Raw genomic sequence first — 56304 nt, forward strand, 5'->3', positions numbered from 1 at the left:
CCGCAAGCGCTATTGGGGACGCCGGTTCTGGGGGCGAGGGTATTTCTCAACGACCAACGGCGCCATCACCGAAGACGTCGTGTTGCAATACCTCGAAAACCACATCGCCGATCCTACCGACGTCAGTCGGTAGTCGTTCAGTTGAGCAAGATTGGTAGCAACTATTCCAACAAGTCAAGCACGCAGATTAGGTCGGTGATTTGTTGTAGGTGTGATCTTTGAAGGCGAAAGCGAGACAAAAGATGCTTTCTATACACACCTTTAACTAATTTCGTAGTCGCGCCAGGACACACCACAATGCATCATCGGCATTCGACGGAGCCGAGCGTAAGGAAAGCCACTTGCGCTGCTCAATCCTGCTTCAAAAAACTAGCACTGGTATCGATCAGTGAGCGAAAACACAATCCTACATCCAACCAACCAACGTGGCACTGAGCTTGATGACGGCTTAAGGGTGAGTTGACCGCTTTCAAAACACACAAAAAGGGAAATCATGCAATATTATGGGCAAACTATGCAATCTTTTGGGGCGATTGCAGTTTTTTACGCTTCCCTACAAACCTTCAAAAGTCCAAGTTCTCAACGCTAAGGGCGTTTTTCTGGATGAACTCGCGGCGTGGTTCGACGACGTCTCCCATGAGCTTGGTGAAGAGATCGTCAGCTTCGACCATATCGTCCACTCGTACCTGCAACAGCGTGCGCGCATCCGGGTCCAGAGTGGTCTCCCAGAGTTGGTCGGGGTTCATCTCACCCAAGCCCTTGTAGCGCTGCAGGGACAGGCCCTTTTCGCCCTCCTCAAGGATCGCGCGTAGCAGGTCGAGCGGGCCGTGGATCGCTTGCATCCGGTCGCGGCGAACCAGCGTTGCGGGCGTGCTATAAATCTCCTGCAGGCTCTGGGTGAAGCTGCCGGTCTTGCGGGCCTCGCCTGAGCGCAGCATCGGGCCGTCCAGCGTGCGCACCTCTTCCACTCCGCGTAGGATGCGGGCCAGACGGATGCCGTGATCCTGCGTGATCCGGCCCTGCCAGCCGCGCTCGTATTCCAGTGCGATAAGGTCGAGACGGGCGGCGACCTTGTCCGCCACACCCTGTAGATCGGCGTCTACGGCGCCGGGCACGAAGGCTCCCGCAACCGCAGCCTGTTCCAGGATATGGCGGGGGTAATGGGTCGGGAACGCGTCCAGCACGCGTTTCAGCTGCCGCGCCTCGTCGACAACACGGGTCAGGTCCTGACCGATGATTTCCTCACCCGATCCGAGCTTCAGCACGGCCCCCTCGACACCCTGATTGATCAGATAGTCATCCAGCGCGGCTTGGTCTTTCAGGTATACCTCGGACTTGCCGCGCGCCACTTTGTATAGCGGTGGCTGAGCGATGTAGAGGTAGCCGCCCTCGATCAGTTCCGGCATCTGGCGGTAGAAGAAGGTCAGCAGCAGGGTCCGGATATGCGCGCCGTCCACGTCGGCGTCGGTCATGATGACGATCTTGTGGTAGCGCAGCTTTTCGATGTTGAACTCATCGCGGCCAATGCCGGTGCCCAGCGCCATCACGAGGTTACCGATTTCTTGCGACGACAGCATCCGGTCGAACCGCGCGCGTTCCACGTTCAGGATTTTCCCGCGCAAGGGCAGCACGGCTTGGGTCAGCCGGTCGCGCCCGGTCTGGGCCGAACCACCAGCCGAGTCGCCCTCGACCAGGAACACTTCGGTTTTCGAGGGGTCTTTCTCGGAACAATCCTTGAGCTTGCCGGCGAGGTAGTTCACATCCATCGCCGTCTTGCGGCGGGTCAACTCGCGGGCCTTGCGCGCGGCTTCGCGGGCCAGGGCGGCCTCGATGATCTTGCCAACGATCTGCTTGGCCTCATTGGGGTTCTCTTCGAACCATTCGGCCAGCTTCTCATTCACCATGCTCTCCACTGCGGGGCGCACTTCGGATGAGACCAGCTTGTCCTTGGTCTGCGACGAGAACTTCGGATCGGGCACTTTGACCGAAAGCACACAGGTCAGCCCTTCGCGCGCGTCATCGCCGGTAAAGCTGATCTTTTCCTTTTTCGCGATGCCGCTGGATTGCGCATAACTGTTGATTGTCCGCGTCAGGGCGCCACGGAAACCGGCCACGTGCGTACCGCCATCGCGCTGCGGGATGTTGTTGGTGAATGGCAGGACCGTCTCGTGATAGCTGTCATTCCACCACATCGCGATCTCAACCCCGATCTCGTCACGCTCGCCCTTGATGTAGATCGGCTGATCCATCACCGGGCTTTTCGAGCGGTCGAGATACTTGACGAACTCCTTGACCCCGCCTTCGTAGAACAACTCTGTTTCCAACCGCTCGGCGGGGCGTTCGTCGATCAGGATGATGCGCACGCCCGAGTTCAGGAAGGCCAGTTCACGCAGCCGCTTTTCCAGCGTGTCGAAGGAGTAGTCGAGGTTCGAGAACGTGTTGGTCGAGGCCAGGAACCGCACTTCGGTGCCGGTTTGTTCTCCGCACTCCCCGACAACGGTCAGATGCTCGCTGGTCTCGCCACCCTCGAAGCGTGCGACATGTTCCTTGCCCTCGCGCCAGATGCGCAGTTCCAGCCAATCGCTCAGCGCGTTCACCACCGAGACACCAACGCCGTGCAGACCGCCCGAGACCTTGTAGGAATTGCTGTCGAATTTCCCGCCCGCATGCAGCTGGGTCATGATGACCTCGGCGGCGGAAACGCCTTCTTCTTCGTGAATGCCCACCGGAATACCGCGGCCGTTATCGCTGACCGAGACACTGCTATCGGCGTGGATTTTCACGGTGACGTGATCGGCATGACCGGCCAGAGCCTCGTCTATGCCATTATCGACGACTTCATACACCATATGGTGCAGGCCCGAGCCATCATCGGTGTCGCCGATATACATGCCGGGACGTTTGCGAACCGCCTCCAATCCCTTGAGAACCTTGATGGAATCCGCGCCATATTCCTGCGGGGTTTGCTCGTTCTCGGACATTCGCGCCTTCCTATTATATTTCTGCGATTTTATACGAAACGCAGGCGGGAATGTCACGTGAATCCCCTCGTTTTTTGAGGGTTTCAGGCGGGTGAAACCTGCGAGAGTCCGTCTGCTTCGGTCACGCTCAGATATTGCGCCCGATCGCCCAGTTCGGCGAACAGTTCGGGCCCCGTTCCGGTCATCCAGGCCTGCGCGCTCAGGGCGCAAATCTCGTCGTAAAGTGCTGCCCTGCGGCCAGCATCCAGATGCGCCGAAACCTCGTCCAGCAGCAGGATCGGTGGTGTGCCGATAAGACCCGAAAGCGCCCGCGCATTGGCCAGGATCAGTGAGATCAGCAGCGCCTTTTGTTCGCCCGTCGAACAATCTTTCGCGGGGACGCACTTGGCGGCATAGACGCCATAAAGATCGCTGCGATGTGGCCCAACAAGCGCCCGCCCGGCAGCGATGTCGCGAAAACGGGACTCCTGCAGCGCCTCGCGCAGGTCCGCCTCGGTCTCGGGCATCTCACCCTCAGACTGGATCAGGTCCAGTTCCGCTGTTGGAAAGGCGGTCTCGGCATCATTCTGGGCGCGGCGCAAATGGTCCAGCGCCGCAACGCGACCCTGATGGATGCGATGGCCTGCCGCAGCCATTTGCTGTTCCAGCGCGCCGTACCAATGGGCGTCGCGCACTTCGTCTTTCAGCAGCCGGTTACGCTCGCGCATGGCCTTGTCATAGGTCAGCGAGGCCTCGGCATGGCCGGGATCGAAGCTAAGCGCGATCCGGTCCAGAAAGCGCCGCCGCCCTTCTGCCCCCTCGATCCAGAGCCGGTCCATCGCAGGGATCAGCCAGACCACGCGCGCTATCTGGCCCAGCGCGATCTGGCTGGCGCTCTTGCCGTCCAAACGCACCTGCCGCGCGGCGCCACTCTCGGACCAGGTTTCGATCTCGTACCGTTTGCCCTGCGTTTCAAGAACGCCTGTCAGCTTCCAGCCCAGCGCCTCGGGGCGGCGCGTCATGTCGGCGGCGCTGGCCCGGCGCAATCCGCGTCCGGGTGAGAATAGCGAGACCGCTTCGATGACATTGGTCTTGCCCGCCCCATTGGGGCCATGCAGCGCCACGGGCCGCCCGTCCAGCGCCATCTGCGCCCGCTTGTGGGACCGGAAGTGAGAGAGTTTGAGGGATGTCAGGGCCAGCAAACCAACCAGCCCCTTCTTCTATTGGAGACGACGCTCGCCGATGGCATCGCGTGGCAGCACGATCAAACGCGCATCGGCATGACCACATAGACCGCGCTCTGATCATTGCCTTCGCGCATCAGGGTCGGGTCACCGGCCGAATTGAACATGAAGACCGCGTTTTCCCGATCCACCTGGCTGGCAATTTCCAGCAGGTATTTGGCGTTGAATCCAATCTCCAGCCGCTCATCGCCATAGGCCACCGCCAGTTCTTCTTCAGCAGCGCCGCTATCGGGGGCGTTGACCGACAGGACCAGCTTGTCCTCGTCCAGTTGCAGCTTCACCGCGCGCGACCGCTCTGACGACACCGTCGCCACCCGGTCCACGGCCTGCGCAAATTCCGAGGCATCCACCTCCAGCCGCCGGTTATTCCCCTGCGGGATGACGCGGGTGTAATCGGGGAAGGTGCCGTCGATCACTTTCGAGGTCAGCGTGATGTCAGGCGTGGCAAAGCGCACCTTGGTTTCACTGACCGACACGGCGATATCCATCTCGTCATCGTCCAGCAGCTTGCGCAGCTCGCCCACGGTTTTACGCGGCACGATCACGCCGGGCATGTCCTCGGCCCCGGCAGGCAATTCGGAATCGATCCGGGCCAAACGGTGCCCGTCGGTTGCGACACAGCGCAGCGTCTTGCCGCCCTCGGGGCTGTCGGCTACGTGCATGTAGACGCCGTTCAGATAGTACCGTGTTTCTTCGGTGGAAATGGCGAATTTCGACTTGTCGAAAAGGCGCCGCAATACGGCGGCATTGGCCGTAAAATTCGACTGGTATTCCGAGGACGCCATGACCGGAAAATCCTCTTTCGGCAGAGTGGCCAAAGAGAAGTTCGAGCGGCCCGCCTCGACCGTCAGACGGCCTGTCGCGCTATCTGCGGTCAGTGTGACAAGCGCGCCGTCGGGCAGTTTGCGCACGATCTCATGCAGGGTGGTCGCGGCGACGGTGGTGGCGCCTGCGCGTTCAACCTGAGCGGGGGCACTGTCGACCACTTCGATGTCCAGATCGGTTGCCCGGAACTGAACGCTGTCGCCTTCGGCCTCGATCAGCACATTGGCCAGAATGGGGATGGTGTTGCGCCGTTCCACAACAGACTGAGCCTGCGCCACGGCCTTGAGTAGAGTGCCGCGTTCGATGCTGATCTTCATTTCCCTTGTTCCTCTGCATGGGCCGGGACACGCACCCTAGCGGGTTGCCGCACCGACACAAGATTTTTTACAGATTTGTCAGCCGGAAAGACACGGGCGTCAAGGCCCGTGCCCCACTCGGAATGCAGTTCCCGGTCAAACGTGTGGAGGAACACACAAATGACCGGGAAACCGAGGGTCGATCAGGCCTCTAGCGCGCGGCGCAGCATCTCGACATCTTCGGCGATCTGGCCGTCGGTCAGCTTCAGCTCTTCGATGCGGCGTACGCCATGCATGACGGTGGTGTGGTCGCGCCCGCCAAAGCGGCGCCCGATCTCGGGCAGCGACCGGCTGGTCAGTTGCTTGCACAGGTACATCGCGATCTGCCGGGGCCGCGCGTAAGAGCGCACACGCTTGGGCCCGATGATGTCGCTGAGGCGGATATTGTAGTATTCCGAGACCTTGCGCTGGATTTCCTCGACCGTGATCTTGCGCTCCGAGGCACGCAGAACATCGGCCAGGCAATCCTGGGTCAGCTCCATGTCGATCTCACGCCCTACCAGCGAGGCAAAGGCAAAGAGCCGGGTCAGCGCGCCTTCGAGCACGCGCACATTGGTGGAAATGCGATGGGCGAGGAATTCCAGCACGCCGTCGCGGATTTTCAGGTCGGGGTAGGTGGCGCTGTGCTGCTGCACCTTGTTTTGCAGGATGCCCAGACGCAACTCGTAATCGGTCGGGTGCAGATCGACGACCAGGCCGCATTGCAGGCGCGATTTCACCCGGTCTTCCAGATCCTTGATCTCACCCGGTGCGCGGTCAGCCGAAATGATGATCTGCTTGTTCTGATCCACCAGCGCGTTGAAGGTGTGAAAGAACTCTTCCTGGGTGCTGTCCTTACCGGCGATGAACTGCACGTCATCGACCATCAGCACGTCGACCGAGCGGAAGAGATGCTTGAAATCCATCATCCGGCGTTCGCGCAGGGCCTGCACGAAGCGGTACATGAACTGTTCGGCAGACAGGTAGAGTACGTTCAGGTCAGGCTGACGTTCGCGCAGTTCCCAGGCGATGGCGTGCATTAGGTGCGTTTTGCCCAGCCCGACGCCCCCATAAAGCACCAGCGGGTTGAACGTGACGGGGCCGCCCTCGGACACGCGGCGGGCGGCAGCATGGGCCAGTTCGTTCGGTTTGCCGACGACAAAGCGTTCAAAGGTAAAGCGCTTGTCCAGCGGCGCAGTCTGCAACGCGTCCAGCGGCGTATTGGAAAGGGCGGGCGAGGCGGCAGGTGCGGCGATCGAAACTTCCTGCTCTGCTTCTTCTTCAGTTGCGATCATGGTCGGGCGTACGGGCGAGTTTGCTGCGACGCGAAAGGCCAGACGGCGCACGTCCTCGCCGGACGTGTTCAGTTCATAGAGAATAAGATCGGCGAAGTTCTGGCTGACATAGTTTCCCATGAAATTCGTGGGCACCGAAAAGACGGCGACGCCATCTTCCAGTTCCTGAAATTTCAACGGCTCGATCCAGGTCGTATAGTTGTTTTTTCCGACAGTCTTGAGCAGTCGTTCACGAAGTTGTCCCCATTTCTCTTGTGTCATCAAGTGCCTCACGCATCCCTCGTTTTGCTGGGCCGCCATCCCGGCAGCCGCCATTTTTGCCCATTTATTGACCGGAGTTCGGCCGGCCACGGCTCACACGCAAAGGGGTTGCGCCATCGGAATTCGATCCGAAGCGAGTTGTCCTCCCGTCAGACAACAATACCGGCAACACGAACACAGACTCCGCAGTGACAACGGACTCGTGGCGCGCAAATTCGGCACACAACTTTATCTAGACAGGGCTACACCGCGTGGCAGTACGCAGCTAGCAGCAGACCAAGCCTTCCGGGCTGACCCGGAGCGTGGCTTTCGTCTTCGCTCGTCTCTGATGCCTGTCAGAATCGACCAAAAACGTCCTGTCCCCCCAAGCGAGTGAATCGCTAGAACAGTGGTAGCAACACGAGGGGCGCGGCAGCAATGAAACTCTAATGTTGACTCAGTCTTTAATGACAACGAATCTCGGGCGCCTGCGGGACAGCGGCAATGTTGCAACAGCCATAAAAAAAGGCACCGCAGGGGTGCCTTTTTCAGATCTTCGCATTTTGCAGATTCGCTGCGCGGATCAGGCCATCGCCTTTACGCGTGCGGACAGGCGCGACATCTTGCGGGATGCGGTGTTCTTGTGGAAGACGCCTTTGGACACGCCGCGCATCAGCTCGGGCTGTGCCGCGCGCAGGGCTGCGGTTGCGGCCGCCTGATCGCCGGACGCAATGGCCTCTTCAACCTTGCGGAGGTGGGTACGGATGCGCGAGCGACGCGCTTTGTTGATTGCGAAACGCTTTTCGTTCTGACGGGCGCGCTTCTTGGCTTGGGGCGAATTGGCCATGTGGTCTGTTACCTTATCTCGGTTCCGTTGTCTCGATTGCGCAATGACGGAACCTGCAGGGGCCGGAGTTCACCCTTGTGATTCGAGCCTGAGCGGGCCGCACGCGCATGTATAGCGGCGCTCATTACCCAAGTTCGCAGGGCTTGCCAAGCCCAATCTTGGGCCCGGCCAACCGCTACTTGTCGCGGAACTGCGCCTCGCGCTTTTCCAGGAAGGCGGCCATGCCCTCTTTCTGGTCTTCGGTGGCAAACATCGAATGGAACACGCGGCGTTCGAACAGCATGCCCTCGTTCAGGGTCAGTTCATAAGACCGGTTCACCGATTCCTTGGCGGCCAGAACGCTCAGCTGCGATTTTTCGGCCACTTTCTGCGCGGCGGCCATTGCCTCTTCCATGAGCTTCTTGGTGGGTACGATGCGGCTGACCAGCCCGGCGCGCTCGGCCTCTTCGGCATCCATGAAGCGCCCGGTCAGGTTCATGTCCATCGACTTCGACTTGCCCACAAAGCGGGTCAGACGCTGCGATCCGCCCATGCCCGCGATGACGCCCAAGTTGATCTCTGGCTGGCCGAACTTTGCATTTTCGGCCGCAATGATGAAATCACACATCATCGCCAATTCACACCCGCCGCCCAGCGCATAGCCCGATACGGCTGCAACGATCGGTTTACGGATGGCACTGATGCGGTCATTGGCCGAGGCAAAGAGGTTCTCTTCGAACACCTCGACAAAGCTCTTCTCGGACATCTCCTTGATATCGGCACCGGCGGCAAAAGCCTTGTCCGACCCGGTCAGGACAACACATCTGACCTTGTCGTTTTCGTCGGCGCTTTCCAGCGCCGTGCACAGCTCGCCCAGCAACTCGGTGTTGAGCGCGTTCAGCGCATCGGGTCGGTTCAGTTTGATGAGGGCGACGTGGTCTTCAATGTCGACGATGATCGTCTGAAAAGCCATTGAGTGGTGCTTTCGGTTGTTCCGGTCAGAAGCGATTCCTTACCATGCACAGCCTATGGTTCAAGCTATCTTTGGCAAGCCGGACAATAGAAAGACGACCGGCCCGACTGCACGATGCGCGTGATCACGCCGGGGCAATCGGGGGTTCGGCAATGCTGACCCTCGCGGTCATATACATCGAAGCGGTGCTGGAAATATCCAAGCTCACCATCGGCTTGACGGAAATCGCGCAGGCTCGACCCGCCCGCCTCAATCGCCTCGGACAGGACGGCGCGGATGATCGGAACCATTGCACCCACACGGGATGCAGAAATTCTGCCAGCCTTGCGGCGCGGCGAGATACCGGCGCGATAGAGCGTCTCGCAGACATAGATATTGCCCAGACCGGCAACGATTCCCTGATCCAGCAGCGCGGATTTCACCGGCGTGTTGCGGTCTTTGAACGCCGCGATCAGATACGGCTCGTCAAAGGCGTTACCCAAGGGCTCCGGCCCCAAAACCGATAGCAGCTTGTGCTGTTCCGCACCATCGGTCGGCATCAGGTCCATCGCCCCGAAGCGGCGCGGATCGTTGAAGGTCACCCGCGCTCCGTTCTCCATGTGAAACACCACATGATCGTGTTTTTCCGGCATCGGATGCTCATGCAGGAACTGACCCAGCGGATCGCCCGAGACGGTCATCCGCCCCGACATACCCAGATGGATCAGCAGCGTCTCGCCGCTGCTTAGATCCAACAGCAGGTACTTCGACCGCCGCCGCAGACGTTCTACACGCACATCGTGCAGCCGCTCGGCCATGCGCTCGGGAAATGGCCAACGCAGGTCGGGGCGGTTGACGTCGGTCCGTTTCAGGACCACACCGTCCATCGCGGGCAAAAGGCCGCGCCTGACGGTCTCGACCTCGGGCAATTCGGGCATTAAGGCACTCCTGTCCAATGGGCCGCATTGTGCCCACCTCTCAGCGTCCTATAACAAGGGCGAAATTCAGCAAACGGCAAGCCGCATGTCAGACAGAAGCGACACAACCACCCATTTCGGTTTCAAAACCGTCCCCGAGTCCGAGAAAGCGGGACGTGTGCAGGGGGTCTTCAATTCGGTCGCCTCGAAATACGACATCATGAATGATGTGATGAGCGTCGGCATCCATCGGGTCTGGAAAGATGCGATGATGGATTGGCTCGCGCCGCGCCCCGGCCAGCGGCTGCTGGATGTGGCAGGCGGCACCGGTGACATCTCGTTCCGGTTCCTCAAACGCGCAGGCTATGGCCACGCCACGGTTCTGGACCTGACCGAACCAATGCTGATCGAAGGCCGCAAGCGCGCCGAGGCTGAACAGATGGCCGACAGTCTGGATTGGGTGGTGGGTGATGCCATGGCGCTGCCCTTCGAGGACAACACGTTCGACGTCTACACGATCTCGTTCGGCATCCGGAACGTGACCCGCCCGCAAGAGGCCCTGAACGAGGCGTTCCGCGTGCTGCGTCCCGGTGGCCGCCTGATGGTGCTGGAATTCAGCCAGATTCCCAATGACGGGCTACAGAAACTTTATGATCTCTACAGCTTCAACGTCATCCCGCGCATGGGGCAGATGATCGCCGGGGATCGCGACAGCTATCAGTATCTGGTGGAATCGATCCGCAACTTCCCCGATCAGGAGACTTTCCTGTCGATGCTCTGCAAGGCGGGGTTCGAGAACGCCAAATACCGCAATCTGAGCATGGGGATCGCGGCCCTGCATTCCGGCTGGAAAATCTGACGCATGCGCGGACCCCACAACATCATTCGCCTGATCCGCACAGGCGCCACGCTAGAGCGCACGGGCGCCATGAACGTGGTGCTGGATGCCTTCGAGGCCCCCGCCGCCCTGCGCTTCGTGGCCCATGCGCTGGGCAAACCGTTCCAGTGGCTCGGCTACAAGGGCGACCCCGACATGCCACCCGCCACCCGCGCACTCACTGCGCTGGGTCCGGCTTACATCAAGTTCGGTCAGATTCTCTCGACCCGCCCCGACGTGGTGGGCGATGAGTTGGCGGTGCAATTGCGGGTGTTGCAGGACAAGTTGCCGCCCTTTTCCCGGCAGGAGGCGATGGAAGAGGTCGAGCGCGAACTCGGACAGCCGGTGCCCGAACTGTTCGAAGAATTCAGCGAACCGATTGCCGCCGCCTCGATCGCGCAGGTTCACAAAGCCCGCATCGCCCATGGTGGCACAGAAGTGGCCGTTAAAGTGCTACGTCCCGGCATCGAAAAGGCGTTTCAGAAAGACATCGACGCCTTTTATCTGGCCGCCCGCATCGTCGATCTTTTTGCGCCCGGCGCCCGCCGGTTGCGCCCGTTGGAGGTGATCGAACATTTCCACGGTGTTGTCCGCGGCGAGCTTGATCTGCGCTTGGAAAGCTCCGCAGCCTCGGAATTTGCCGCCAATACGCAAAAGGACGAAGGCTTCCAGCTGCCGACGATCATGTGGTCGCTCTCGGCGCGCCGGGTGATGACGCTGGGCTGGGCCGATGGCGTGCCCCTGGGGGACAACGACGCGCTGGACGCGGCAGGCCATGACCGGCGTGTCCTCAGCGAACGGGTGCTGACCCTGTTCCTGCAGCACGCGCTGCGCGATGGCTATTTCCATGCCGACATGCATCAGGGCAACCTCAAGGTCGCGCCCAATGGTGATATCGTCGCCTATGATTTCGGCATCATGGGCCATATCGACCAATATACCCGCCGGGTCTATGCCGAGATTCTCTTCGGCTTCATCCGCCGCGACTACAAGCGCGTGGCCGAGGTGCATTTCGAGGCGGGCTACGTTCCCGCCGACCGTGATGTCGACGAATTCGCCCGCGCCCTGCGCGCGGTGGGCGAGCCGATCTTCGGTATGGATGCCAGCCATATCTCGATGGGTCGACTGCTCAATTACCTCTTCGAGGTGACCGAACGCTTCGGGATGGAAACCCGCACCGAACTGATCCTACTGCAACGCACCATGGTCGTGGTCGAGGGCGTTGCCCGGTCCCTGAACCCGCACATGAATATCTGGGAGGTCGCACGCCCGGTGGTCGAAAGCTATATCACCGAATCCATCGGTCCGCGCGCTGTGCTGTCGGATTTCTCCGACACCGCCAAGGTGCTGGCCCGCTTTGGCCCGCGCCTGCCTGCGCTAGTCGAAAAGATGCTGATTGCGCAGGCCACCGAAGAGCCACCGAAATCGCCGATATCCCTGCCAGTCTGGACTGCCCTTGCCGGATCAGGTGTCGGCGCCGGGGTTGTCCTACTGATCAGCGCCCTGTTCTGAGCGGGTCCGCAAGCTTCATCTGGCCGGGAATATCCACCGGGGGAGTCGCGCGACGCGCGATGGGGGGCAGACAGCCCCCCTGCAACGATCCGGATCAGAGCCGTTCGATGGCAATGGCAATGCCCTGACCACCACCAATGCACATGGTGATCAGACCTTTGGACCCGCCGATGCGCTCCAACTCGTACAGCGCTTTCATGGTGATGATCGCACCGGTCGCTCCCACCGGATGGCCGAGCGCAATCGCCCCACCATTCGGGTTCACCTTGGCCGCATCCAGCCCAAGCTCCTTGTTCACCGCCAGCGCCTGCGCGGCAAAGGCCTCGTTGCTTTCGATGACATCGAAGTCATCCACCGACAGACCGGTGCGCTTCATCAGGTTCTGCACCGCAGGCACCGGCCCGATGCCCATTACCTCGGGGCGCACACCTGCATGGGCATAACCGAGAATGCGCGCCTTGGGCTTCAGGCCCGCTCGTTCCGCTGCATCTGCCTTGGCAAGCACCATCGCCGCCGCGCCATCATTGATGCCTGACGCGTTGCCTGCGGTCACCCGGCCATCTTTCTTGAATACGGCGCGAAGCCCGGCCAGCGCCTCGGCAGTGGTGGGTTTGGGGTGCTCGTCGACCTTGAAATCGACCATGTCGCGACGCACCTTGACCTGCACTGGCGCGATCTGGCTGTCAAACACCCCGCCTTCGATCGCCGCCGCCGCGCGGCTCTGGCTGGTCAGCGCGAAATTATCCATATCCTCGCGGGTGACCTGATGTTCATCGGCCACATTCTCGGCGGTCACGCCCATATGGCCGGTGCCAAACGGGCAATTCAGTGCGCCCAGCATCATGTCGAGCGACGCCACATCGCCCATCTTCTGACCCCAGCGCGTCGCGGGGGTGATAAAGGGGCTGCGCGACATGCTCTCGGCCCCGCCCGCGACCGCAAATTCCGCATCGCCCAGCATCAGGGACTGGGTCGCCGAGACGATGGCCTGTGCCCCGGACCCGCACAGGCGGTTCACATTCATTGCAGGTGTGCCGTTCGGAATACCCGCCTGCATCGCGGCGACCCGGCTCAGATACATGTCGCGCGGTTCGGTGTTGATCACGTGGCCGAAGACCACATTGCCGATCTGTGCGCCCTCAACGCCTGACCGCTCCAAAGCGGCCTCAGTTACAACGGTGGCCAGATCGATTGGCGCGGTCGAGGCCAGCGCACCGCCAAAGGTACCAATTGCGGTGCGCGCACCATCCAGAATTACGACATCGGTCATGTATCACTCCTCACGATTTTGCACATTATGCACTTGGCCCGCCGCACTGTCGCATGGGACGTGGGGTCACATCTTCGATTGACAAACATCACGACGACGCGCAGAAAATCCGTCATGACGGACAATCCCGACGATATCCTGAACCGCTTGCCATCCCGGCTGAAAGAGGCGCGCCGCGCACAAGGTCTGTCGCTGGAAGCAGTGGCGAACCTCAGCGGTGTCTCTCGCTCGATGGTCAGCCAGATCGAGCGCGGCGAGAGCAGCCCGACCATTGCAACGCTGTGGAATCTGACCCGCGCCCTGCAGGTCGATTTCGCCGGACTGCTGGAGGATGGCGACAGCGCGGACAAGATCGAAGTGCTGCACAAGGGCGAAGTGCCGAGCATCGACAATATGGGCGAAGGCTGCCGTATCCGCATCCTGTCCCCGCCCGAAGAGGCCGGCGGGCATGAGGTTTATGACATAAGCTTCGAGGCAGAGGGAATTCTCAGCAGTCAGCCCCACATGCGCGGCGCGCAAGAGCAACTGACCGTGCTGGAAGGTTCCGTACAGGTTACTTCGGGCGCAGCGGTCACCGACCTGTCTGCGGGCGACACGGCGCGCTATGCGGCCGACGTCCCGCACGCGATTGCGGCCCAAAGCGGTGCGGCCCGCGTGTTTCTGATCGTCAAGAACGCCTGATAGGGAAAATTCCGCCTTTGCGGAAAAAAATCCAATATTACGAAATCCCCTATTTGGGAATCTTGTCCGTTATGCTAGAAGCGCGACTCAAATGGAGGTCGCCATGTCGCACGCATTCCTGTCGCAAATCTCTGACACGCTCGCTCAGATCGAGGCCGAGGGGCTCTATAAACGCGAGCGAATGATCACCTCGCCGCAGGGCGGCGAGATCACGGTGGGCGGGCGGCAGGTTATCAACCTGTGCGCCAACAACTATCTGGGTCTGGCCGATCATCCCGACCTGATTGCCGTAGCTCGCGATGCGATGGAGCCGAAAGGTTTCGGCATGGCCTCGGTCCGGTTCATCTGCGGCACGCAGGATATTCATCGCGAGCTGGAGCACAGGCTTGCGGCCTTTCTAAAAAAGGATGACGCGATCCTGTTTGCCGCCTGTTTCGATGCCAATGGCGGGCTGTTTGAGCCCTTGTTGGGGCCAGAAGACGCGATCATCTCGGACAGCCTGAACCATGCCTCGATCATCGACGGGGTACGGCTGTGCAAGGCCAAGCGCTATCGCTACCTGAATAATGACATGAACGATCTCGAAGCATGGCTGAAACAGGCGCGCGAGGATGGGGCACGGCATATCATGATCGCCACAGATGGCGTGTTTTCGATGGATGGCTATCTGGCCAACCTGCCGAAAATCCGCGAGCTGGCGGACAAGTATGACGCCATCGTCATGGTCGATGACTGCCACGCCACCGGTTTCATGGGGCCAAACGGGGCAGGCACGCCGGATCACTTCGGTGTCGATGTGGACATCCTGACAGGGACGCTGGGCAAGGCACTTGGGGGGGCAATCGGCGGTTATATCGCCGGGCCGCAGCCAGTGATCGACCTTCTGCGGCAGCGGGCGCGGCCCTATCTGTTTTCCAATTCGCTGCCGCCCTCCATCGTCGCCGCCGGGCTAGAGGCGATACGTCTGGTTGAAGAGGGCGCCGACCTGCGCGCGCAACTCTTCGACAACGCCAGGTATTGGCGGACCGGGCTGGAAAAGTTGGGCTTTGACTTGCTGCCGGGTGAGCATCCGATCATCCCGGTGATGCTGGGTGAAGCGACACTGGCGCAGGACATGGCGGCGCAGTTATTTGACGAGGGTGTCTATGTCTCGGGCTTCTTCTTTCCGGTAGTGCCACGTGGGCAGGCGCGGATCAGAACCCAGATGAATGCGGCTCTAACAAAGGAAGAACTGGACCGCGCGCTGGCAGCCTTCGGCAAGGTCGGTAAGGCTCTGGGGGTGATCTGATGCGACCCAACACCATGAAGGCGCTGGAGAAGTCCAAGCCCGAGGAAGGTCTGTGGATGGTGCAGGCGCCAGTCCCCGAAATCGGCCCCGACGAGGTGCTGATCCGGGTGACCAAGACCGGCATCTGCGGCACCGATATCCATATCTGGAACTGGGATGACTGGGCCGCGTCCACCGTGCCGGTGCCGATGATCACCGGGCATGAGTTTGCCGGTGAGATCGTCGAGATCGGCAAGGACGTGACCGGGTTGGAGGTTGGCCAGCGCTGTTCCGGCGAAGGACATCTGATCGGAACCGACAGCCGTCAGAGCCGGGCGGGCAAGTTCCATCTGGACCCCGGCACACGCGGGATCGGTGTGAATGAGCAGGGGGCGTTTGCGCAATATCTCAAGCTACCCGCCTTCAATGTGGTGCCCTTGCCGGATGATGTGCCGGATGAGATCGGTGCCATTCTGGACCCGTTGGGCAATGCCGTACACACCGCGCTCAGCTTCGATCTGCTGGGAGAGGATGTGTTGATCACCGGTGCAGGTCCCATCGGCATCATGGCCGCCGCCGTTGCGCGACACGCCGGGGCGCGCAATGTGGTGATCACGGATATCAACCCGGACCGTCTGAAACTGGCGGAACATGTGGTGCCCAGCGTGCGGGCCGTCGATGTCTCGCGCGAGGATCTGCAGGACGTGGTCGCCGATCTGGGCCTGAAAGAGGGCTTTGATGTGGGGCTTGAAATGTCGGGCTCGCAGGTGGCGCTCGACCAGATGGTCGAGGCGCTGGTGATGGGCGGCAAGATCGCATTACTGGGCATCCCACCAGGCAAATCGCCCGTGGACTGGAGCCGGATCGTGTTCAAGGCAATCACCATCAAGGGTGTCTATGGGCGCGAGATGTTCGAGACCTGGTACAAGATGATCGCCATGCTGCAGAACGGTCTGGATGTGACACGGGTGATCACCCACCGGTTTGGCGTCGATGAGTTCGCGCAGGGCTTTAGGGCGATGAAATCAGGGCAATCCGGCAAGGTTGTGCTGGACTGGACCGGCATTTAGAGGCTCTGCCTCGAGGTCTTTTTAGCCAGATGAAAAAGCGGATCGGGGTGCGAGCGCAATGCGCCCTTGATCCGTGAGCTGCCAGCAGCTTTTTCCTTCGAACACTGCGGCGCTCAGAGGTTTGCCATATCCCGCACCGCTGTCCAGATTGATGCGGTTGCCATAGTGGGTTGCCACGTTGACCGGCGTATGGCCATGCACGATCAGTTTCGGATGCGGTTTCGCATAGGTGTGAAAGTTTTGCCGAATCCAGACCAGGTCGTTTTCGCTCTGCTGGGTCAGCGGAATGCCGGGGCGGATTCCGGCATGGACAAAGGCGAGGTCGGGGGTTTCGAACATCGGGCGCAAGCCACGCAGGAAATCAACATGCGCGTGCGGCACGATCTCTTTCGCTTCTGCATGCAGGTCTTCCAACCGGGTCATGGTGTCGTAGCTCAAACCATAGCTCTGCAGCGTCTCGGTGCCGCCCAGCCTGTCATGCAGCCAGTGATAGCCAACCAGAAGATGCGGGTCATGGCGTGGCACATCCTCCATGAACCAGGCAAACATGCGGTCGTGATTGCCCAGGAGCGTGATCCAGTCCCGCCCTGCCTGTTGCCCCTCGATCAGCAGATCGATCACCTTCTGGCTGTCGGGGCCGCGATCCACGTAATCCCCCAGAAAGACGACGCGGGCGTCGGGGCCGCCATCCGCCTCGATCAATGCCAGAACGCGGTGCAGTTCATCAAGCTGCCCGTGAATGTCGCCTATCGCATAGATCGGATCTGTCATCCCTGCCTCCGTGGCTGTTGCCGGGGTTGTGCCGCGTCGCGGCGCGAAGGGGAAGTGTTTTGTAGCTCCGTGCGGGAACAAAAAAGGCCGCCCTCAATGGGGCGGCCGATCTGATTGTGCAGGGCGGCCTCAGGCCACGTCAAACTCCAGCGGTTTGATCTGTTTGAACAGGCCGGTCTCAGCCAGTTTCGCGCGCGCCTCGGCGGGTACCGGTTCGTCAACATAGAGCAGCGCGATTGCCTCGCCGCCCGCACCGGCCCGTCCCAGCGTAAAGTTCGCGATGTTCACGCCATTGGTGCCCATGGTCTGGCCCAGCGCGCCGATGATGCCGGGGACATCCGCGTTAGTGGTATAGAGCATGTGGCGTCCGATCTCGGCGTCGATATTGATGCCCTTGATCTGGATGAAGCGCGGCTTCCCATCGCTGAACACCGTGCCCCCGATCGACCGCTCGCGGGTGTCAGTGACAACGGTCACTTTGATATAGCCTGCGAAAGCGCCGGATTTGTCCTGATTGGTGGTGCTGATCTGGATGCCGCGTTCCTTGGCCACGACGGGGGCGGAGACCATGTTCACTTCGGGGTTGAACTTTTTCATGATCCCTGCGACGGCGGCGCAATTCAGCGCGGCCAGGTTCATCTCAGCAGCGACCCCGTCATAGAGGATATTGATCGCTTTGACAGGTTCATCGGTCATCTGACCCACGAAACTGCCCAGATGGCCGGCCAGCTTGATCCAGGGACCCATGACCTTGGCCTCTTCGGCTGTGACGCTGGGCATGTTCAACGCGTTTTCCACCGCACCGGTCAGCAGATAGTTCGACATCTGCTCGGCCACCTGCAGCGCCACATTTTCCTGCGCCTCGGTGGTGGCTGCGCCCAGATGCGGGGTGCAGACCACGTTGGGCAGGTCAAAGAGAGCGTTCTCCTTGGCGGGTTCGACAGCGAAGACATCAAAGGCGGCACCCGCGATATGGCCCGATTGCAGCATCTCGGCCAGCGCCTCTTCGTCGACCAGACCACCGCGTGCACAGTTGATGATACGCACGCCTTTCTTGGTCTTGGCAAGGTTCTCGCGGCTCAGGATGTTGCGGGTCTGGTCGGTGAGCGGTACATGCAAGGTGATGAAGTCAGCGCGTTCCAGCAATTCATCCAACTCGACCTTTTCGACGCCCATCTGGTCAGCCTTGTCCTGCCCCAGGAAGGGGTCATAGGCGATGACCTTCATCTTCAGCCCGCGGGCGCGGTCGCAGACGATACCACCGATATTGCCCGCGCCGATCACGCCAAGTGTCTTGTTGGTCAGTTCCACGCCCATGAATTTGGACTTTTCCCATTTGCCCGCATGGGTCGAGGCGCTGGCCTCGGGGATTTGACGCGCCACCGCAAACATCATCGCAATCGCATGTTCGGCGGTGGTGATCATGTTGCCGAAGGGCGTGTTCATCACGATCACACCCTTTTTCGACGCGGCATCCTTGTCGATATTGTCGGTGCCGATCCCGGCGCGGGCGATGACCTTGAGATTATCGGCGTTGGCGAGGATCTTTTCGGTCACCTTGGTGGCCGAGCGGATGGCGAGGCCATCATATTGACCGATCACCTCGGCCAGCTTGTCCTTGTCTTTGCCCAGATCGGGCTTGAAATCCACATCGATGCCGCGATCGCGGAAGATCTGGACGGCGGTTTCGCTCAGCTTGTCGGAAACAAGTACTTTAGGGGCCATTTTCATTGGTCCTTTGACTTTAGGGAAAGCGGGGCCGTTAAGGCCCCGGAATGTGTTGGGGAACGCGCGTCAGGCCGCCTCAGACTGGGCGGCGAGTTCAGCCTGATAGGCCCATTCGAGCCAGGGCAGCATCGCCTCGATATCCGAGGTCTCGACCGTACCGCCACACCAGATGCGCAGGCCCGCAGGCGCGTCGCGATAGGCGCCGATATCCAGCGCGATGTTCTCGGCCTCCAACCGTTTGGCCACGGCTTTGGCGAATGTCGCGCCATCGGTGATCCGGTCATCGGTGAACTTCAGGCAAACGCTGGTGTTTGATTGCGTCGCCGCATCCTCGGCCAGATTGGCGATCCAGTCGTTCTGATCGCAGAACGTGTGCACCGCGCCTGCATTGGCATCGGCGCGGGCGATCAGGCCCTGCAACCCGCCGACCGAGCGCGCCCAATCGAGCGCAAAGAGGTAGTCCTCGACAGCCAGCATCGAGGGCGTGTTGATGGTGGCGCCGGTGAAAATGCCGTCGATCAGCTTCCCGCCCTTGGTCAGGCGGAAGATTTTCGGCAGTGGCCATGCGGGCGTGTAGCTTTCCAGCCGTTCCACCGCGCGGGGGCTCAGGATCAGCATGCCATGGGCCGCTTCGCCGCCCAGAACCTTCTGCCAGGAGAACGTGGTCACATCCAGCTTGTCCCAGGGCAGGTCCATCGCAAAGGCCGCGGATGTCGCGTCGCAGATTGTCAGCCCCTGACGATCCTCGGCGATCCAGTCGCCGTTCGGCACCCGCACGCCCGAAGTGGTGCCGTTCCAGGTGAAGACAACGTCATTGGCGAAATCGATCGACGCCAGATCGACGATCTGGCCGTAGTCGGCGGTTTTTACCTCGGCGTCGATCTTCAATTGCTTGACCACATCCGTGACCCAGCCCGCGCCGAAGCTTTCCCAGGCAAGCATCTCGACCTTGCGTGCGCCCAGAAGCGACCAGAGGGCCATCTCGACGGCACCGGTATCCGAGGCCGGAACGATGCCGATCTTATAGTCAGCGGGGATGCCCAGAATCTCGCGCGTGCCCTCGATGGCAGCCTTCAGCTTGTCCTTGCCTACAGCGGCACGGTGCGAACGGCCCAAAGCGGCGTCGGCGAGCTTGGTCAGATCGAATGTGGGGGGTTTGGTGCAGGGGCCAGAGGAGAAACGCGGATTTGCCGGCCGCGACGCCGGTTGTGCAATAGCCATGATGCTACCCTTCCAGATAAGCGCCCCTCGTTGGGGAGGGGTGTCCCACGGACGGACTTACGGGCCGATCCGGGGTTTCACAAGAGCGAATTTGGCGTTAGAGCGCCGGTTCATGTGACAAACGCGACCTCGTCGCCGCCTATCGGAAACTTCACGACCATGTATATCGCCACCCTGCTGACCGCTCCCGCAACGCCCGCACTCGATCCCGCGCTGATCGAGTCGCTCCGCAATGCCTGGGGTGGGGGGGATGTGACCTGGCTCAGCCCCGACGAGGCCGCCGAGTTCAGCTTGCCCGCAATTCCGGACAACCAGTGGCAGGTCTGGGAGGATCTGCAGAAGATGTCGGTCGATCTGGCTCTGCAACCCGCCGAAGCGCGGCGCAAAAAGATGCTGCTGGCCGATATGGACAGCACCATGATCCAACAGGAATGTATCGATGAGCTGGCCGATGAGGCCGGGTTCGGCGCCCGCGTCAGCGCGATCACCGCGCGTGCGATGAATGGCGAGTTGGATTTCGAAGGCGCGCTGATCGAACGCGTCGGTTTGCTGCGTGGTTTATCGGAAACGGTGATCGACAAGGTTCTGGCCGAACGGATCACATTAATGCCGGGCGGGCGGGAGCTGGTTTCCACCATGCGCGCCAATGGCGGCTATTGCGCGCTGGTCTCGGGTGGGTTCACCGCCTTCACTCGCTCGGTCGCGGCACAGCTTGGGTTTGACGAGAACCGCGCCAACACGCTGCTGGCGGCGGATGGCGCGCTGACCGGCGACGTCGCGCGCCCGATTCTGGGCCGCGAGGCCAAGGTCGAAGCGTTGGAGCAGATCAGCGCGCGGCTGGGTATCGTCGAGGCGGATGTGCTGGCGGTGGGCGACGGGGCCAACGATCTGGGCATGCTAGAGCGCGCCGGGACCGGGGTTGCACTGCATGCCAAGCCGTCTGTTGCCGCGCAATGTGACGTGCGGATCAATCACGGTGATCTGACCGCTCTGCTCTATCTGCAGGGCTATGCGCGCAGTGACTTCGCCGCCTGATCAGAACAGGTCGAACCGCACCGGGTTCTGCGCCCAATAGACCTTGGCGGCCAGCAACAAACGCTCGGTCGGGTCCTGCGTGGCGGCGAAGGGCACCGGCACGCCATTTGCCGCGCTCACCCGCTCCAATGCGGCCTGCGTGGCGGGCCCGGCCTGACCATCGACACCAACCTGCTCGCCCAATTCGTTGAGCAAGGTCTGAAGGGCTCGGTCGATATCGCTGCGCGAGAGCGTGCCAAGATTTTCCCGCGCGATAGCGGCGGGTTCCTCATTGGCAAGCAACGAGGCCTTGGCCGCACGTATCCCGGCCTCAGCCGCACTGACGCCCTGCGCGCGGCCATTGAGGATGATGATCGCGCCGTTTGCGCCCCCCCAGGCATCGCCGCGTGCGAGCGCGATGTCATACCAACCCAGCGCGTCATTGGCATTCTTGCCCGGTATCTTATCGCTCAGGATCATCCGCGCGATGTTCGAGGGTGCCGTAGGATGTCCACCATCAGAGGCGGCGGTGAACCATTCCAGCGCTTTCGCGTGATCCTCGGGGTTTCCGTCCAGGCCATAGAGCGACACGAAGCCCAGATTGTCATAGCCGTAGATATCCTCACGCAGCTGCGACGCGGTCAGATAACGCATACCGCGCTCTGGGATATAGTGATCGGTGTCCTTGGTCAGAAAGTAGTAGCCCAGTTCGTTCATCGAGAAGGTATGGCCCAGCTCGACCGACCGCTCCAACAACTCGAAGCCGCGTTGGCGCTCGACCTCTGTTTCGCCGTTGCGCATCAAGCGCTTGCCCAGCGTGTGCATCGCATAGGGATCCTGTTCAGCGATTGCCTCTTCCAGCAAGGCCCGAGCCTTGTCGGGATCATAGGGGACGTCGACCACGTCGCGGTCGATCTGCTCGGAGTTAAGAAGAACCGAAAGTCCGTGTTTGGCTCTGATATGCCCGGCATCCGCCGCTGCCTTAAAATTCCCATACGCCTCTTCCAGCTGTTTGGCGCTCTGTTGCAGTCGCGCCAATTGATAGCGGTATCTCGCATTATTCGGGTTAGCCTGCACCGAGGCTTCGCAAGTCGCCAGCCCCTCGATCAGGTCCAGGTCGTTGGGCAGCCGATAGATGCCGACCCCGTTCAGGTCCAACGCATCGCCCGCTGCAAGATCGCAGGGGTCGTAGGTTAGCGTCAGGGCCACGTCGACTCGGACCGGCGGGCCCGATGCGGGAGTGACCTCAAGACTGAACGCATCGCTCTTGCTGGTCTCGGTCACATCAAGCGCGCGCATGTCTGTGATTTCCGGCGCATAACCGACGATACCGCCGGTTTCCTCATCATTGAGCGACACCAGCCCATTTGCAGGTGGCGCAAGCAGCGCTGCAGAAGTGATCTCTTGCCCGAGTTCCGCACGAATGGCGTCATCAAGCGGGACCAACCGATTGAAGGCTTCGTTTAGCGTAAGCGACACCGCAGGCGCAGTGCCGGTCTCGGCCACAGGCGCCTCGATCTGTGCCTGCGCCAGATGGAACGGGCGGACCAGCGTCGAGCTTTCCCAAGGCACCTGCACCCCACCGGTCGCAGTGTGAACCTGTTCGCGGATCAGCGGGAAAAGTTGCAGAATGTTCTCTGTAGGAGCGCTGCGCGCGGCCTTAAGTACGGCCGCCGTATAGGGGCTGTTGCCGCCCTCGGCCCCGTCCATCGCCAGTTCACCCGGCGAGGTGGAATAGGCGACCAGCGAATTTAGCGGCGTACGGAAAACCTCGAATCCAGCACCGGTCTCGAAGAGGTTCGCATCCAGATCGGCAGCCAGTCGCAGATTCTGGAACGGATTGTCGCGGCAGGAATCGAGGATTGCAACATGGGCGGAACCGCGCGCGGCGAGCGTGTCGATCACCCGGTCCAGCGTCATCGTCTCAAGTGGCAAATCATAGACGTTTTCGAATTTGGCATCCACGGGCAACAGATAGTTTCGCCGCCCGATCTGAATGCCATGCCCGGCATAGTAGAACACCACATCCGCGCCTTGCGGGATGTTGAGCACAGCGGTGCGCAGAAGCTGTTCAAAGTCGCGCTTGTTCAGGTCATAGCCATCAAAGACCTTGAACCGGAACTCGCGCAGCATCGCAGCAATATCACGGGCATCTTTGGCGGCATTACCCAGATCCACGACATTCTCGTAGTCCTGATTGCCGATCACAATAGCAACGCGCTGGCCGCCCCCGGCCAGTCGCAACCCGCGCGCGCCCTGCGCACGCGCCGTGCCCGACAGGCCGACGCCAAAGGCGCCGGTTGCCGCAAGCGATGCGATCAGGCGAAGGCAATCCCGTTTGCTCAGTTTCATCGGTCCGTCCTCGATCAGCCCCAGCCGCCACCGTCACCGCCACCGCCGCCGCCTTCGTTGTTGTCACTGGGCAGTGTCCTGATTTTCGGTTCTTCGGGCTCGGGTTCGGCCGCCGCAGGAACGCTGGCCGCAGCACGTGTTGCTTGTGACGTTGAAGCTGAAGTCGCTGGCGTAGTTGCAACAGCCGGTTCGGGGGCTGTTGTTGTCGTTGTGGTGGTCTGCCCAGACCAAGGCGGCGTGCAGCCGGCCACAATTACCGTAACTCCAAAAGCGACAGGGATCAGGGTCCTGACCATCACAAATTCTCCTAATATTCTCTTTAAAACGTGATCTGTGGTGAAACTCTAGCGGCTTGAACTTTGCCCTGTCTATGAACTTTGCCACATTGGAACCGCGACACCGGCCCAGACACAGACCTTCCAATCATTAACGTTTACGTTAATTAGCGCTTGTGTTAACAACCACGCATGACTGCTGTTTTGAAAGCCTTCTCTGCACTGTCCGATCAGACCCGCATGTCGATCGTCGAACAGCTCATGGCCGAAGGCGAGTTGGCCGCCGGGGAGCTGATCGAAGGGCGTGGCATGTCGGGCGCCGCCATTTCGCGGCACCTCAAGGTGCTGCGCGAGGCCGGGTTGATCCGTCAGCGCGTGCAGGGAACCCATCGGCTTTATACCATCGATGGTCAGGGTCTGCGGGCGATTGCCGACTGGACGATCTCGAAGCGCGCATTCTGGGAGGCCAGCCTGGACCGGCTGAACGCCGCCATTATCGAAGAGGACCAAACATGAGCGAGTTGCGGCTGGAACGTCACTATCCGATCAGTGCCAAAAAGCTCTTTGCGTGGGTCAGCGATCCGGACAAGTTGTTGAAATGGTGGGGTCCCGAGGGCCTGCACGTGCCCGAGCATGATCTGGATTTTACCCGCAAGGGGCCATGGTATTCGGTCATGGTGAACGACGAGGGGCAGCGCTACAAGGTGTCGGGCCATGTCACCCATGTCGATCCGCCAAAATCGGTTGGCTTCACCTGGGGCTGGCATGATGACGCGGACGCGCGCGGGGCGGAAAGCCATGTGACCCTCACCGTGGAAGGCACTGAAGATGGCGCGCGCTTGATCCTCGATCACCGTGATCTGAGCGATGCCGATATTGCCGCCAACCATGAAAAGGGCTGGATTTCGTCGCTGCGTAAGCTCGACGCACAGTTTCAATAAGCACCAATCGGAGGATTTCATTATGCCACAATTCATCTTTGCCTATCACGGCGGAACCCGCCCCGAGGACCCCGCCGAGGTTGAAAAGACCATGGCCGCCTGGGGCGCGTGGTTCGAGAAAATGGGCCCCTCATTGGAAATCCCCGGCGCGCCGGTTGGCATGTCGAAAACCGTCAGCGCCTCGGGTGTGGCCGATGATGGAGGCGCTAATCCGATCTCTGGCTACACCGTGATCAAGGCTGATTCGATTGAGGCTGCCACCGAAATGGCCAAGGGCTGTCCCATGGTTGTGGACGGGTCAGGCAGTGTCGAGGTGGCGGAAGTCATCGAGATGTAAGCCCGCCACCGGGCGTAGCGGATCAGATGAACCCTTCGGCCGGAGCGATGCGGCCGCATTCGATGCCACGTCGGCTGTGCAGCAGCGGCGTCATGAATTTGCGTGTCGCCGGATGGTCAGGGTCAAGAACACCAAGGCTGACCAGGATCGCCGCAATGGCACATTCGCTGGCGCGGGTGGCGCCATCCATGATCTTGAGCGCGACGCCCATGCGCTTTTCCGGCAGGATCGCGACAAACACCGCCTCTGCGCCGGTCTTGATGGCCGCCACGCCACCGGCGGCGCGCATCAACTCGGTGCAGGCGCGGCGTTCGCCCGCCACCAGTTCGGGGTGTTCCATCATCGCGTTGGTCAATTCGAGCGCCGCAACGCTTTGACGGTCCGCGCGGTCGGCAGCCGAGGCGAACCAGGCCATGGCCCGTGCCAAGCCGGTCAGCGATGTGACGAAATTGGGCGCCGAACAACCGTCGATACCGTGCCCGGGGCTGGCCTCGCCGGTGACTTCTTCGAAGGCAGCTAGGCAGGCCTGCTGTACTGGGTGGTCCATAGAGACATAGTCGGGGCCTGCCCCCATATGCTGGGTCAGGGTCAGAAACCCTGCATGTTTGCCCGAACAGTTGTTGTGAACCTGACAGGGGGTTTCATAGGCGCGGATCAGCGCCTCGCGCGCGTCGCGGTCCTCGGGCACCTGCGGGCCGCAGCGAAAGTCACCGTCATCGAGCCCGAGATGCCCTAGCCAGGCATTGACCCGCTCGGTATGCATCGCCGCACCCTTGTGCGAAGCGCAGGCCAGCGCCAGGTGTTCGGACCCCAACCCGTATTTCGCCGCCGCGCCCGAGGTGATCAGCGGCAGGGCCTGCACCATCTTGCAGGACGAACGGGGAAAGATCACCGCATTGGGGTCGCCCCAGCTGCGCACGATCTGACCGTTATCGTCGCAAATCACGGCATGGCCCAGATGCACGCTTTCCAGAAACGTATTACGCCAGACCTCGGTCATCGCTACGGGTCGTGTCATGAAAATCCTCTCGAAATTCTGCGCGATTTCCTGCCAATCGCTCTTTCGTCCATGGTAGAACATGCGATAATGTGACTATGTCGGCAAGCGTCGGCTGTGCGGTCAAGATGCGCCTTAAAGGTGCGCAGGCACTCTGATTTTGAGGTAGAGACAGTCTAGGAGTCTGGACAGATGGGAACGAAACTGGCGCGTATCGTGGCAGGCATGTGTCTGGCCGGGTTGGCAACCACTGCAAATGCGCAAACATCGGAAAGCTCGAACCGGGTCGCGGTGCAAACCGCCTGGAGCGTGTTTGTCGAGAATGATCCGACCGAATGCTGGATCGTGGCCGCCCCCGAAGAGACGGTGAACACCCGTGGCGGTCGCGTCGTGGCCGTGCGGCGCAGCGATATCCTGCTGTTTGTGTTCTTTCGCCCCAAGGCGGGTGTAAAGGGGCAGGTCACCTTTACCGGCGGCTATCCTTTTGCACCGGGGTCCACGGTGAACCTGAATGTCGGCGGGTCCGAGTTCGAACTCTTCACCGAAGGTGAATGGGCCTGGCCCGCGACGGCCTCTGACGACACCAAGATCGTGACCGCGATGAAGCGCGGCGCGCAGGCGGTTCTGACCGCCCGGTCGGCACGCGGCACCCAGACCAAGGACACTTTCTCGCTGCAGGGCTTCACCGCCGGTATCGAAGACGCTGAGAAGCGCTGCACGGAGTGATCACCCGGTATTGCTGAACAGGCTGCGTGCGCGCTGATTGATCGCACAAGATGTGTTCTGTATTTGTTCTTGCGCATGTGCTAAGATCAGCAACATGCAACTGTCCCTGCTTCCTGACGAGCGTGTGCGACGTCTTCTGTTGGTGGATCAGCATCTGCGTCACCACTATGGCCCACCACCAAAGCACCTGTTGCTCGACCCTGTGTCGCAGCTGGTGATGGCGATGATTGGCGGTCTGACCCATGGCGAGGTGTCCCTTGGATGCTACATGCGGTTGCGCGATCACTTCTGCTGTTGGGAGGATCTGCGCGACGCTCCGGTCGCTGAAATCCACGAAATGATCCGTGCGGTCGAGATATCCGAAAGGAAGGCGCCCAGGCTGAAGGCGGCCCTGCAATTCGTGACCGCAAGCCAGGGTGGCCTGTCGCTTGATTTTCTGGCTGAAATGCCAGCTGACGCGGCGATCATCTGGTTGGAGAAATTGGAAGGCGTTGGGCGCAAGACCTCCGCTGCGGTCCTGAATTTCAGCACCCTGCGCAAAGCCGTTCTGGTCGTAGACACACACCACCTGCGTGTCGCCGCGCGCTTGGGGTTGATCAGCCGCAAGGCCAACATCGAGAAAGCCTATGATACCCTGATGCGTCTGCTGCCCGGTCATTGGGGGGCAAACGAAATGGACGACCATCATCAATTGATAAAACTGCATGGCCAGACACTCTGTCGGCCAATGGTTCCAAAATGCGGATGCTGCCCGGTTCGCGAAGTCTGCAGCTATTCCCGCAACGCCCGGCGATCCCGCTCAGTTTCAAGAGTTACTCGATCCAACCGATCAGCTGCGCCTCTTCGACGCTCACGGCCTACCTGAGTCGATATATTTGCCTGCCAAAGGGCACACCCACTAGAGAACCTGAACGGGGCCGCGCCCGCGTGTCGGAGTTGCGAGGTGTAGCGCAATAAACACGATTCCTTTTGATCTTGCTGCGTCTTCCTATATAGAGGCGCATCTTACGCACAAACCCGAGCCTCGCCATGACCGCCAAAGCGCCGATTACCCAGGACGTGATGACCATCCCCCGCAAGCTGCCGGAGGGAAAGATCAACCTTGTCGGCCTGACTCGCGATCAGCTGCGCGAGACGCTGATCGAACATGGCACGCCGGAAAAGCAGGCCAAGATGCGCACCGGCCAGATCTGGCAGTGGATTTATCAGTGGGGCGTGCGTGATTTCGACGCGATGACCAACCTCGCCAAGGCCTATCGGGCGCAATTGGCCGAAAACTTCGTTATCGAAATTCCCGAGGTGATCACCCGACAGGTATCCGAGGATGGCACCCGCAAATACCTCGTCCGTATCGCGGGCGGACATGAGGTCGAGGTGGTCTATATCCCCGAAGAGGATCGCGGCACGCTTTGTATCTCAAGCCAGGTAGGCTGCACGCTGACCTGTTCCTTCTGCCACACCGGCACGCAGAAACTGGTGCGCAACCTGACGGCGGCGGAAGTTGTCGGTCAGATCATGATGGCGCGCGACGATCTTGACGAATGGCCAACACCCGGCGCGCCCAAGGATGAAACCCGCCTGTTGTCGAACATCGTTCTTATGGGCATGGGCGAGCCGCTGTACAACTTCGACAACGTCCGCGACGCGATGAAGATCGCCATGGATCCCGAGGGGATTTCCCTGTCGCGTCGTCGGATCACACTGTCGACCTCGGGCGTGGTGCCCGAGATCGCGCGCACCGCCGAAGAGATCGGCTGCCTGCTGGCGATCTCGTTCCATGCCACCACAGATGAGACCCGCGATGTGCTGGTCCCGATCAACAAGCGCTGGAATATCGAGCAATTGCTGCAGGCGCTGGCCAGCTATCCCAAAGTGTCGAATTCGGAGCGTATCACCTTTGAATACGTGATGCTGGACGGGGTGAATGACAGCGATGCAGATGCCCGTCGTTTGATCGACCATATCAAGCGCCACAACATTCCGGCCAAGATCAACCTGATCCCGTTCAACGAATGGCCCGGCGCGCCCTATAAGCGTAGCTCCAATAACCGGATCCGGGCCTTCGCCAACATCATCTATCAGGCCGGCTATGCCTCGCCCATCCGCAAGACGCGCGGCGAGGATATAATGGCGGCCTGCGGTCAGTTGAAATCGGCCACCGAACGCGCCCGCAAATCGCGCAAGCAGATCGAGGCCGAGGCTGGTCTACGCCGCTGAGTCCGCGCAACTATTTGGTGAATGCTGCGCCGGAATGCGCTATCCGTGGACGTGATTTGACCTGACATTGCGCTTCAAGGAGCTTTTCCCATGACCCGACGCCTTCTGCTTGCCGCCGCCATCCTGATCAGCAATGCGGTGGGGCTGTTGCTGGCCACGCTGCTTCTGGACGGGTTTTCGGTCGGGCCGCTGTCGCTGCTGATCGTTGTGGTGATCTTCACGGTCATTCAGCTGATCGCCGACCCGCTGGTCACAAAGATCAGCGAAAAGAACCTGCCTGCGCTCAAGGGCGGGGTTGCCCTGGTGGTGATTTTCTTTGGCCTGATCATCACCAGTCTGATCGTCAGCGGTTTCCAGATCGGTGGCATTGCGAATCTGCTGGCTGCGACCCTGCTGGTCTGGCTCGGGTCGCTGATCGCAAACATCCTGATTCCGATGTTTGTGTTCAAGGAACTGCAGGCGCCCACCAAGACCAAATAGGTTAATTGGGGCAATTTTGGAAACGAACTGTCCCGGTTGCCCGCAAAACACCTTATTTCCGGTAAATTCCAGCCCAAGTCACAGGGCAGTGTCATCCTCGTTCTAGAAGGTAACGAGGTTGAGATGATGACTTTTGGCGAAGCCAGCGCGGCTGTGATCGATGCGACCATGCTGGACATGATCCAGCGGGAGAAGGACCTGGCGCTAAGCGCGCGGGAATGGGAATTCCGCCTGGCGGGCATGGGATATGCGATCAAGGCCATGCGCGGCAAGCAGGTGCTGACCAAGTTGCCGCAGGGCACGGTCGTGGGTATTCTACCCGAAAACCTGCACTGACCCGCTAAACTGCCACCACCGCAGCGCCGCTCAGAACATCAATGTTGCGCCCGCCCACCGCGGGATCGGTATTGGCCCGCATATGGGTGACCATGTCACGCACGCGGTTCCAGGCGCCTTCATCAGGATAGATCACGACAACCATGCCTTCGCTGTCGGAGGTGCGGACAAGATAGCCGCCCACGGCGCCCATAGCCTTGAGCTGAGTCAGGTTGTCCAGCGCGCTTTTCTCCAGCGCGGCCTCGTCATGCCCTTTTTCATATCGCCATGTCGAGACGGTCACATAGGCCATCACACCCTCCCTTCGGTCTGTTCGGGGCCGAGTGTAACACGAATCGATGAGGCTTTGGCCGAGGTAGGGCCTACATGGCCGATCTCAGCCACAAGCCATGGCTGGATCGACCGCTCAGAGAATGCCGGGCAGGTTTAGCCCATGCTCACGCGCACAGGTCTTGGCGATGTCATAACCCGCATCCGCATGCCGCCAGACGCCCGAAGCCGGATCGTTCCACAACACCCGTTCCAAGCGTTTCGCCGCCTCAGGTGTGCCATCCGCACAGATGACCACGCCCGCATGCTGGCTGAACCCCATGCCGACCCCGCCGCCATGATGCAGCGACACCCAGGTCGCCCCCGAGGCGGTGTTGATCAGCGCGTTCAGCAGCGGCCAGTCGCTGACTGCGTCCGAGCCATCCAGCATCGCCTCGGTCTCGCGGTTGGGCGAGGCGACAGAGCCTGAATCCAGATGGTCGCGCCCGATCACCACCGGCGCTTTCAATTCGCCACTGGCCACCATCTCGTTGAAGGCCAGCCCGGCCCGGTGCCGGTCGCCCAGCCCGATCCAGCAGATACGGGCGGGCAGGCCCTGAAACGCGATACGCTCCTGCGCCATGTCCAGCCAGTTATGCAGGTGGGTGTTCTCGGGGAACAGCTCCTTCATCTTGGCGTCGGTCTTGTAGATATCCTCCGGATCACCTGACAGGGCGCACCAGCGGAACGGGCCGATACCCTTGCAGAAGAGCGGACGGATGTAGGCGGGAACAAATCCGGGAAAGGCAAAAGCATTTTCCAGCCCCTCATCCTGCGCCACCTGTCTTATGTTGTTGCCGTAATCCAGCGTCGGCACCCCTGCATTCCAGAAATCAACCATCGCCTGTACATGCACGCGCATACTGGCGCAGGCGGCCTTTTCCACCGCTTTAGGATCTGTTTCGCGCTTATCTCGCCACTCCGCCAGCGACCAGCCCTGCGGCAGATAGCCGTTTATCGGATCATGGGCGCTGGTCTGGTCGGTGACGATATCGGGGCGGAGGCCACCAGCCTGCATCCGGGCGTAAATCTCGGGGAAGATATCGGCCGCATTGCCCAGCAGCCCGACGGATTTCGCCTCGCCCGCCTTGGTCCAGCGCGCGATCATTTCAAGCGCTTCGTCCAGCGTGTCGGCGCGTTCATCGACATATTTGGTGCGTAGGCGGAAATCGATCCGGTCCGGGTCGCATTCCACCGCCAGACAGCAAGCCCCGGCAAAAACGGCGGCCAGGGGTTGCGCCCCGCCCATGCCGCCCAGACCCCCGGTCAGAATCCACTTGCCGGTCAGATCACCGCCGTAATGCTGCCGCCCGGCCTCGGCAAAGGTCTCGTAGGTGCCCTGCACGATGCCCTGGGTGCCGATATAGATCCATGACCCGGCGGTCATCTGGCCGTACATCATCAGGCCTTTCTTATCGAGTTCGTTGAAATGATCCCAGGTGGCCCAATGCGGTACTAAATTGGAGTTTGCGATCAAAACCCGAGGTGCGTCGGCATGGGTTCGGATCACCGCCACCGGCTTGCCCGACTGCACGATCAGGGTCTCTTCCGCCTCAAGCTGTTTGAGGCTGGCACAGATCAGGTTGAAATCCTTCCAGGTCCGCGCCGCGCGACCGATACCGCCATAAACCACCAACTCATGCGGGCTTTCGGCCACATCCGGGTGCAGGTTGTTCATCAGCATCCTCAGCGGTGCTTCGGTCTGCCAGCTTTTGGCGTTCAGCTCAGGCCCCGTGGGCGGAAAGACATCGCGGATATTGTGTCGGGGATCGGTCATGCGGGGCTCCAGTTCTTGAGCGTTGTGAGGATTGAGGCCAGCGGGCGGCGCAGCCTGTCCGCCTTGTCTTGCGACCAAGTCCAGGGCGCGGCCTCGGCCATGTAGGTGGATTGCGCCAGCTCCATCTGGATCGCATGCAGCCCCTCTTCGGGTCGGCCGTAGCGACGCGTGGTCCAGCCACCCTTGAAGCGGCCATTGAGCACATGGCTGTAACCGGTCGCGCTGGCGCAGATTTCCTGCACATGCTGTTCCAGCTCTGGCGCGCAGGTGGTGCCGTTATTCGTACCGATATTGAAATCGGGCAATGCGCCGTCAAACAGGAACGGGATATGCGAACGGATCGAGTGGCAATCATACAAGATGGCAAAGCCATGCACCGCGCGCAGACGCTCCAGTTCAGCCGTCAGGGCGGCGTGATAGGGCGCGTGGTACGCTTCGCGGCGACGGATGATCTCCTCGGCGTTGGGTTCCCTACCCGCGCGGTAAATCGGGGCGCCGTTGAAATCGGTTAGGGGACACAGAGAGGTGGTGTTTTGCCCCGGGTAGAGACTGATATCGGTCGGATCACGGTTGACATCGATCACATAACGATGGATGGGCGTTCGAACCGTGGTGATGTCCGCGACCAGCCCGTCATAGAGGCGGTCGATATGCCAATCGGTATCCGCCATCGCCCGACCCATGGCGTTCAGGCGGGACAGGACGTCCCCCGGTATCTGCGTCCCGGTATGGGGCAGGCCCAGCACCAGCGGACTGTCACCGCGCGCCACCTCGATCATGACGGCATCTCTAGCTGCGCCACCTGTTCGAGGGCGCCGGATCGGACCATGGCCGCCGCCGCCTCGATATCTGGAGCCAGATAGCGGTCCTGCGCCAACGCGGGCACGGAGCGTCGCAGATGCGCGATCACCGCCTGCAACCGTTGCGAGGTTGCCAGCGGCGCGCGCGCCTCGATCCCCTGCGCGGCACAAAGCAGCTCGACCCCAAGGATCACCGACAGGTTCTGGCACATTCGCCCCAGCCGCAGCGCGCCGTGGGCGGCCATCGATACGTGATCTTCCTGATTGGCCGAGGTTGGGGTGGAGTCGGTCACGCAGGGATTGGCCAGATGTTTGTTCTCGCTCATCAGGGCGGCGGTCGTCACCTCAGCGATCATGAAGCCCGAGTTCAGCCCCGGATCAGGGGTCAGGAACGGCGGCAGATCGAAGCTGAGCGTCGGGTCCACCATCAGTGCGACGCGGCGCTGGGCGATGGCGCCGATCTCGGCTAGGGCCAGCGCGATCTGATCGGCGGCAAAGCCGACATATTCGGCGTGAAAATTGCCCCCTGACACGATCCGCCCGGCCTCGACCAGCACCAGCGGGTTATCCGTGACCGCGTTGGCCTCGACCTCAAGCGTGCGGGCCGCCATGCGCAGCACGTCCAGCGCGGCGCCAAGAACCTGCGGCTGGCAGCGGATGCAATAGGGGTCCTGTACGCGGTGATCGCCTTCGCGGTGGCTTTCACGGATCTCCGAGCCCTCCATCAGTGCCCGCATGCCCCGCGCCACGTCGATCTGGCCCGCATGGCCGCGCAAGTCGTGGATTTCGGGGACCAGCGGCGCGGTCGAGCCCATGATGGCATCGGTGCTCAGCGACGCGATCACCATCGAGGCGCGCGCCATCCGCAGCCCGTCAAACAGGCCCGTCAGCGCGCAGGCGGTCGAGAATTGCGTGCCATTGATCAACCCCAGCCCGGCCTTGGGGCCCATCGGAACAGGTTCCAGCCCGGCGCGCGCCAATGCTTCGGCGGCGGGCATGCGCTGGCCGTCATGGATCGCCTCACCTGCCCCGATCATCACTGCTGCCATATGCGCCAGCGGCGCCAGATCGCCCGAGGCGCCGACCGAGCCTTGCGAGGGCACAACCGGGATCACGCCCCGCGCCAGCATCGCCTCGATCTGTTCGATCACTGTCCAGGACACACCGGACGCGCCCCGGCCCAGCGACAGGAGTTTCAGCACCATCATCAGGCGTGTCCTATCTGCAGCCAGCGGTTCGCCCACGCCGCAACAATGGGACAGGATCAGGTTGCGCTGCAGATGGGCGGTGTCTTCGGGGGCGATGCGGGTTGAGGCCAGCTTACCAAAGCCGGTGTTGATGCCATAGACCGCCTCTGATCCGGCAGCGGCCTGCGCCACCATCTCGGCAGCGGCGTCAACCGCCGGTTTTGCGGTCCGGTCCAACTGTACCGGGGTCTCCTCACGATAGAGGGCTTCCAATGTAGCGAGCGTGGCCGTGCCGGGCGTCAATACAGTCATGAGCGACCTGCGAAGATTCGAGCATGAAGCGGGTTGAAACCGATGCGATAGGACAGCTCTGCCGGTGTTTCGACATCCCAGACTGCCAGATCTGCGCGCAGCCCCGGTGCAATGCGTCCGCGATCCGACAGACCCAGCGCCTGCGCAGCGTTGCATGTGACACCGGCCAACGCCTCTTCGGGCGTCATGCGGAATAGGGTGCAGCCCATGTTCATGGTCAGCAGCAGCGATGTCAGCGGTGATGAACCCGGATTGCAATCTGTTGCCAGCGCCATCGGTACACGATGCGCGCGGAACGCCTTGATCGGGGGCTGTTGCGTCTCGCGCAGGGTGTAAAACGCACCCGGCAGGATTACCGCAACTGTCCCCGAGGCTGCCATGGCGCGCGCATCCTCCTCGCTTGCGTATTCCAGATGGTCCGCCGACAGGGCGTTGTATCGCACCGCCAGTTGCGTGCCGCCGAGATGGGACAATTGCTCTGCATGCAGTTTGACCGGCAATCCAAGCTCTGCCGCGACGCGGAACACCCGTTCGATCTGATCGGTGTCAAAGGCGATATTTTCGCAGAATCCGTCGACCGCATCGACCAGAGCCTCGTCCCGTGCGACGCGTAGCGTCGGGATGCAGACCTCATCAACATAAGCGTCGCCGCGTCCCTTGTATTCGGGCGGCGTGGCGTGGGCGCCCAGAAAGCTGGTGCTGATCGTGACCGGTCGCTGATGTTCCAGAGCGCGGGCGGCGCGCAGCATGTTCAACTCGGTCTCGCGATCCAAGCCGTAGCCGGATTTGACCTCGACCGTAGTCGCACCTTCGGCGATCAGCGCATCAAGCCGAGGCAGGGCGTTCTCGATCAGCGTCTCCAGCGAGGCCGTCCGTGTGTCGCGCACGGTCGAGATGATGCCACCACCGGCGCGCGCGACCTCTTCATAGCTGGCCCCGTTCAGGCGCATCTCGAATTCGCGAGCGCGATTGCCGCCAAAAACTAGATGGGTGTGGCAATCGATCAATCCCGGCGTGACAAGTCGCCCACCGAGATCGTCACGAGGCCAAGCGATATAATCCTCGGGCAGATCCGCTGCCGGTCCCACCCAGACGATACTGTCCCCCGCTATCGCAATCGCCGCGTGGTGGATCAGGCCATAAGGGGCGCCGCCTGCACTCATCGTTGCGGCATGAAGACCGATCAGGATGCGCTTGGTGGTCACGGAATCTCTCTGAGGATGGTTGCACGGGATAAAGTATGCGGATAAAGTTGTTATGTCTAGTCATAAATGAGAGGCCGAATGCAGGCGATTTTCGCGCAACATGCTTTATTAGGGTCTGATTGGTGCCAAGATGTGCGGGTCTCTCTCGAGGGTCCTTGCATCGGGGCGATCGAGGTCAAAACAACACCCCGACCGGGCGACGAGCAGGTCGACACGCTGTTGCCCGCGCTGGCGAATCTGCATTCGCACAGCTTCCAACGCGCCATAGCCGGTATGACCGAAACGCGTGCGGCGGGTCGCGACAGTTTCTGGACGTGGCGCGAAATGATGTATCGCTTCGTCACCCATCTCACACCGGAACATTACGAGGCTATTGCAGCGCTTGTCTTTCTAGAGATGCAGGAGGCAGGTTATGCCTCGGTCGGCGAGTTTCACTATGTCCACCACCAGCCCGACGGCACGCCCTATGACGCGGTCAGCGAGTTGAGTCAGCGCGTCTTTGCTGCCGCCGCGCAAACCGGGATCGGGCTGACCCATCTGCCGGTACTCTACAGTTATGGCGGTGCACAACGCGCGGAACTTGGCGCGGGTCAGAAGCGGTTTGGCAACGATGTCGGGGCTTATCTCGAATTGGTGGCCGATGCGCGTCAGGCCAGCCGTGCGCTGCCTGCGGATACTCGTGTCGGAATCGCCCCGCATTCACTGCGGGCGACATGCCCCGGGGGTCTGGCCGAACTGCTTGCGGGTCGTGAGGCTCAGCCGATCCACATCCATATCGCCGAACAGATCAAAGAGGTCGAGGATATCAGGCTCTGGCTCGGGGAAACGCCGGTCGCTTGGCTGCTACAGAACGCGCCCGTGGATGACACATGGTGCCTGATCCACGCCACCCACATGACCGAGGCGGAAACCATTGATTTGGCACGCTCCGGCGCCGTTGCGGGCCTTTGCCCGATCACCGAGGCCAATCTGGGGGATGGCCCGTTTAACGGTCCGGCCTATGTGCAATCCGGTGGGCGGTTCGGCATCGGGTCGGATTCGAATGTCTGCATCTCGCTGACCGAGGAGTTGCGGGCGCTGGAGTATTCCCAGCGCTTGCGGGATCACAGCCGCAACGTGATGGTTTCGGGCGAAGGCTCGGTCGGTGCGAATCTCTACCTCTCGGCAGCGACGGGCGGGGCGCAGGCGCTGGGCCGCGACAGTGGCGAGATCAGGACCGGCAAGCTCGCTGATCTGGTTGCCATCGACCGGACCGACCCGGCCTTACTGGCGCTGAGTGACGAGCAGCTTCTGGATGGGCTGTGTTTTGCCGCGAAGGATCGGGTTGTCACCGACCTCTGGTCCGCCGGGCGGCATCAGGTGCGCGCGGGGCGGCATATCGCCCGTGACGCGATTCTGACCAACTACAAGACCACGATAGCGAGGCTGGTCGAGATGATTTGACCTGTCGGCTCATCCCCACAGCAAAATATGAGCATATTGGAGTTATGATCGGATGGCAGAATGACGGACCGCAAGCCCATCAGTTTTCACGATGTCCGGGACGAGGTCATGGCCCGCATTCAAGCCCGCACCTGGCCGCAGGGAACCGTGCTGCCGACCGAGATCGAACTGGCGGCTGAATTCGGCTGCGCACGCGCCACGGTCAACCGCGCTCTGCGCGAATTGGCCGAGCGCGGCATCGTCGACCGGAAACGCAAAAGCGGCACGCGCGTGGCCCTGCACCCCACCAAACAGGCCAAGCTGGAAATTGCCGTCGTCCGTCAGACCATCGAAGAGATGAATGCCACCTATCGCTATTCTCTGGTCAGTCGGAACCTGATGGCCTGCCCTTCCTGGCTGCAGGCCAAGATCGGGCTGACCCATGCCGGTCAGGTTCTGCACCTGTGCTGCATGCATTTCGCCGATGACCGGCCCTTTCAGTTCGAGGAGCGCTGGATCAACGTCCTTGCTGTACCCCATGTGATCGAGGCCGACTTTCTCACCGTGGGTCCAAATGAATGGCTTTTGGCAGAAGTTCCGTTTTCGGATGCGGAGGTGTCTTTCTCTGCTGTGGCTGCATGCGCAACGCTGGGTGAGTTCCTTGCCGTGCCCCCTGGTGCGCCGCTGTTTCAGATGGAGCGGACGACATGGCTCCGCGGCGAGCCGGTGACATTTGTGCGCATGACCTTTCATCAGGGCTATCAGATGCGCACACGTTACTGATTTTCTTGCCCTTGCAGGCTTACTCCGGCGAGCCGATCACCAGTTGGACCGGGTCCAGACCGTCAATCGCGCCCTCGATCCGGTCGCCCGGCTGCACCGGCCCAACCCCGGCTGGCGTTCCTGTCAGCACCAGATCACCGGGCCGCAGGTGATAGAAACCGGACAGGTGCTGCACGATCTCGACGACGCTCCAGACCATCTCGCCGAGTGTCGCGTCCTGTCGCACTTCACCATTTACCGAGAGGTGGATTCTGCTGCCTGAGTGCGGCTGCCAGTCCGATGCCCGGCGCAAAGGCGCGAAAACCGCAGAGCTTTCGACATCCTTGCCCAGGTCCCAGGGCCGCTGTTTCTGTCGCTCGCGAATCTGCACATCGCGACGGGTCATGTCGAGCGCGCAGCAATAGCCGAAAATGGCCGCCTGCGCCGCGTCGGCATCGCCGCGAAACACCTCCGCCCCGATGGCCAGGGCCAGTTCCATCTCGTGGTGATAGTCATCGGTGCCCGGCGGATATGGGACGGTGGCACCGCTGAGCGAGGCGTTGGCAGGGGATTTGGTGAAGTAGAACGGCGCCTCGCGATCAACGCTATTGCCCATTTCTGCGGCATGGGCCTCGTAATTCCGGCCAACACAGAAAATCCGTCCCACGGGATAACCACGCGAATCGCCCGATACGGGTATTACGGGATTGGGTGTGATCTCGAAGAGGGTTTCCATGTCACTCAGGCTCTGTTTCTCGGCACGACTCTGGGTCATCACACCCGCCGGGTCCAGCAGAGAAATCGGCGCAAGCTGCCTTTCACAAAGGGCAATCTCATGCTGCCGGAGCGGAGCAACCGGCCAAAACGGAGGTTTCGCGCCATATTTCGCCAGCAACCTGCAATTGCGTAGGCGCAATTCCGCTCATCGTGTGATATGATGGCGCGAATAATTTTTTTGACCTTGCGAATTAGGTGATTCAGCGTCCAAAGGGAACCTCAAGCTAGCGCTATACGCGCAAATGGGGCAAATATGATCGAGGTTATGGAAGACACGCCGTCGACACGGCTTCCTTCGCAGGTGCGATGCGGCGGAGATGTGTGCGTGACTTCGAGGCAATCGGCCCTAGATACATTGAAGAAGGTCCGGGTATCTGCCGCGAAAGGCAGCTGTGCCCGTGCGACGCGGCAGGACAGTCGCCAAAGCGTCGCGGCTCGAATTCAATTTGGTTACAGCGTCAGTTTTGCCGACGCATCACATAACGGTTCTGCAATTTCTGCAGGCAATGACATCAGAACGCTTCAAGGCGTCGGGGTATCGGATCTATCCCCCAGATCCCGCCCCATTCGTTTCCGGGATAATATTTCTGTTCCGGGTCACGCCTTGATGCTGCGGCAGAAGATGCCGGGCTTCTAGTCCGGCAAATTCCGCTGCGGGCCAGGCACAGCAGCTACACCCGGTCTGGCCTACCCCGTCGGAGAGAACCCCCTCCTCTCCGGCGGGGACCCCTAAAAGTTCAGCCGTTTTCGCGCAGGATATGACCGGCAAGGTAGAGCGAGCCGCAAATCAGCACGCGGGCTTGCGGATCAGCCTCGGTGATCGACCTCAACGCCGTGGCGACATCCTCGGAGGTTGAGGCACGCATACCGACAGAGCGTGCCGCATTGGCGGTTTCGGTTGCAGGCAGTGTGTTGGCCTCGCCCGGGATCGACACGGCGGTCAAGCTGTCGGCCTGTGCCGCAAGCGGGCGCAAATATCCGGTCACATCCTTGGTGTTCAGCATACCGCAGATCATGTGCGTTGGGCGTTTCGGCAGCCGTGCGAGCAGATCTGCCAGCGCGCTGCCGGCAGCCGCATTATGGCCGCCATCAAGCCAAAGCTCGGCCTCGGGTGCGCTGTCGACCAGCGGGCCGGCCCTGAGGCGCTGCATGCGCGCGGGCCATTCGGCTTGAGTCACTGCGGCCTCGTAAGCGGCGTCACCCAGATTCAGATGCCGCAGAACCGCCAGAGCCGCGCCCGCGTTCTGGATCTGATGCGCGCCCAGCAGGTTCGGCAGCGGCAGATCGCGCAGCCCGGTTTCGTCCTGATAGATCAACCGCTCACGTTCTTCGTAGACGTGCCAGTGCTGACCATAGGCCAGCAGCGGCGCGCCCAGCCGGGCGGCGGTGGCTTCGATCACCTCCATCGCCTCGTCGGGTTGCGGGCCCACAATGACCGGCACGCCGCGCTTGATGATCCCGGCCTTCTCGGCTGCGATCTTGGCGATCGTGTCGCCAAGGAACTGCTCATGATCGATCGAGATCGGCGTGATCACGCAGAGCGCCGGATTATCGATCACGTTGGTCGCATCCAGCCTGCCGCCCAGACCCACCTCAAGCAGAGTGTAGTCCGCCTGCACTCGCGAGAAGGCCAGCAGCCCGGCGATGGTCGTAATCTCGAAATAGGTGATCGAAGCACCGTCGTTGGCGGCATAGCAGTCATCCAGCACCGCGCTCAGATCAGCTTCACTGATCAGCGTACCGGCCAACCGAATACGCTCGTGAAATCGCGCCAGATGTGGTGAGGTATAGGCATGCGCCCGCAGCCCGGCGCCTTCGAGCCCGGCGCGGATCATCGCAAGGGTCGAGCCTTTGCCGTTGGTGCCAGCGATATGGATAACCGGCGGCAACCTGTCCTGCGGATTGTCCAGCGCGGCAAGCAAGTGCCACACCCTGTCCAGCGTCAGGTCGATGATCTTGGGGTGCAGCGCCATCATCCGGTCGAGGATGATGTCGGATTGTGCCGCGGTCATTTCTCGGCCGGTGCCTCTTCAGCAGGGTCCTTGGCGGTCTCCGCCTCTGGCTCTGGCGCGGGCAGATCACCGCGCACTGCAGGCGGCTGATTCATCAGCATCCGGGTGATGGTGATCAACTCGTCCCGCATCTCGGTCCGCTTCGTCACCCGGTCGAGCATGCCGTGATCCAGCAGGTATTCGGCGCGCTGGAAGCCTTCGGGCAGCTTCTCGCGGATGGTCTGTTCGATCACGCGCGGCCCGGCGAAACAGATCAGCGCGTTGGGTTCGGAAATGTGCACATCGCCCAGCATCGCGTAAGAGGCCGTGACACCACCGGTGGTCGGGTGGGTCAGAACCACGATATAAGGCAGGCCCGCCTCTTTCAGCATTTCGACCGCCACGGTGGTCCGCGGCATTTGCATCAGCGACAGGATGCCTTCCTGCATGCGCGCGCCACCGGCGGCGGAAAACAGGATCAGCGGGCGCTTGAGCTTCACCGCTTCTTCAGCGGCGGCAATGATCGCGTTGCCCACATACATGCCCATGGACCCGCCCATGAACGAGAAATCCTGCGCGGCGGCGATGATCGGCGTGCGGCCAATCTCGCCATTGGCCACCAGCATCGCTTCTTTTTCGCCGGTTGCCTTCTGGGCGGCCTTCATGCGGTCAGGGTATTTCTTCTGATCGCGGAACTGCAGCGGATCGGCCTTGGGCTCGGGTACCGCGACTTCGGTAAAGACACCGCCATCGAACAGCGCGTTGAATCGCTCACGCGGGGTGATCGCCATGTGGTGGCCGCAATTGGTGCAAACGTTCAGATTGTCGCTGAGCTCGCGATGGAACAGCATGGTTCCGCATTCTTTGCATTTGTGCCAGAGGTTCTCGGGCATCTCTCGGCGGGAAAAGATCGAGTTGATCCGGGGCCGGACGTAGTTGGTGATCCAGTTCATTAAGGAACCTCTGGTGGAACATGCACGCGCTCAAATAAGACGCCGCGCCCGAAAATGCAATCAGCGTCGCATCGCAATCCGTGCCACAAGCCAGGCGCTGACCATCATGATCAGGTCCACAAGCAGCCACAAGCGCAACGTGCCAGTATCGGACATGTCGAACGGCGTCAGGTAGAGAGCCAAGCCGCTGAGCATATCGGGAAAGCCGACGATCAGCAGGGCCACGACATTGTTGGCAAAATGCAGTGCAATGGCGGGTCCCAGCGTTCCCGCGCGCGCCGTGATATCAGCCATCAGCAACCCGAAGAGACCGGTCAGACCGACGATCAGCAGAGCGTTGTCGCCCGCCTGTTCGGGCGAGTAGTGCCCGATTGCGAACAGGATCGACGGCACCACCATCCACACCAGCGGGCTGCGGAAACGTGCCGCGAGCGATTGCTGCAGATAGCCCCGAAACAGGATTTCCTCGGCGCTGACCTGTATCAGCACCGCGAGGAGCGACAGCGGCAACAGGGCGAGCCAGGCGCCTAGCGACAGATTGGGCGTCAGCGGCGCGCCGAAATCATAGGGCGGCAGCAGAAAGACCGCCAGCATCAGCAGAACCAGCAGGCGGAACACCTGCCAGAACTGCCGGACCATCAGGCCGTAATTTCCAGTCACGCTTTGCAGGCCGCGCTTTTGAAGCTGGCGCGTTGCCAGCACAACCCCCAGCGTCATGAAGCCGAAACAGGCCAGCAACAGCAGCATTCCGAACTGCGAATCGCCAGTGATGAAGGACAAGGCAAGCTCTTGCGATCCGGTTGCTGTCAGCATCCGCAGGACGACCGAATACCCCACGAACAGGGTCACCGTGACGATCACCAGCCCGAGCAGCACCCGCCAGATGGCCTGCCGGGGGCGGCACGGGGCGACCAGGCGTTCATGCGCAGCATAGGGCGTGTCAGTCATTGCGAGCTTCACCTGCATCTTCGCGCGTCACGTCGGATATATCCTTGGTATTGGGATCGTAACCACTGTTGATAATGTCCTGAATACGTTCCCCGGCCCCGAACAGATAGCCCGCGACGGTTTCCAGCAACTGTACGGCCACTTCGGCGTCGCTTTCGATCACCGCACGGAACTCTTCACCGCCGATCCTGAGAAACTTGCTATCTTCGCGCGCCACCAGGTTCATGCTCCGGGTGCGGCGCATGATGATTGACAGGTCCCCGATCAGGCGGCCCGGTTCGATTGCGCTGATGATGCGCGCGTCGTCTTCCTCGCCGGGCCAGCGCAGCAGCGCTCCCCCCTCGACACAAAGATAGGCGGCATCGGCCTGTTGCCCGGCGGCAAAGATAGTTTGACCTTTCCCGACCTCATACCATTGCGCCGAATACGCCAGAAGCTTCTGGTTGCGTGCGTTGAGATTGCCGAAGAGCTCGGTGCCGGCGATGATGTTGAGCTTCCGGCTCAGGTCTGCCGCGCCGCGTTCGTCCAGCCCATCCATCTGCCGCGCGGAAACGCCGTCAATACGGCCGTTTTCGATGTCGATGAATAAGTCATAGGCTTCGGGATGGGCAAAGCTGTCTTCCATGAAGATCATGATGGATTTCGGCAGCAGCTCACGCAGCCGCTGCCGCGTCCGCAACCGGCTTTGGGAATCATGGCTGGCTAGTGCTTTGTCGAGGATCAGGATATCGGGCCGCTTGATGCCCGCGCGGGAAAACGCGGTTCGTTCCTGGAACACTGTCGGCAGGCTGTTTCCGCCCAGCCCCGAGGGCAGGTCATAGATGATCGCGGCAAGGCGCCGTTGCAGCCCGGCTTCGGTCAATACATCAGCGACCACATCCTCGATCTCTTCGGCGCGCGCGCCCGCCATCTGCGACACCAGCCCGAACAGCGCGTTTTCGGCAACGCTGAGCCGCGGCAGGTAGCGATCCTCGCTGACGGTTTCGAACATGCCTTGCGACGCCTTGGTCAGCCGTCCGGAATGAGCGTGGCGCATGGCAAGGATCTTGTCCTTGAACGCGTCGGTGAAACTTGGCCCGATCTGTTCGGCGGTCAGCAGGAAGGGAACGGTGACCAGCAACGCCGCCTCGTCGTGACTTACGGCATTGTCGCCGCCCCGGTCGCGACGCTCGGCAATGTCCAGCAGCCGATTGTAGAGGGTTTCGTCCAGGCCCAGACGTTGAAACAGCGGGTGGTCGGTTCCGTCCCGGCCGAATGTCTGCCTGAGCTCGTCCATTACGGTGGCGGCGATCAGCATGGCCTCGTCATCCAGGCCCAGCTCTCCCATCATCGAGATGAATTCGTCGTTTTTGACCAGTGCCTCTGCCGGAAGATCGCGGGTTGGTGCAGCGAAGAGCAGGTTGCCACCGATAGGGACCGCCGGATTGAACTTTTCCCGATCGAAGCGGTAGACCAGTTCATCCAGTTCGCGCGCTTTGAGAGCCTGCCAGACCTTGTCACGCAGCGCCACGATTTCACGCGCCAGCGCGCGGTGCACGTCCGGATCGAGCTTGGACCGCAGGGTACGGCGCAGCATGAATTCATCGATCCCCATGGCCTCGACCAGCTTGAACCACCAGTCGCGGATACCCTCGCCATCGGGCAGATCGGCAAGGCTGGGATCAAGCCAGTTCTCGTCCAGCGAATCGCCGCTGTTACCCGCGCGCACCGCTTCGATCTGCTTTCGATCAGGCTGGCGCGGATGTTCAATGTCGCGCAGCGGTCTTGCGCGCAGCGGCATCAAAAGGTTGTCGCCCAGCGTGCCGTCAAACAGATAGGGTCGCGAATGGGCATAACCGACGCGCGCGGCGATCACTGCCTGATGCAGTTCTTTTACATTATGCCCCGACAGGATCACATCACCATGCGACGGCAGTATTTCGCGGGTCAGAAGCTGTGCCAGCGCGGTGCGCTCGGATTGTCTGCTGGACCGGATCGCCACCCGCGCACCGGGCGGGATCGTCATGTTGACGTCTTCCAGGATGGTGTTGCCGTCCCGGTCCCGCACCGTCACATTGCGCAACTCGACCGCACCATTCAGATGCGGGATTGTGCTTGGTTCCCCATCAAACAGCTCGGGCGGGATCATGTTGCGCGGCGCAAAACGCTCGGTGACGATTTCCCAGCGCAGTGACATGTCCTGAACCTGATTGTAGTAGGTCAGCAGTTCCTTCCAGGGGCTCGACAGATCCTTATAGGCGGCAAGGGCTGCCACCAGCGCACCCACCGTGATCTCGCCCTTGATCGCCAGATACCCACCTGCCGAATAGAAAAAGAACGGAGTCATCTGCGTGATCAGATTGTTCAGGAACTTCATGAAGAATTTCTTCTGATAGATCTTGAACCTGATATCGAACAGCTTGCCCAACCGGCTGGTGAACATCGCCAGCCGATAACGCCAGCCGCCATTGGCACGCAGATCCGAGATACCCGCCGCGCTTTCTCCGATTTCCGAGGACAGGCGGCGGACCTGCTGGATGCGGTCCTTGTTCAGCAGGTTGATCTGACGCTGCAGCATCGGGATCAGCCAGGCCTGCAGCGGGATCAGAGCGATCGAGGCAAGCCCGAACCAGACGCTTTGCATGAACAGAAAGGTCACGATGGTCAGCATCTGACCCAGCTGAAACACCGGCTGCGCCACAGCATCGCCCATCAAACCGCCCATCGGCTCAGCCTCGGAGGTGATCATCGAGACCAGCTCGCCCTGGCTGGTGGTCGCGAAATAGGGGCGGGGAAAGCGCATCATGCGGCTGATCAACTGATAGCGCAGCCGCCGCAGCATCCGTTCCGACAGCACACCTTTCATCGTGTTGATGCGCATTTTCATGAACCCGCTGGCGATCACCGTGGCCAGAAACGCAAAACATAGCACCAGCAGATACTGCACCTGCGTCAGGTCGAAGCCCCACAGGTTAATCACGTCGGTGGTTGCGCCAATGGCGTCGTTGATGATGCGCTTGGGCAGTTCCAGCGAGGCATAGAGGAACGGAAAAGAGATCACCGTCAGCATCAGCAGGAATAGCTGTTGCCGTTTCGAATGTTTCCAGATGAATGAAAACAATGTGGGTTCCATGACCCGTCCCTCGTTTCAGGTAAAATGTTCCACGGCTCGGCGCGGAAATTCCACTGTCACCGGATTGACGGACGGTAAGCACTGACCCGGTGGATTGCAAGATGCGGGGATCAAAGGATTTCCATGACACTTGTGTCGCCCGCGGCGGGGGGCTATTGCCATCTGAACCATTCTTCCGGGAGTCCAGCCATGCTCAAGCGCAAGTTCGACAAGACCAAATTGCCCAGCCGCCATGTGACCGAGGGGCCAGAGCGCGCGCCGCACCGGTCCTACCTCTATGCGATGGGGATCAGCGAGGATGAGATCCATCAGCCGCTGATCGGCGTCGCGACATGCTGGAACGAGGCCGCGCCCTGCAACATCGCGCTCAGCCGCCAGGCACAGGCCGTGAAGCTGGGCGTCAAGGCCGCCAGCGGCACCCCGCGCGAGTTTACCACCATCACCGTCACCGACGGGATCGCCATGGGCCATGAAGGCATGCGCTCGTCGCTGGCCTCGCGTGAGGCAATCGCCGACACGGTCGAACTGACCATGCGCGGCCATTGCTATGACGCCATCGTGGGTCTGGCGGGTTGTGACAAGTCGCTGCCGGGGATGATGATGGCAATGATCCGGCTGAATGTGCCGTCGGTCTTCATCTATGGCGGCTCGATCCTGCCCGGCCGGCTGGAAGGCAAGGACGTCACTGTTCAGGACGTGTTCGAGGCCGTTGGCCAGCATCAGGCGGGCAACATGACCACTTGCGAGCTGGAGAAGCTGGAACAGGTGGCCTGCCCCAGCGCCGGGGCCTGCGGCGGGCAGTTCACTGCCAACACCATGGCCTGTGTGTCCGAGGCGATCGGGCTGGCGCTGTTCAACTCGTCGGGCGCACCCGCGCCCTATGAGAGCCGCGATCAATATGCCGAAGCTTCGGGCGTTGCGGTGATGAACCTGATCGAGAAAAACATCCGCGCCCGCGATATCGTCACGCTGAAATCGCTGGAAAACGCCGCACGCATCGTGGCCTGCACGGGCGGCTCGACCAATGCGGGCCTACACCTGCCCGCGATGGCGCATGAGGCCGGGATCGATTTCTATCTGGAAGACGTCTGCGAGATTTTCCGCGACACGCCCTATTTCGTCGACCTGAAACCGGGCGGGCAGTTCGTGGCCAAGGACCTCTATGAGGCGGGCGGCGTGCCTGCGGTGATGAAAGAGCTCAGCAAGGCCGGGCTGCTGCACGAGGATTGCATGACCGCGTCGGGCTATTCGGTGGGCGAAGAGCTTGAAAAAGTAGACCGCGCTGCTGATGGCCGGGTCATTCATCCGGTTGAAACCCCGCTCTCGACCACCGGCGGTGTGGTCGGTTTGAAGGGCAATCTGGCCCCCGAAGGCGCCATCGTGAAGATCGCGGGGATGAGTGAGGAACAACTCAGCTTCACCGGTCCGGCGCGCGTTTTCGAATGCGAACAGGATGCCTTCGACGCGGTGCAAAAACGCGAATACGAAGAAGGCGACGTGTTCGTCATCCGCAACGAGGGTCCGTCAGGCGGCCCCGGCATGCGCGAGATGCTGGCGACCACGGCGGCTTTGTCCGGTCAGGGCATGGGCAAAAAGGTGGCGCTGATCACCGATGGCCGGTTCTCGGGCGCGACACGCGGGTTCTGCGTGGGCCATGTTGGCCCCGAGGCGGCCCATGGCGGTCCCATCGCGCTGCTGCAAAACGGTGACATGATCACGCTCAACGCTATCGAGGGCGCGATCTCGGTCGATCTCAGCGATGACGAGCTTGCCGCGCGAAAGGCGGCGTGGTCCGGCCCGCGCGAGACGATCTATGCCTCGGGTGCGTTGTGGAAATACGCGCAGCTTGTCGGCGAGACCTACAAGGGCGCGGTGACCCATCCCGGCGGCAAGGCGGAAAAGCATGAATATATGGACCTCTAAGGTCCGTATCGCCGCGCTGTCTTTGGCGCTGCTTGGGGGGTGCGACGAGCTGACAGAGCCGCAGCACGGGCAGGCTTTGCCCAGCTCTGCGGTGCTGGCGGGCGGTGATATCGTGCTGCGCGCACCGCGCGGCTATTGCGTCGAACAGCGCTCTGTCCGGAACGGCAGCAGCAACAGCTTTGCCCTGCTGGCGCGCTGCGACACGCTGGGCGCGGGCAGGGGCTCTGCCAGCCAGGGATTTGCGCTGATCACGGTCACCACCGAAGCCCGCGCCGATGCGGTCCAGCCGGATGCAGACGCGATCGCGCGTTCCGCCGCCCCGGCCAAACCCGGCGCCAGCCGCGACTATGGCGACCTCGCGATTGTGCGTTTCGACGAGACGGCCCATCGGGTGAGCGGCGCGAGTCCGCAGGTCTGGCGCACCGCATTTGTGGAGAATGGCAACGTGGTCGCGCTGGCGCTTTACGCCGAAGAGGGTAGCCCGATGCTGGGCGACCGGGGCGCGCGCATCCTGTCCGAACTGGCCCGTCGCACCCGCGCAGCCAGCGCCCAGGTTGCGCCCGGCCAAGGCTGATCATCCCTCACCTGGACAAAAAAACCACCTTCGACGCGTTAATGGGTTTATCTGGTTAAGGTCCTTTCGATACACAGGAGGGACAACATGTCATCAACGGCAAACGGAAAATGAGCAGGGTTCTGGATCGGTTGTTCCACAATCGCGCGTTGCGGCGCTGGCAGCTGGCGGCACAGGAGGCGGGCGATCTCGACCTGTCGGCCCTGCGCCAGCAGCGCAATCAGGCACGGGCGTTGCGCAGGCATCTGGATCAGCTGATTCACGTGGCCGACGGGCGTCTGGCGCGGCCCGAGATCGGGTCGTCGTTCTTTTCCAAACCACATGGCACCGATTGGTCCTGGCGGCCCGAATTGTGGCGCGGGCCCTTGCCGGTGTCCGGGATCGCCTCGGCCCGGAACCGCTCGTCGCTGGGGGGCGAGGTGACGCTGTTTCACGACTGCAGCCAGTCCGAACTGACCCTTCGGCAATGTCGCAATCTGCGGGAAGAAGATCTAGCCCCTTTTGGGCTGCGCATGGATGTGCTGCGTTTTGAGGGCTCGTTCCTGTCGCTGGTGGTCGACTTTCCGCCCGAGGCCACGGAGGGGCTGTCGCGCGGGCATCTGATCCGGGTTGACACCACGATCACTTCGGAAAAAACCATCGAGACCTTTGCCCGCCTGAACATCCGCCATGGTCCCAATACCGAACAGATCACCCGCGAGTTACCTCTGGGCGACGAGGATGTGATGGTTGAATTTGACCTTGCCTATTCCCGCCTGAACGAAAAACGTATCGAGAAGATCTGGCTCGACCTGATCTTCGAGGCGCCCGATTTCAATCAGGTTGTCATCCGCGATCTGACCCTGTGCCGGGTCCGCCGCGCCGCATTGTAAGGGGGCTGCATGAGCGAGCTGACACTCACCAAGATCCGGCTGAGCAACGGCATCTGGCAAGGCCGTCTGACCGGCGCGCCGGCGGGCCAGCGTCCCGAGATCGGCGTGCGCCATCACGATGAGCCGGTCGAAACGGTCGAGTTGACCGAGGGCGAGAGCGGTGATTGGGACCTGAAGATCACCATACCGGCGCTCGCAATTGCTGACGGGGTCCAGAGCTTTGTGATCTTCGACCCGGCGACGGGTGCCAAGCTGGGCGACTTCGCGTTGATCGTGGGCGAGGCGGCATCAGAGCATCTGCGCGCCGAGGTCGACCTGCTGCGCGCCGAACTGGACATGCTCAAGCGTGCCTTCCGGCGTCATTGCATCGAGACCAGCTAGGGTCCGAGGCAGCATTCTACCGTTCGAGCCGATCCATGAGTCGCATGGCCCGGATGGCGGTTTCCATACCGGCCAGTTTGAGCGCGCGCAGTGGGACACGGCGCGGCGGTGTGATCGGAAATGGCAGGCTTTCGGGCGGCGCGCCTAGCGCGCGTTCCGCCAGAACGCGGCCCATCACATGCGACATCGCCACGCCCCTGCCATTGTACCCCAACCCGATCAGCAGGCCGGGCTCCGGTTCATGCAGGTGCGGCAGATGATCGTCGGTGATGGCGATGGTCCCGCCCCATTCATGGGTCCACTCGGCCTGCTCAAGCTGCGGATAGACGCGGCACGCATCGCGTTTCAGCCAGTCGAAGCCGCTCAGCCCGCCCCGCCTGTCCATCCGACCCAGACCGCCATAGACCATGCGATTGTCCGGCTCGCGACGCGCATACATGATCACGCGGCGACTGTCCGAGATCGTGTGCCCCTCGGGCAGGATTTCTGCCGCCACCGAGTCGGGCAGCGGGGCGGTGGCGATCTGGATGGGAGTCAGGGGAATGATGGTCTTTGGCAAGTCCGGCAACAGCGCCGCACTGTAGCCGTTGGTGGCAACGATCACCTGTTCGGAGGTGATCGTGCCGTGCGGGGTGCGGATGATCCAGGCGCCATCGCGTCGCTCAAGCGCCTGTGCCGGGGTCTGTCCGAAAATTCTCGCCCCCCGTGCTTTGGCCGCCTGCGCCACACCGCGCGCCAGCATAAGGGGCTGCACCGCGCCGCCGCGCGGGGTGAGAACGCCATGGTCATAGGCCTTGGTGCCCGTTCTTTGCGACAGATCGGAACCCGAGAGCATCTCCATCCCCGCCCCAAAACGGTTCCAGGCGTGAAGATCGGCCTCGGCCTTACGTCGCGCAGCATCGGAATGCAGCACCCTGAGCCAACCCGCCTGCCGTGCCCGGCAGTCGATCTGGTATCGGTCAATCAGCGCAAAAAGCTCATCGGCGGAGTTCAGCGAGACCTCGGCCAGCTGCTCGAACCGGGTTGGGCCGACCCGGCTCTGCAGCTGGGTTGGCGAATTGAACGGCAGCATCGGATTCACTTGACCACCATTGCGCCCCGACGCGCCCCAACCAACATCACCGCTATCGATCACGGCAACTTCTGACCCGGCCTCGGCCAGCGCCAGCGCCGCCCGCAGGCCGGTAAACCCCGCGCCGATGATTGCTACATCCGCGCGCAACGTGTCCTTCAAAGGTGGGTTGGGTTCATTCTCTGGCGCGGTATCGAGCCAGATCGAAGCGGGCCAGGAAACAGGTGTGATGCTCATGTTCTCTCGCAATGCAGAACTCGTGTTCCAGTATGTGAGAGCATTGCGCGCCCTGTCAATCGTCTTAAGCCGGCGCCGCACCGCCGATCCGGTCCGAGACAGCGCGCGCCGTTTCTTGCACTCTTGCAGCAAGGGCAACGAAACTGTCTTGATCGATATTGGCCGTGAGGGTCCAGAGCGACAGGCAGGCGGCGACCCTGTTCTGTTCGTTCCAGACCGGGGCGGACATGCCCATGACCTGCAGGAATTCTTCGCGAATCGCGGTGGCGTATCCGGCCTCTTGAATCTGCGGCAATTCGGCCAACAGAGCGTCGGATGAGGTGTGGGTGAACTCGGTGTATTTTTCAAAGGATGCCGAATCCAGATAGGTCTGCAAACGCCTGTCCGACAGATGCGCCAGAAACATCTTACCAGCCGCGGTGCAGTGCAGCGGCGCGCGATCTCCGGCGCGGGGCGCATAGCGAACAGCGTCGAAATTCACTGTTCTGAGATACAGGATCGCATCCTGATCCAGCACCACCAGTGCCGCGTTCATCTTGGTTTCTTCGCTCAGCCGGGTCATCGGGTCCGCCGCCGCCTGTTGCAGATCCGACCGGTTCCAGGCCGCGTGCGCCCATTGATGAAACCGGGAGCCGGTCTTGTAGGTCCGGCTTTCCGCGTCATACTCGACAAGACCTTCGCCTTGCAGGACCGCCAGAATCCGGTGGCAGGAACTTTTGACGAATTGGGTATCCGCCACGATCTCGGAAAAGGCCATCGGTTGCCGGGCATGGGTGAGCACGTCCATGATGATGGCGCATTTGGTGACGATCGAACTTTCAGCGGATCTGCCCATCCATGGCTCCTTTCTGTCTCATGCGATGCGGAACCGGTGGTTGGTGAAGGTCAAAAATTGACCAGTTCGGTCTCGGCAATGCGGGGTCGTTTGAGAAAAAAGTTGACGTTTCGCAAGGTCACTGAATACTCTTTTATTCCAGAACGCAAGTTCTGCATAACGATAGATGGGGGCCCGCCTAGTATTCAGATCACGCGCTTTGGACAACAGGACAAAGCCGCTTGAGTGGGTCATAATGATGGTGCGGCACACCTCGCGAAATTGCCCAACAGGAGGACAACATGAAGAAAACACTAGCAACATTAGCTGCATCCGGGATGCTCGCATTCGCGGGTCAATCAGCGGTGGCACAGGAAGAGATCACAGTGGCCTACTTCCTGGAATGGCCGATGCCATTCCTGGCGGCCAAAGCCTCGGGTGCTTATGACGAAGCACTTGGCAAGAAGGTCAACTGGGTATCCTTCGAGACCGGCACGGCGATGAGCGCGGCCATGGCCTCGGGAGATGTGCAAATCGCGGTGTCGCAGGGTCTGCCACCCTTTGTGGTTGCCACTTCAGGTGGGCAAGACCTCCAGATAGTTGATGTGGCTGTCAGCTACGCGGAAAACCAAGGCTGCGCTGTACACTCCGATCTCGAGATCGACAAGGATTCTGCTGGTGAGCTGGCTGGTAAGAAGGTAGCCGTTCCGCTCGGAACAGCGGCGCATTACAGCTTCATTCGTCAAATGGAGCATTTTGGCGTTCCGCTCGACAGCCTCCAGATTGTTGATATGCCGCCGCCAGAAGGTGCCAACGCATTGGGCCAGAAAGCGGTCGACTTCGCCTGTGGCTATGGCGGTGGCTGGGCAAACATGCAGGAGTTTGGCGACGTTTTGCTGACCGGCGATGAGAAGCAAGAACTGGGCATTCTCGTATTTGACGTAACATCCTCGCCAGCATCATTTGTTGCAGAGAATGGTGATGTGGTCGCTGAATTCGTCAAGGTGACCGCTGCAGCAAATGCGGAATGGAATGCTAACCACAGCGATGAAATGCTGGCTGTGATTGCAAAAGAGTCCGGCATGGACGTCGAAGCCGCAAAAGGCGCGATTTCGACCATGAAATTCCCGTCTGTCGATGATCAGCTTTCCGAGACATGGCTTGGCGGCAATGCTGCAACGTTCATGAAAGGCGTTGCGGATGTCTTTGTGGGAGCGGGTTCGATCGACTCGGCGCTCGACAGCTATGAAGACGCGGTCAACACGGGTCCGCTCAGCGCAGCGTCCGGTTCGTAACACCTGGTTGCCTGGCGCGAAGACAGCATCGCGCCAGGCAACAATCAGACGTCGGGTGAACAGCGCGGATTGCCCGGCATGTCAATTTGGCAATCGACAGGTGAGGACGGATGACCGGACTATCGATACAAGACCTTTCCATGCGCTTTGAGCTCCCTAATGGCAGTGCGGTTCAAGCCCTTGAAAACGTGTCTATGGAGTTGAAAGAAGGCGAGTTGCTGAGTGTTCTCGGCCCTTCGGGATGCGGCAAGACAACCTTGCTGAACATCGTTGCCGGGTTCCTGGCGCCAACAAGTGGAAAGCTCATACTGAACGGCCACGAAATCACCGGCCCGGATGCCGAGCGGGGGATGGTGTTCCAGAAGGGGGCATTATTCGAATGGATGTCGGTGCGTGAAAATGTCGGCTTTGGTCCCAAGATGAAGGGAATGCCCGAAGGTGAAAAAGCCGAAATCGTTGACCATCTTCTGGACGTTGTCGGCTTGCAGGACTTCAAGGAAAAGGCGGTTTACGAATTGTCTGGCGGCATGCAGCAGCGTGTGGCGCTGGCGCGGTGCTTGGCCAACGATCCCGATGTCATCCTCATGGATGAGCCTTTGGGCGCGCTCGACGCGCTGACCCGCGAAAAAATGCAGAGCCTTGTCCTGAAGCTGTGGAAAGAGACCGGAAAGACAATCATCCTGATCACCCATTCGGTGGAAGAAGCGCTGTTGCTGGGCGAGCGGTTGATCGTCATGGCGCCACGTCCGGGTCGTATTCACAAGGAGTATAGGCTTCCCTTTGCTGAACTGGGGGTCGGGGCCGATCTGCGCGAAGTTAAGAAACATCCCGATTTTGGCCCCAAGCGCGAGGAAATTCTCTCGATGATCTGGGACATGGAAGAAGAAATCATGGGACGCACGGAGGACGCCGCATGACCGGATTTTTTGTTCTCTTCATCTATCTCGGGATCTTTGCTGCGTCGTACTTCATCGTGACGAAGGTTGTTCATCACGCAACGATTCGGGACTACACGTCGCTTAAGACGGTGACATTCGGCGACGAAAGCGCGGTCCGACCGAACCGGGTGGCCGGCGTCATCTCGATCATCACCATCTTCTTCATCTGGGGCATGTTCACGGGCTCGGCCCTGTTACCCAAGTTCCTCCATGCACCGGGACCGTTCGTGGGCACCACAGAGTTCACCTATACGGTCGAGGCAAACGGGGAAACGGATGATGCGACCGTTACGGTCGTTGTCTATCCCCGTGACGAAAAGGTAGATCCGCCCGAGGTCGATCCAGGTGACGGGCTTGCCAAGAATGATTCGATCTCCATCGCGCAATGGAGAACGGGACTGGTTCGCGTCGACACAAATGACGATGTCAGCAAGAGCGATGGCGCGGAAGTCATTGCAATCGATGGCCAGCCGATCAAACGTGGCGAGACCGTTCAGATCGAAAACGGGTCGGTCACGCTGTCCGACAAAGGCACACCAAATGTCGCGCCCAGCCGTGGCTGGCAGATGGAACCGCTGTATCTGCCGCCGCCGGAAGAGGTCTGGAAGAGGACCGTGACCGTTCTGAGCGAGGGGTTCCGAAACTTCACCCTGTGGGAACATCTGGGCTATTCGTTGTTCCGCGTTATTGCGGGTTTCCTATTGGGCGCACTTGTCGGAATCCCGTTAGGATATGCGATGGGTCTGAGCGACTGGTTCCGCGGCTGGTTTGATCCCATCGTGGAATTCATGCGCCCGGTGCCGCCGCTGGCCCTGATCCCCCTGGTGATCATCTGGTTCGGCATCGGCGAGGGCGGCAAGATCATCCTGCTGTTTCTGGCGGCGTTGTGGATCATGGCGATTGCCGCGCGATCCGGCGTGTCGGGCGTGAACATTTCCAAGGTGCACGCGGCCTACTCGCTTGGCGCAAGCAAATGGCAGATCATGCGCTATGTGATCATCCCAAACTCTCTGCCCGAGATATTCACGGGTGCGCGCGTGGCAATGGGGGTCTGTTGGGGCACGGTTGTTGCCGCAGAACTGGTTGCTGCGGAACAAGGTGCCGGCATGATGATCATGGTCGCGTCGCGGTTCCAGAATACCGATATCGTGATCCTCGGTATCATCCTGATCGGCATCATCGGCTTTGGCATCGACATGCTGATGCGCTGGGCCGAGCGCGTGCTGGTGCCCTGGAAAGGCAAGAGCTGATCCAATGAAAACCGCCGCCGCGAGGGATCGCGGCGGCGGATGTCTCATGCAACGTGCGTGATGATTAAGGGCATCCTGGCAGCGTTAGCTGCCCATCTCCAGCGTCCACCAGATCTTGCCGTTGTTTTCCTGAAACCACGAAAAGCCCATGTTGCGGGCCTGCGGGTCCATGATGACCGACCTTGTGCCGGGCTGTTCCATCCAGGCAGACAGGGTTTCAAGCTCGGTCTCGTAGGATTCCGAGATCGCCTCGCCCAGGAACTGGCCAAAATATCCGGCGCGCTGGGCGCGATCCAGCGGCGACGAACCGTCCGAGCCGAAATGCCAGGGGCGGTTTTGTACCGACATGTCGCGTGCGTGCGTCGCGGCCGCTGCGTTGAGCTGCGCGTTCAACTGCACCGTCGACAGCCCGGCAGCCGAGCGCAGGGAATTGACCGAATCAAGCATCCGGAACTGGACCTTCGATCCGTCTCCCCTGATTCGGTACACGCCCGAGCCGTTATTCTCATATGAGGGCGTGCAGGCAGCCAGAGCCCCCATCAGCATCCCGACAAGCAAAACTAGACGCAACATCCTGTCACCTTGAGCCGTTTCTTTACCGGCAGATACAGCGAGCCGCGCTCAGGTGCAAATGCGCGTGTGCAACACAGCGCCCAAGAGATGCGGTTTGATTTGCGACTGAGGCTTTCCGGCAATATCATGCCAGCAGGTTCTTTTGTTCTGAATTGAGGTCCAAACTATGAAGCGGAAGTGCATTCCCCCCCAGACGCGGCGCGGTTTTCTTGCTGGCGCGGCATCGGTGCTGGCCTCGCCCGCGCTGGCGCAATACATTCCCGGCGATCCCCTGCGGCCCGCGCCAGAAGACGAACCAGCGGTTGATCGCAACATTTCGAGCTTTCGCGCACTCAGCTGGCAGCCCTATTTCTCGAACACCAGAAACGGTGCGATTCTTGTGGATACACAGTCGCGCGCCCTGCATTACTGGTCCGAAGATCAGTCCATTTATAAGCTTTACCCATCTTCCGTACCGCTGACCGAGGACATGACCCGGCGCGGACGCACAAGCGTGATCCGAAAGGTCGAAGGCCCCACCTGGGCACCGACCCCGTCAATGAAGAGGCGCAACCCGGAATGGCCCGATTTCATTCCGGCGGGCCCGGACAATCCGCTGGGCACCCATGCGCTCTACCTGAGCTGGAAATACTATCGTATCCACGGCACCCATGACACGCGCAAGATCGGCCGTCGGTCATCCAATGGCTGTATCGGGCTTTATAACGAGCACATCGCCGAGCTTTTCTCGATGACGAATGTGGGTACACAAGTGTTGCTAATTTGACGACATTTGGCGGTTCAAAGGTGGAGAATGGGCAACAACCATTTGCAATCCCAGCTTATAGTTGCTTAGAAAACCCCACGAGGTAAGTCTTGAGAGTGCGGTTTGGAAATACCGAATCGTACGCATCCTGGAGGTTAATATGAAGAAACTCGTTCTCGCCGCTGCCCTGACTGCTGCAGCTTCGACCGCATTCGCCGGTAACCTGGAAGAGCCCGTTGTTGAGCCGCCGGTCATCGTTGAAGAGACCCAAGGTTCGTCGGGTGGCATCTGGCTGCCGCTGATCCTGCTGGTCATCGCGGGCGCGGCTATCGCAGCTAGCTAAGCTGACGATACAAGATCTTGGAAAAGGCGGTGGCTTTTGCCCCGCCTTTTTCTTTTGCGCTCAGTC

Annotated in this window: 54 protein-coding genes (1 of these 54 only partly in view); 26 read left to right on the top strand and 28 right to left on the bottom strand. The window is 60.9% G+C overall.

Translation table 11 applies throughout. The annotated features are described in order from the left end of the window. Positions 1–133, top strand: a 133-nt coding sequence (locus tag AB1E34_RS16575; RefSeq protein WP_372573319.1) for a transposase, incomplete at its 5' end; no start/stop codon positions are given. A 430-nt stretch (positions 134–563) separates the two neighbouring features. Here AB1E34_RS16575 and gyrB read toward each other — a convergent pair. The 7 genes from gyrB to mutM form a co-directional block, all read right to left on the bottom strand. Continuing rightward, on the bottom strand, positions 564–2981 hold the full coding sequence (gene gyrB, locus AB1E34_RS16580; protein ID WP_372573445.1) for a DNA topoisomerase (ATP-hydrolyzing) subunit B: 2418 nt from the start codon (positions 2979–2981) through the stop codon (positions 564–566). An 83-nt stretch (positions 2982–3064) separates the two neighbouring features. Then, positions 3065–4162, bottom strand: a complete 1098-nt coding sequence (recF, locus tag AB1E34_RS16585; RefSeq protein ID WP_372573446.1) for a DNA replication/repair protein RecF — start codon at positions 4160–4162, stop codon at positions 3065–3067. A 62-nt stretch (positions 4163–4224) separates the two neighbouring features. Beyond that, positions 4225–5346: a DNA polymerase III subunit beta gene (gene dnaN, locus AB1E34_RS16590; RefSeq protein ID WP_306201704.1), complete on the bottom strand. Its 1122-nt coding sequence runs from the start codon at positions 5344–5346 to the stop codon at positions 4225–4227. Positions 5347–5528: 182 nt separating this feature from the next. Then, positions 5529–6920 carry a chromosomal replication initiator protein DnaA gene (dnaA, locus tag AB1E34_RS16595; protein WP_372573447.1) on the bottom strand — a complete coding sequence of 464 codons (1392 nt, stop codon included), beginning with the start codon at positions 6918–6920 and terminating at the stop codon, positions 5529–5531. 562 nt (positions 6921–7482) lie between these two features. Next, a complete protein-coding gene (gene rpsT / locus AB1E34_RS16600; protein WP_306201706.1) occupies positions 7483–7746 on the bottom strand; it encodes a 30S ribosomal protein S20 in 264 nt (87 codons plus the stop codon). Positions 7747–7921: 175 nt separating this feature from the next. Beyond that, positions 7922–8698 carry an acryloyl-CoA hydratase gene (gene acuK / locus AB1E34_RS16605; protein WP_372573448.1) on the bottom strand — a complete coding sequence of 259 codons (777 nt, stop codon included), beginning with the start codon at positions 8696–8698 and terminating at the stop codon, positions 7922–7924. A gap of 65 nt (positions 8699–8763) precedes the next feature. Beyond that, a complete protein-coding gene (mutM, locus tag AB1E34_RS16610; RefSeq protein ID WP_372573449.1) occupies positions 8764–9615 on the bottom strand; it encodes a bifunctional DNA-formamidopyrimidine glycosylase/DNA-(apurinic or apyrimidinic site) lyase in 852 nt (283 codons plus the stop codon). 85 nt (positions 9616–9700) lie between these two features. Between mutM and ubiE the strand changes: the two genes are divergently transcribed. Both ubiE and ubiB read left to right on the top strand, forming a co-directional pair. Next, complete coding sequence (gene ubiE, locus AB1E34_RS16615; RefSeq protein ID WP_372573450.1) at positions 9701–10453, top strand: bifunctional demethylmenaquinone methyltransferase/2-methoxy-6-polyprenyl-1,4-benzoquinol methylase UbiE; 753 nt, start codon at positions 9701–9703, stop codon at positions 10451–10453. Between the two features lie 3 nt (positions 10454–10456). Beyond that, positions 10457–11983: a 2-polyprenylphenol 6-hydroxylase gene (gene ubiB / locus AB1E34_RS16620; RefSeq protein WP_372573451.1), complete on the top strand. Its 1527-nt coding sequence runs from the start codon at positions 10457–10459 to the stop codon at positions 11981–11983. A gap of 94 nt (positions 11984–12077) precedes the next feature. Here ubiB and AB1E34_RS16625 read toward each other — a convergent pair whose 3' ends face one another. Continuing rightward, positions 12078–13253 carry an acetyl-CoA C-acyltransferase family protein gene (locus tag AB1E34_RS16625; protein ID WP_372573452.1) on the bottom strand — a complete coding sequence of 392 codons (1176 nt, stop codon included), beginning with the start codon at positions 13251–13253 and terminating at the stop codon, positions 12078–12080. A gap of 114 nt (positions 13254–13367) precedes the next feature. Between AB1E34_RS16625 and AB1E34_RS16630 the strand changes: the two genes are divergently transcribed. The 3 genes from AB1E34_RS16630 (at position 13368) to tdh (ending at position 16271) form a co-directional block, all read left to right on the top strand. Next, on the top strand, positions 13368–13934 hold the full coding sequence (locus tag AB1E34_RS16630) for a helix-turn-helix domain-containing protein (protein WP_372573453.1): 567 nt from the start codon (positions 13368–13370) through the stop codon (positions 13932–13934). Between the two features lie 103 nt (positions 13935–14037). After that, positions 14038–15222, top strand: coding sequence for a glycine C-acetyltransferase (locus AB1E34_RS16635; protein ID WP_372573454.1), 1185 nt, complete (start codon positions 14038–14040; stop codon positions 15220–15222). Positions 15223–15236: 14 nt separating this feature from the next. After that, on the top strand, positions 15237–16271 hold the full coding sequence (gene tdh, locus AB1E34_RS16640; RefSeq protein WP_372573558.1) for an L-threonine 3-dehydrogenase: 1035 nt from the start codon (positions 15237–15239) through the stop codon (positions 16269–16271). Between the two features lie 21 nt (positions 16272–16292). Here the strand turns inward: tdh and AB1E34_RS16645 are convergent, their stop codons facing one another. From AB1E34_RS16645 to AB1E34_RS16655, 3 genes are all read right to left on the bottom strand, one after another. Further along, a complete protein-coding gene (locus tag AB1E34_RS16645) occupies positions 16293–17042 on the bottom strand; it encodes a metallophosphoesterase family protein (RefSeq protein ID WP_372573455.1) in 750 nt (249 codons plus the stop codon). A 129-nt stretch (positions 17043–17171) separates the two neighbouring features. After that, positions 17172–18767, bottom strand: a complete 1596-nt coding sequence (gene serA, locus AB1E34_RS16650) for a phosphoglycerate dehydrogenase (protein ID WP_372573456.1) — start codon at positions 18765–18767, stop codon at positions 17172–17174. Between the two features lie 69 nt (positions 18768–18836). After that, on the bottom strand, positions 18837–19991 hold the full coding sequence (locus AB1E34_RS16655; RefSeq protein ID WP_372573457.1) for a phosphoserine transaminase: 1155 nt from the start codon (positions 19989–19991) through the stop codon (positions 18837–18839). Positions 19992–20150: 159 nt separating this feature from the next. Here AB1E34_RS16655 and serB point away from each other — a divergent pair, with 159 nt between their 5' ends. Continuing rightward, on the top strand, positions 20151–21026 hold the full coding sequence (serB, locus tag AB1E34_RS16660; protein ID WP_372573458.1) for a phosphoserine phosphatase SerB: 876 nt from the start codon (positions 20151–20153) through the stop codon (positions 21024–21026). On the opposite strand, the gene AB1E34_RS16665 is transcribed toward serB, so the two are convergent. Together AB1E34_RS16665 and AB1E34_RS16670 are read right to left on the bottom strand one after the other, a co-directional pair. Next, the gene (locus tag AB1E34_RS16665; RefSeq protein WP_372573459.1) at positions 21027–23357 is read right to left on the bottom strand and encodes a caspase family protein; all 2331 of its coding nucleotides are present in this window, start codon (positions 23355–23357) and stop codon (positions 21027–21029) included. A 14-nt stretch (positions 23358–23371) separates the two neighbouring features. Continuing rightward, on the bottom strand, positions 23372–23653 hold the full coding sequence (locus AB1E34_RS16670) for a hypothetical protein (protein ID WP_372573460.1): 282 nt from the start codon (positions 23651–23653) through the stop codon (positions 23372–23374). Positions 23654–23824: 171 nt separating this feature from the next. On the opposite strand from AB1E34_RS16670, the gene AB1E34_RS16675 reads away from it, so the two are divergent. From AB1E34_RS16675 to AB1E34_RS16685, 3 genes are read left to right on the top strand one after another with little or no spacing between them, the layout of a single operon-like run. Beyond that, entirely contained in the window at positions 23825–24148 is a 324-nt protein-coding gene (locus AB1E34_RS16675; protein ID WP_372573461.1) for an ArsR/SmtB family transcription factor, read from the top strand. Then, positions 24145–24573: an SRPBCC family protein gene (locus AB1E34_RS16680; protein WP_372573462.1), complete on the top strand. Its 429-nt coding sequence runs from the start codon at positions 24145–24147 to the stop codon at positions 24571–24573. Before AB1E34_RS16675 ends, AB1E34_RS16680 begins: the two co-directional genes overlap by 4 nt. 22 nt (positions 24574–24595) lie before the next feature. Then, positions 24596–24910, top strand: a complete 315-nt coding sequence (locus AB1E34_RS16685; protein ID WP_372573463.1) for a YciI family protein — start codon at positions 24596–24598, stop codon at positions 24908–24910. Positions 24911–24932: 22 nt separating this feature from the next. Here AB1E34_RS16685 and AB1E34_RS16690 read toward each other — a convergent pair whose 3' ends face one another. Continuing rightward, complete coding sequence (locus AB1E34_RS16690) at positions 24933–25928, bottom strand: asparaginase (RefSeq protein ID WP_372573464.1); 996 nt, start codon at positions 25926–25928, stop codon at positions 24933–24935. Positions 25929–26099: 171 nt separating this feature from the next. Here AB1E34_RS16690 and AB1E34_RS16695 point away from each other — a divergent pair, with 171 nt between their 5' ends. The 5 genes from AB1E34_RS16695 to AB1E34_RS16715 all read left to right on the top strand — a co-directional run bounded on the left by AB1E34_RS16695 (position 26100) and on the right by AB1E34_RS16715 (position 29666). Beyond that, positions 26100–26633, top strand: a complete 534-nt coding sequence (locus tag AB1E34_RS16695) for an invasion associated locus B family protein (protein WP_372573465.1) — start codon at positions 26100–26102, stop codon at positions 26631–26633. A gap of 268 nt (positions 26634–26901) precedes the next feature. Beyond that, positions 26902–27498, top strand: a complete 597-nt coding sequence (locus tag AB1E34_RS16700) for an endonuclease III domain-containing protein (protein ID WP_372573559.1) — start codon at positions 26902–26904, stop codon at positions 27496–27498. Positions 27499–27662: 164 nt separating this feature from the next. After that, the gene (rlmN, locus tag AB1E34_RS16705) at positions 27663–28850 is read left to right on the top strand and encodes a dual-specificity RNA methyltransferase RlmN (RefSeq protein ID WP_372573466.1); all 1188 of its coding nucleotides are present in this window, start codon (positions 27663–27665) and stop codon (positions 28848–28850) included. Positions 28851–28940: 90 nt separating this feature from the next. Further along, entirely contained in the window at positions 28941–29330 is a 390-nt protein-coding gene (locus tag AB1E34_RS16710; protein ID WP_372573467.1) for a hypothetical protein, read from the top strand. Positions 29331–29456: 126 nt separating this feature from the next. Next, complete coding sequence (locus AB1E34_RS16715; protein ID WP_372573468.1) at positions 29457–29666, top strand: hypothetical protein; 210 nt, start codon at positions 29457–29459, stop codon at positions 29664–29666. Positions 29667–29670: 4 nt separating this feature from the next. Here the strand turns inward: AB1E34_RS16715 and AB1E34_RS16720 are convergent, their stop codons facing one another. From AB1E34_RS16720 to hutI, 5 genes are all read right to left on the bottom strand, one after another. Beyond that, entirely contained in the window at positions 29671–29958 is a 288-nt protein-coding gene (locus AB1E34_RS16720; RefSeq protein WP_372573469.1) for a hypothetical protein, read from the bottom strand. A 114-nt stretch (positions 29959–30072) separates the two neighbouring features. Continuing rightward, a complete protein-coding gene (gene hutU / locus AB1E34_RS16725; RefSeq protein WP_372573470.1) occupies positions 30073–31752 on the bottom strand; it encodes a urocanate hydratase in 1680 nt (559 codons plus the stop codon). After that, positions 31749–32531, bottom strand: a complete 783-nt coding sequence (gene hutG / locus AB1E34_RS16730) for an N-formylglutamate deformylase (protein WP_372573471.1) — start codon at positions 32529–32531, stop codon at positions 31749–31751. Before hutG ends, hutU begins: the two co-directional genes overlap by 4 nt. Continuing rightward, positions 32528–34051: a histidine ammonia-lyase gene (gene hutH, locus AB1E34_RS16735; protein ID WP_372573472.1), complete on the bottom strand. Its 1524-nt coding sequence runs from the start codon at positions 34049–34051 to the stop codon at positions 32528–32530. The genes hutG and hutH overlap by 4 nt, the downstream gene beginning before the upstream one ends. Next, on the bottom strand, positions 34048–35214 hold the full coding sequence (gene hutI / locus AB1E34_RS16740; RefSeq protein ID WP_372573560.1) for an imidazolonepropionase: 1167 nt from the start codon (positions 35212–35214) through the stop codon (positions 34048–34050). Before hutI ends, hutH begins: the two co-directional genes overlap by 4 nt. A 120-nt stretch (positions 35215–35334) precedes the next feature. On the opposite strand from hutI, the gene AB1E34_RS16745 reads away from it, so the two are divergent. After that, a complete protein-coding gene (locus tag AB1E34_RS16745; protein WP_372573473.1) occupies positions 35335–36699 on the top strand; it encodes a formimidoylglutamate deiminase in 1365 nt (454 codons plus the stop codon). 60 nt (positions 36700–36759) lie between these two features. After that, complete coding sequence (gene hutC, locus AB1E34_RS16750; protein ID WP_372573474.1) at positions 36760–37461, top strand: histidine utilization transcriptional repressor HutC; 702 nt, start codon at positions 36760–36762, stop codon at positions 37459–37461. Between the two features lie 19 nt (positions 37462–37480). Here the strand turns inward: hutC and AB1E34_RS16755 are convergent, their stop codons facing one another. The 5 genes from AB1E34_RS16755 to AB1E34_RS16775 all read right to left on the bottom strand — a co-directional run bounded on the left by AB1E34_RS16755 (position 37481) and on the right by AB1E34_RS16775 (position 45221). Then, positions 37481–38176 carry a fumarylacetoacetate hydrolase family protein gene (locus AB1E34_RS16755; protein WP_372573561.1) on the bottom strand — a complete coding sequence of 232 codons (696 nt, stop codon included), beginning with the start codon at positions 38174–38176 and terminating at the stop codon, positions 37481–37483. Positions 38177–38954: 778 nt separating this feature from the next. Then, entirely contained in the window at positions 38955–40229 is a 1275-nt protein-coding gene (locus AB1E34_RS16760; RefSeq protein WP_372573475.1) for a bifunctional folylpolyglutamate synthase/dihydrofolate synthase, read from the bottom strand. Then, complete coding sequence (gene accD, locus AB1E34_RS16765) at positions 40226–41161, bottom strand: acetyl-CoA carboxylase, carboxyltransferase subunit beta (RefSeq protein WP_372573476.1); 936 nt, start codon at positions 41159–41161, stop codon at positions 40226–40228. Before accD ends, AB1E34_RS16760 begins: the two co-directional genes overlap by 4 nt. Before the next feature lie 60 nt (positions 41162–41221). After that, positions 41222–42109: a CPBP family intramembrane glutamic endopeptidase gene (locus tag AB1E34_RS16770; RefSeq protein ID WP_372573477.1), complete on the bottom strand. Its 888-nt coding sequence runs from the start codon at positions 42107–42109 to the stop codon at positions 41222–41224. After that, entirely contained in the window at positions 42102–45221 is a 3120-nt protein-coding gene (locus AB1E34_RS16775; protein ID WP_372573478.1) for an ABC transporter transmembrane domain-containing protein, read from the bottom strand. Before AB1E34_RS16775 ends, AB1E34_RS16770 begins: the two co-directional genes overlap by 8 nt. 189 nt (positions 45222–45410) lie before the next feature. Between AB1E34_RS16775 and ilvD the strand changes: the two genes are divergently transcribed. From ilvD to AB1E34_RS16795, 4 genes are all read left to right on the top strand, one after another. Further along, positions 45411–47144, top strand: coding sequence for a dihydroxy-acid dehydratase (ilvD, locus tag AB1E34_RS16780; protein ID WP_372573479.1), 1734 nt, complete (start codon positions 45411–45413; stop codon positions 47142–47144). Continuing rightward, entirely contained in the window at positions 47125–47718 is a 594-nt protein-coding gene (locus tag AB1E34_RS16785; RefSeq protein ID WP_372573480.1) for a hypothetical protein, read from the top strand. Before ilvD ends, AB1E34_RS16785 begins: the two co-directional genes overlap by 20 nt. A 110-nt stretch (positions 47719–47828) precedes the next feature. Continuing rightward, positions 47829–48590, top strand: coding sequence for a DUF6478 family protein (locus AB1E34_RS16790; RefSeq protein WP_372573481.1), 762 nt, complete (start codon positions 47829–47831; stop codon positions 48588–48590). 9 nt (positions 48591–48599) lie between these two features. Next, on the top strand, positions 48600–48971 hold the full coding sequence (locus AB1E34_RS16795) for a hypothetical protein (RefSeq protein WP_372573482.1): 372 nt from the start codon (positions 48600–48602) through the stop codon (positions 48969–48971). Between the two features lie 16 nt (positions 48972–48987). On the opposite strand, the gene AB1E34_RS16800 is transcribed toward AB1E34_RS16795, so the two are convergent. Together AB1E34_RS16800 and AB1E34_RS16805 are read right to left on the bottom strand one after the other, a co-directional pair. Continuing rightward, positions 48988–50280 carry an NAD(P)/FAD-dependent oxidoreductase gene (locus AB1E34_RS16800; protein ID WP_372573483.1) on the bottom strand — a complete coding sequence of 431 codons (1293 nt, stop codon included), beginning with the start codon at positions 50278–50280 and terminating at the stop codon, positions 48988–48990. A gap of 64 nt (positions 50281–50344) precedes the next feature. Then, positions 50345–51115 (bottom strand): IclR family transcriptional regulator, encoded by a 771-nt coding sequence (locus AB1E34_RS16805; protein WP_372573484.1) that lies wholly within the window; start codon positions 51113–51115, stop codon positions 50345–50347. Positions 51116–51396: 281 nt separating this feature from the next. Here AB1E34_RS16805 and AB1E34_RS16810 point away from each other — a divergent pair, with 281 nt between their 5' ends. From AB1E34_RS16810 to AB1E34_RS16820, 3 genes are all read left to right on the top strand, one after another. After that, entirely contained in the window at positions 51397–52389 is a 993-nt protein-coding gene (locus tag AB1E34_RS16810) for a taurine ABC transporter substrate-binding protein (protein ID WP_372573485.1), read from the top strand. A 110-nt stretch (positions 52390–52499) separates the two neighbouring features. After that, positions 52500–53306 carry a taurine ABC transporter ATP-binding protein gene (locus tag AB1E34_RS16815; protein WP_372573486.1) on the top strand — a complete coding sequence of 269 codons (807 nt, stop codon included), beginning with the start codon at positions 52500–52502 and terminating at the stop codon, positions 53304–53306. Beyond that, positions 53303–54577, top strand: a complete 1275-nt coding sequence (locus AB1E34_RS16820) for an ABC transporter permease (protein ID WP_372573487.1) — start codon at positions 53303–53305, stop codon at positions 54575–54577. The genes AB1E34_RS16815 and AB1E34_RS16820 overlap by 4 nt, the downstream gene beginning before the upstream one ends. Positions 54578–54661: 84 nt before the next feature. On the opposite strand, the gene dalA is transcribed toward AB1E34_RS16820, so the two are convergent. After that, complete coding sequence (gene dalA, locus AB1E34_RS16825; protein ID WP_372573488.1) at positions 54662–55150, bottom strand: divisome-associated lipoprotein DalA; 489 nt, start codon at positions 55148–55150, stop codon at positions 54662–54664. A 166-nt stretch (positions 55151–55316) separates the two neighbouring features. On the opposite strand from dalA, the gene AB1E34_RS16830 reads away from it, so the two are divergent. Both AB1E34_RS16830 and AB1E34_RS16835 read left to right on the top strand, forming a co-directional pair. Then, on the top strand, positions 55317–55916 hold the full coding sequence (locus AB1E34_RS16830) for a L,D-transpeptidase (protein WP_372573489.1): 600 nt from the start codon (positions 55317–55319) through the stop codon (positions 55914–55916). A 139-nt stretch (positions 55917–56055) separates the two neighbouring features. Continuing rightward, a complete protein-coding gene (locus AB1E34_RS16835; RefSeq protein WP_372573490.1) occupies positions 56056–56238 on the top strand; it encodes a hypothetical protein in 183 nt (60 codons plus the stop codon). 60 nt (positions 56239–56298) lie between these two features. Here the strand turns inward: AB1E34_RS16835 and hemH are convergent, their stop codons facing one another. Then, positions 56299–56304 carry the 3' portion of a ferrochelatase gene (gene hemH, locus AB1E34_RS16840; RefSeq protein ID WP_372573491.1) on the bottom strand. It continues 1056 nt past the right edge of the window, so the window shows 6 of its 1062 coding nt (coding positions 1057–1062); its start codon lies off the right edge, out of view; its stop codon occupies positions 56299–56301.

Source organism: Ruegeria jejuensis (assembly GCF_041537905.1).
Classification (GTDB): Bacteria; Pseudomonadota; Alphaproteobacteria; order Rhodobacterales; family Rhodobacteraceae; genus Ruegeria_C.

Bases quoted from the DNA above. Each gene is read 5' to 3' on its own strand.
- ubiB (WP_372573451.1), top strand. From the start codon at position 10,457: ATGCGCGGACCCCACAACATCATTCGCCTGATCCGCACAGGCGCCACG.
- AB1E34_RS16815 (WP_372573486.1), top strand. From the start codon at position 52,500: ATGACCGGACTATCGATACAAGACCTTTCCATGCGCTTTGAGCTCCCT.
- hutH (WP_372573472.1), bottom strand. From the start codon at position 34,051: ATGACTGTATTGACGCCCGGCACGGCCACGCTCGCTACATTGGAAGCC.
- AB1E34_RS16720 (WP_372573469.1), bottom strand. From the start codon at position 29,958: ATGGCCTATGTGACCGTCTCGACATGGCGATATGAAAAAGGGCATGAC.
- dalA (WP_372573488.1), bottom strand. From the start codon at position 55,150: ATGTTGCGTCTAGTTTTGCTTGTCGGGATGCTGATGGGGGCTCTGGCT.
- AB1E34_RS16785 (WP_372573480.1), top strand. From the start codon at position 47,125: ATGAATATATGGACCTCTAAGGTCCGTATCGCCGCGCTGTCTTTGGCG.
- AB1E34_RS16795 (WP_372573482.1), top strand. From the start codon at position 48,600: ATGAGCGAGCTGACACTCACCAAGATCCGGCTGAGCAACGGCATCTGG.
- hutC (WP_372573474.1), top strand. From the start codon at position 36,760: ATGACGGACCGCAAGCCCATCAGTTTTCACGATGTCCGGGACGAGGTC.
- AB1E34_RS16700 (WP_372573559.1), top strand. From the start codon at position 26,902: ATGCGGTTGCGCGATCACTTCTGCTGTTGGGAGGATCTGCGCGACGCT.
- AB1E34_RS16810 (WP_372573485.1), top strand. From the start codon at position 51,397: ATGAAGAAAACACTAGCAACATTAGCTGCATCCGGGATGCTCGCATTC.
- AB1E34_RS16830 (WP_372573489.1), top strand. From the start codon at position 55,317: ATGAAGCGGAAGTGCATTCCCCCCCAGACGCGGCGCGGTTTTCTTGCT.
- AB1E34_RS16690 (WP_372573464.1), bottom strand. From the start codon at position 25,928: ATGACACGACCCGTAGCGATGACCGAGGTCTGGCGTAATACGTTTCTG.
- AB1E34_RS16755 (WP_372573561.1), bottom strand. From the start codon at position 38,176: ATGGAAACCCTCTTCGAGATCACACCCAATCCCGTAATACCCGTATCG.
- rlmN (WP_372573466.1), top strand. From the start codon at position 27,663: ATGACCGCCAAAGCGCCGATTACCCAGGACGTGATGACCATCCCCCGC.
- AB1E34_RS16665 (WP_372573459.1), bottom strand. From the start codon at position 23,357: ATGAAACTGAGCAAACGGGATTGCCTTCGCCTGATCGCATCGCTTGCG.
- AB1E34_RS16695 (WP_372573465.1), top strand. From the start codon at position 26,100: ATGGGAACGAAACTGGCGCGTATCGTGGCAGGCATGTGTCTGGCCGGG.
- hutG (WP_372573471.1), bottom strand. From the start codon at position 32,531: ATGATCGAGGTGGCGCGCGGTGACAGTCCGCTGGTGCTGGGCCTGCCC.
- AB1E34_RS16715 (WP_372573468.1), top strand. From the start codon at position 29,457: ATGACTTTTGGCGAAGCCAGCGCGGCTGTGATCGATGCGACCATGCTG.
- AB1E34_RS16805 (WP_372573484.1), bottom strand. From the start codon at position 51,115: ATGGGCAGATCCGCTGAAAGTTCGATCGTCACCAAATGCGCCATCATC.
- ilvD (WP_372573479.1), top strand. From the start codon at position 45,411: ATGCTCAAGCGCAAGTTCGACAAGACCAAATTGCCCAGCCGCCATGTG.
- AB1E34_RS16800 (WP_372573483.1), bottom strand. From the start codon at position 50,280: ATGAGCATCACACCTGTTTCCTGGCCCGCTTCGATCTGGCTCGATACC.
- AB1E34_RS16775 (WP_372573478.1), bottom strand. From the start codon at position 45,221: ATGGAACCCACATTGTTTTCATTCATCTGGAAACATTCGAAACGGCAA.
- AB1E34_RS16770 (WP_372573477.1), bottom strand. From the start codon at position 42,109: ATGACTGACACGCCCTATGCTGCGCATGAACGCCTGGTCGCCCCGTGC.
- hutI (WP_372573560.1), bottom strand. From the start codon at position 35,214: ATGAGTGCAGGCGGCGCCCCTTATGGCCTGATCCACCACGCGGCGATT.
- hutU (WP_372573470.1), bottom strand. From the start codon at position 31,752: ATGACCGATCCCCGACACAATATCCGCGATGTCTTTCCGCCCACGGGG.
- AB1E34_RS16680 (WP_372573462.1), top strand. From the start codon at position 24,145: ATGAGCGAGTTGCGGCTGGAACGTCACTATCCGATCAGTGCCAAAAAG.
- serA (WP_372573456.1), bottom strand. From the start codon at position 18,767: ATGGCCCCTAAAGTACTTGTTTCCGACAAGCTGAGCGAAACCGCCGTC.
- AB1E34_RS16745 (WP_372573473.1), top strand. From the start codon at position 35,335: ATGCAGGCGATTTTCGCGCAACATGCTTTATTAGGGTCTGATTGGTGC.
- acuK (WP_372573448.1), bottom strand. From the start codon at position 8,698: ATGGCTTTTCAGACGATCATCGTCGACATTGAAGACCACGTCGCCCTC.
- mutM (WP_372573449.1), bottom strand. From the start codon at position 9,615: ATGCCCGAATTGCCCGAGGTCGAGACCGTCAGGCGCGGCCTTTTGCCC.
- dnaA (WP_372573447.1), bottom strand. From the start codon at position 6,920: ATGACACAAGAGAAATGGGGACAACTTCGTGAACGACTGCTCAAGACT.
- tdh (WP_372573558.1), top strand. From the start codon at position 15,237: ATGAAGGCGCTGGAGAAGTCCAAGCCCGAGGAAGGTCTGTGGATGGTG.
- AB1E34_RS16625 (WP_372573452.1), bottom strand. From the start codon at position 13,253: ATGACCGATGTCGTAATTCTGGATGGTGCGCGCACCGCAATTGGTACC.
- AB1E34_RS16710 (WP_372573467.1), top strand. From the start codon at position 28,941: ATGACCCGACGCCTTCTGCTTGCCGCCGCCATCCTGATCAGCAATGCG.
- accD (WP_372573476.1), bottom strand. From the start codon at position 41,161: ATGAACTGGATCACCAACTACGTCCGGCCCCGGATCAACTCGATCTTT.
- AB1E34_RS16675 (WP_372573461.1), top strand. From the start codon at position 23,825: ATGACTGCTGTTTTGAAAGCCTTCTCTGCACTGTCCGATCAGACCCGC.
- AB1E34_RS16630 (WP_372573453.1), top strand. From the start codon at position 13,368: ATGACGGACAATCCCGACGATATCCTGAACCGCTTGCCATCCCGGCTG.
- gyrB (WP_372573445.1), bottom strand. From the start codon at position 2,981: ATGTCCGAGAACGAGCAAACCCCGCAGGAATATGGCGCGGATTCCATC.
- AB1E34_RS16670 (WP_372573460.1), bottom strand. From the start codon at position 23,653: ATGGTCAGGACCCTGATCCCTGTCGCTTTTGGAGTTACGGTAATTGTG.
- dnaN (WP_306201704.1), bottom strand. From the start codon at position 5,346: ATGAAGATCAGCATCGAACGCGGCACTCTACTCAAGGCCGTGGCGCAG.
- AB1E34_RS16645 (WP_372573455.1), bottom strand. From the start codon at position 17,042: ATGACAGATCCGATCTATGCGATAGGCGACATTCACGGGCAGCTTGAT.
- AB1E34_RS16790 (WP_372573481.1), top strand. From the start codon at position 47,829: ATGAGCAGGGTTCTGGATCGGTTGTTCCACAATCGCGCGTTGCGGCGC.
- ubiE (WP_372573450.1), top strand. From the start codon at position 9,701: ATGTCAGACAGAAGCGACACAACCACCCATTTCGGTTTCAAAACCGTC.
- AB1E34_RS16820 (WP_372573487.1), top strand. From the start codon at position 53,303: ATGACCGGATTTTTTGTTCTCTTCATCTATCTCGGGATCTTTGCTGCG.
- AB1E34_RS16760 (WP_372573475.1), bottom strand. From the start codon at position 40,229: ATGACCGCGGCACAATCCGACATCATCCTCGACCGGATGATGGCGCTG.
- AB1E34_RS16685 (WP_372573463.1), top strand. From the start codon at position 24,596: ATGCCACAATTCATCTTTGCCTATCACGGCGGAACCCGCCCCGAGGAC.
- AB1E34_RS16655 (WP_372573457.1), bottom strand. From the start codon at position 19,991: ATGGCTATTGCACAACCGGCGTCGCGGCCGGCAAATCCGCGTTTCTCC.
- AB1E34_RS16635 (WP_372573454.1), top strand. From the start codon at position 14,038: ATGTCGCACGCATTCCTGTCGCAAATCTCTGACACGCTCGCTCAGATC.
- rpsT (WP_306201706.1), bottom strand. From the start codon at position 7,746: ATGGCCAATTCGCCCCAAGCCAAGAAGCGCGCCCGTCAGAACGAAAAG.
- AB1E34_RS16835 (WP_372573490.1), top strand. From the start codon at position 56,056: ATGAAGAAACTCGTTCTCGCCGCTGCCCTGACTGCTGCAGCTTCGACC.
- serB (WP_372573458.1), top strand. From the start codon at position 20,151: ATGTATATCGCCACCCTGCTGACCGCTCCCGCAACGCCCGCACTCGAT.